Annotated in this window: 47 protein-coding genes and 3 pseudogenes (2 of these 50 only partly in view); 7 read left to right on the plus strand and 43 right to left on the minus strand. The window is 46.7% G+C overall.

The genetic code is table 11. From position 1 onward, the window contains the following. The 17 genes and pseudogenes from smpB to DEHRE_RS13335 all read right to left on the minus strand — a co-directional run. Positions 1-108, minus strand: a pseudogene (gene smpB, locus DEHRE_RS13255) (SsrA-binding protein SmpB) (it extends 358 nt beyond the left edge of the window). A gap of 107 nt (positions 109-215) precedes the next feature. After that, entirely contained in the window at positions 216-980 is a 765-nt protein-coding gene (locus DEHRE_RS13260) for an alpha/beta hydrolase (RefSeq protein WP_019224941.1), read from the minus strand. 241 nt (positions 981-1221) lie between these two features. Further along, positions 1222-3231 (minus strand): sodium-translocating pyrophosphatase, encoded by a 2010-nt coding sequence (locus DEHRE_RS13265; RefSeq protein ID WP_019224942.1) that lies wholly within the window; start codon positions 3229-3231, stop codon positions 1222-1224. A 129-nt stretch (positions 3232-3360) separates the two neighbouring features. Next, positions 3361-3591 carry a preprotein translocase subunit SecG gene (gene secG / locus DEHRE_RS13270; RefSeq protein WP_019224943.1) on the minus strand — a complete coding sequence of 77 codons (231 nt, stop codon included), beginning with the start codon at positions 3589-3591 and terminating at the stop codon, positions 3361-3363. A 219-nt stretch (positions 3592-3810) separates the two neighbouring features. Next, a complete protein-coding gene (gene eno / locus DEHRE_RS13275) occupies positions 3811-5085 on the minus strand; it encodes a phosphopyruvate hydratase (RefSeq protein WP_025206215.1) in 1275 nt (424 codons plus the stop codon). Positions 5086-5181: 96 nt separating this feature from the next. After that, positions 5182-6732 carry a 2,3-bisphosphoglycerate-independent phosphoglycerate mutase gene (gene gpmI, locus DEHRE_RS13280; protein ID WP_019224944.1) on the minus strand — a complete coding sequence of 517 codons (1551 nt, stop codon included), beginning with the start codon at positions 6730-6732 and terminating at the stop codon, positions 5182-5184. Between the two features lie 5 nt (positions 6733-6737). Continuing rightward, the gene (gene tpiA / locus DEHRE_RS13285; protein ID WP_019224945.1) at positions 6738-7502 is read right to left on the minus strand and encodes a triose-phosphate isomerase; all 765 of its coding nucleotides are present in this window, start codon (positions 7500-7502) and stop codon (positions 6738-6740) included. A gap of 132 nt (positions 7503-7634) precedes the next feature. Next, positions 7635-8828, minus strand: coding sequence for a phosphoglycerate kinase (locus DEHRE_RS13290; RefSeq protein WP_019224946.1), 1194 nt, complete (start codon positions 8826-8828; stop codon positions 7635-7637). A gap of 273 nt (positions 8829-9101) precedes the next feature. Continuing rightward, complete coding sequence (locus tag DEHRE_RS13295; RefSeq protein ID WP_019224948.1) at positions 9102-10556, minus strand: TrkH family potassium uptake protein; 1455 nt, start codon at positions 10554-10556, stop codon at positions 9102-9104. 15 nt (positions 10557-10571) lie between these two features. After that, the gene (gene trkA / locus DEHRE_RS13300; RefSeq protein ID WP_019224949.1) at positions 10572-11903 is read right to left on the minus strand and encodes a Trk system potassium transporter TrkA; all 1332 of its coding nucleotides are present in this window, start codon (positions 11901-11903) and stop codon (positions 10572-10574) included. Positions 11904-12004: 101 nt separating this feature from the next. Beyond that, a complete protein-coding gene (locus tag DEHRE_RS13305) occupies positions 12005-13597 on the minus strand; it encodes a Na/Pi cotransporter family protein (protein WP_019224950.1) in 1593 nt (530 codons plus the stop codon). Positions 13598-13602: 5 nt separating this feature from the next. Beyond that, on the minus strand, positions 13603-14568 hold the full coding sequence (gene whiA, locus DEHRE_RS13310) for a DNA-binding protein WhiA (RefSeq protein ID WP_019224951.1): 966 nt from the start codon (positions 14566-14568) through the stop codon (positions 13603-13605). Positions 14569-14624: 56 nt separating this feature from the next. Further along, a complete protein-coding gene (locus DEHRE_RS13315) occupies positions 14625-15989 on the minus strand; it encodes a gluconeogenesis factor YvcK family protein (RefSeq protein ID WP_019224952.1) in 1365 nt (454 codons plus the stop codon). A 15-nt stretch (positions 15990-16004) separates the two neighbouring features. After that, positions 16005-16874 carry an RNase adapter RapZ gene (gene rapZ, locus DEHRE_RS13320; protein ID WP_019224953.1) on the minus strand — a complete coding sequence of 290 codons (870 nt, stop codon included), beginning with the start codon at positions 16872-16874 and terminating at the stop codon, positions 16005-16007. A 34-nt stretch (positions 16875-16908) separates the two neighbouring features. Next, a complete protein-coding gene (locus tag DEHRE_RS13325) occupies positions 16909-18057 on the minus strand; it encodes an ABC transporter substrate-binding protein (RefSeq protein ID WP_242836977.1) in 1149 nt (382 codons plus the stop codon). A 270-nt stretch (positions 18058-18327) separates the two neighbouring features. After that, on the minus strand, positions 18328-20202 hold the full coding sequence (locus tag DEHRE_RS13330) for a B12-binding domain-containing radical SAM protein (protein ID WP_019224955.1): 1875 nt from the start codon (positions 20200-20202) through the stop codon (positions 18328-18330). A 56-nt stretch (positions 20203-20258) separates the two neighbouring features. After that, positions 20259-21056: a Cof-type HAD-IIB family hydrolase gene (locus tag DEHRE_RS13335; protein ID WP_019224956.1), complete on the minus strand. Its 798-nt coding sequence runs from the start codon at positions 21054-21056 to the stop codon at positions 20259-20261. Between the two features lie 298 nt (positions 21057-21354). Here DEHRE_RS13335 and DEHRE_RS13340 point away from each other — a divergent pair, with 298 nt between their 5' ends. The 5 genes from DEHRE_RS13340 to DEHRE_RS13360 all read left to right on the plus strand — a co-directional run bounded on the left by DEHRE_RS13340 (position 21355) and on the right by DEHRE_RS13360 (position 26557). After that, the gene (locus tag DEHRE_RS13340) at positions 21355-22476 is read left to right on the plus strand and encodes a sensor histidine kinase (protein ID WP_019224957.1); all 1122 of its coding nucleotides are present in this window, start codon (positions 21355-21357) and stop codon (positions 22474-22476) included. Continuing rightward, on the plus strand, positions 22466-23098 hold the full coding sequence (locus tag DEHRE_RS13345) for a response regulator transcription factor (protein ID WP_019224958.1): 633 nt from the start codon (positions 22466-22468) through the stop codon (positions 23096-23098). Before DEHRE_RS13340 ends, DEHRE_RS13345 begins: the two co-directional genes overlap by 11 nt. Positions 23099-23338: 240 nt before the next feature. Next, positions 23339-24277 carry an ABC transporter ATP-binding protein gene (locus tag DEHRE_RS13350; RefSeq protein WP_019224959.1) on the plus strand — a complete coding sequence of 313 codons (939 nt, stop codon included), beginning with the start codon at positions 23339-23341 and terminating at the stop codon, positions 24275-24277. Positions 24278-24286: 9 nt separating this feature from the next. After that, the gene (locus tag DEHRE_RS13355) at positions 24287-25411 is read left to right on the plus strand and encodes an ABC transporter permease (RefSeq protein WP_019224960.1); all 1125 of its coding nucleotides are present in this window, start codon (positions 24287-24289) and stop codon (positions 25409-25411) included. After that, positions 25412-26557 (plus strand): ABC transporter permease, encoded by a 1146-nt coding sequence (locus DEHRE_RS13360; protein WP_019224961.1) that lies wholly within the window; start codon positions 25412-25414, stop codon positions 26555-26557. A 90-nt stretch (positions 26558-26647) separates the two neighbouring features. Here DEHRE_RS13360 and panB read toward each other — a convergent pair whose 3' ends face one another. From panB to DEHRE_RS13445, 17 genes are all read right to left on the minus strand, one after another. Beyond that, the gene (panB, locus tag DEHRE_RS13365) at positions 26648-27490 is read right to left on the minus strand and encodes a 3-methyl-2-oxobutanoate hydroxymethyltransferase (RefSeq protein WP_015044879.1); all 843 of its coding nucleotides are present in this window, start codon (positions 27488-27490) and stop codon (positions 26648-26650) included. 208 nt (positions 27491-27698) lie between these two features. Then, positions 27699-30521 carry an excinuclease ABC subunit UvrA gene (gene uvrA / locus DEHRE_RS13370; RefSeq protein WP_019224962.1) on the minus strand — a complete coding sequence of 941 codons (2823 nt, stop codon included), beginning with the start codon at positions 30519-30521 and terminating at the stop codon, positions 27699-27701. A gap of 144 nt (positions 30522-30665) precedes the next feature. Then, positions 30666-32717, minus strand: a complete 2052-nt coding sequence (gene uvrB, locus DEHRE_RS13375; protein ID WP_019224963.1) for an excinuclease ABC subunit UvrB — start codon at positions 32715-32717, stop codon at positions 30666-30668. A 67-nt stretch (positions 32718-32784) separates the two neighbouring features. Then, on the minus strand, positions 32785-33825 hold the full coding sequence (locus tag DEHRE_RS13380) for a hypothetical protein (RefSeq protein ID WP_019224964.1): 1041 nt from the start codon (positions 33823-33825) through the stop codon (positions 32785-32787). Positions 33826-34161: 336 nt separating this feature from the next. Then, on the minus strand, positions 34162-35343 hold the full coding sequence (locus DEHRE_RS13385; RefSeq protein WP_019224965.1) for a S41 family peptidase: 1182 nt from the start codon (positions 35341-35343) through the stop codon (positions 34162-34164). A 72-nt stretch (positions 35344-35415) separates the two neighbouring features. Next, positions 35416-36549 (minus strand): murein hydrolase activator EnvC family protein, encoded by a 1134-nt coding sequence (locus DEHRE_RS13390; protein ID WP_019224966.1) that lies wholly within the window; start codon positions 36547-36549, stop codon positions 35416-35418. A gap of 73 nt (positions 36550-36622) precedes the next feature. Further along, positions 36623-37507, minus strand: coding sequence for a permease-like cell division protein FtsX (gene ftsX / locus DEHRE_RS13395; protein ID WP_025206216.1), 885 nt, complete (start codon positions 37505-37507; stop codon positions 36623-36625). Continuing rightward, a complete protein-coding gene (gene ftsE, locus DEHRE_RS13400) occupies positions 37497-38183 on the minus strand; it encodes a cell division ATP-binding protein FtsE (RefSeq protein ID WP_019224968.1) in 687 nt (228 codons plus the stop codon). Before ftsE ends, ftsX begins: the two co-directional genes overlap by 11 nt. 318 nt (positions 38184-38501) lie before the next feature. Beyond that, positions 38502-39467: a transketolase family protein gene (locus DEHRE_RS13405; protein WP_019224969.1), complete on the minus strand. Its 966-nt coding sequence runs from the start codon at positions 39465-39467 to the stop codon at positions 38502-38504. Beyond that, entirely contained in the window at positions 39467-40279 is an 813-nt protein-coding gene (locus DEHRE_RS13410; protein WP_019224970.1) for a transketolase, read from the minus strand. Before DEHRE_RS13410 ends, DEHRE_RS13405 begins: the two co-directional genes overlap by 1 nt. A gap of 33 nt (positions 40280-40312) precedes the next feature. Beyond that, positions 40313-41420, minus strand: a protein-coding gene (gene prfB / locus DEHRE_RS13415; RefSeq protein ID WP_141690633.1) for a peptide chain release factor 2 whose coding sequence is annotated in 2 segments (ribosomal slippage) — positions 40313-41350 and positions 41352-41420 — 1107 coding nt in all. Because the reading frame shifts where the segments join, the coding sequence is not laid out codon by codon here. Between the two features lie 70 nt (positions 41421-41490). After that, the gene (secA, locus tag DEHRE_RS13420) at positions 41491-44001 is read right to left on the minus strand and encodes a preprotein translocase subunit SecA (protein ID WP_019224972.1); all 2511 of its coding nucleotides are present in this window, start codon (positions 43999-44001) and stop codon (positions 41491-41493) included. 154 nt (positions 44002-44155) lie between these two features. Next, positions 44156-44686, minus strand: a complete 531-nt coding sequence (gene hpf / locus DEHRE_RS13425; RefSeq protein ID WP_015044892.1) for a ribosome hibernation-promoting factor, HPF/YfiA family — start codon at positions 44684-44686, stop codon at positions 44156-44158. A gap of 427 nt (positions 44687-45113) precedes the next feature. After that, positions 45114-45836, minus strand: a complete 723-nt coding sequence (locus tag DEHRE_RS13430; RefSeq protein WP_019224973.1) for a ComF family protein — start codon at positions 45834-45836, stop codon at positions 45114-45116. Continuing rightward, positions 45829-47514 carry a DEAD/DEAH box helicase family protein gene (locus DEHRE_RS13435; protein ID WP_242836979.1) on the minus strand — a complete coding sequence of 562 codons (1686 nt, stop codon included), beginning with the start codon at positions 47512-47514 and terminating at the stop codon, positions 45829-45831. Before DEHRE_RS13435 ends, DEHRE_RS13430 begins: the two co-directional genes overlap by 8 nt. Positions 47515-47617: 103 nt before the next feature. Next, positions 47618-47989, minus strand: coding sequence for a hypothetical protein (locus DEHRE_RS13440; RefSeq protein WP_019224975.1), 372 nt, complete (start codon positions 47987-47989; stop codon positions 47618-47620). Positions 47990-48049: 60 nt separating this feature from the next. Beyond that, entirely contained in the window at positions 48050-49276 is a 1227-nt protein-coding gene (locus tag DEHRE_RS13445) for an O-antigen ligase family protein (RefSeq protein ID WP_025206217.1), read from the minus strand. Positions 49277-49374: 98 nt separating this feature from the next. Here DEHRE_RS13445 and DEHRE_RS13450 point away from each other — a divergent pair, with 98 nt between their 5' ends. Continuing rightward, positions 49375-50496 (plus strand): glycosyltransferase, encoded by a 1122-nt coding sequence (locus DEHRE_RS13450; RefSeq protein WP_019224977.1) that lies wholly within the window; start codon positions 49375-49377, stop codon positions 50494-50496. A gap of 124 nt (positions 50497-50620) precedes the next feature. On the opposite strand, the gene DEHRE_RS13455 is transcribed toward DEHRE_RS13450, so the two are convergent. From DEHRE_RS13455 to DEHRE_RS13485, 7 genes and pseudogenes are all read right to left on the minus strand, one after another. After that, positions 50621-51352 (minus strand): WecB/TagA/CpsF family glycosyltransferase, encoded by a 732-nt coding sequence (locus tag DEHRE_RS13455; RefSeq protein ID WP_019224978.1) that lies wholly within the window; start codon positions 51350-51352, stop codon positions 50621-50623. Positions 51353-51369: 17 nt separating this feature from the next. Continuing rightward, positions 51370-52359, minus strand: coding sequence for a rod shape-determining protein MreB (gene mreB / locus DEHRE_RS13460; RefSeq protein WP_019224979.1), 990 nt, complete (start codon positions 52357-52359; stop codon positions 51370-51372). 222 nt (positions 52360-52581) lie between these two features. Next, entirely contained in the window at positions 52582-52836 is a 255-nt protein-coding gene (gene spoIIID / locus DEHRE_RS13465; protein WP_015044900.1) for a sporulation transcriptional regulator SpoIIID, read from the minus strand. 213 nt (positions 52837-53049) lie between these two features. Continuing rightward, a pseudogene (locus DEHRE_RS13470) lies at positions 53050-53526 on the minus strand (hypothetical protein); the annotation flags it as partial. A gap of 3 nt (positions 53527-53529) precedes the next feature. Continuing rightward, the gene (gene spoIID / locus DEHRE_RS13475; protein ID WP_019224981.1) at positions 53530-54465 is read right to left on the minus strand and encodes a stage II sporulation protein D; all 936 of its coding nucleotides are present in this window, start codon (positions 54463-54465) and stop codon (positions 53530-53532) included. A 78-nt stretch (positions 54466-54543) separates the two neighbouring features. After that, the gene (gene murA / locus DEHRE_RS13480) at positions 54544-55794 is read right to left on the minus strand and encodes a UDP-N-acetylglucosamine 1-carboxyvinyltransferase (RefSeq protein ID WP_019224982.1); all 1251 of its coding nucleotides are present in this window, start codon (positions 55792-55794) and stop codon (positions 54544-54546) included. A 188-nt stretch (positions 55795-55982) separates the two neighbouring features. Then, on the minus strand, positions 55983-56615 hold the full coding sequence (locus DEHRE_RS13485) for a hypothetical protein (protein WP_019224983.1): 633 nt from the start codon (positions 56613-56615) through the stop codon (positions 55983-55985). Between the two features lie 218 nt (positions 56616-56833). On the opposite strand from DEHRE_RS13485, the gene DEHRE_RS13490 reads away from it, so the two are divergent. Then, complete coding sequence (locus DEHRE_RS13490) at positions 56834-57136, plus strand: metal-sensing transcriptional repressor (RefSeq protein ID WP_019224984.1); 303 nt, start codon at positions 56834-56836, stop codon at positions 57134-57136. 89 nt (positions 57137-57225) lie between these two features. Here DEHRE_RS13490 and DEHRE_RS13495 read toward each other — a convergent pair. Together DEHRE_RS13495 and atpD are read right to left on the minus strand one after the other, a co-directional pair. After that, positions 57226-57628 (minus strand): annotated as a pseudogene (locus DEHRE_RS13495) (F0F1 ATP synthase subunit epsilon). A gap of 2 nt (positions 57629-57630) precedes the next feature. After that, positions 57631-57671, minus strand: partial view of a F0F1 ATP synthase subunit beta gene (gene atpD / locus DEHRE_RS13500; protein WP_019224986.1) — the end only. Its footprint extends 1363 nt past the window's final position; 41 of the gene's 1404 nt are visible here — the last part of the coding sequence; its start codon lies beyond the right edge, outside the window — the gene reads right to left on this strand; the stop codon is at positions 57631-57633.

The following is a 57671-nucleotide window of genomic DNA, read 5'->3' on the forward strand; positions in this document are numbered from 1 at the left end:
CTTTATCTCGGTCCCCGTTAAGATGATCCCGGCTTCATAACTGTCCTCGACAAAGAAATCGTGCCTGGCTTTTCTGTTTTCAGCGATGACCTTAATTCCCTCAGCCAATCTATTTCCACCTCGCTGCTTTATCTATTAATAATATTACCCGTTGTTGACCGCTCAGGCAATGGGTATTTCCTTTAGATTATTTTGAAAAAAATCAGTAAACCGACCTATGGGACCAGCAGCTGACGCTTTTCTATAAATTCCCGTATTTTTTGGGCCAATTCGTCCCGCGCTGCGCTCAACGGCAGATAGTGATCCTCATCTTTCCAGTAAACTGCATCGCAATAGCGGTCTCCGATGTTCTTCTGAATAAATTCACCGCTGGACGGATGGACTGTCCCGTCAGCCATGCTCTGGACCATAAGCGTCGGACAGCTGATTTGGGGCAATTTTCCTTTCATTCGTTCAATGGCTTGGTTTAAAGAAATAAAAGATATCACCGGTACCTGAATATAGGAAAAATGGGGGAGTCCCTCGCTGTTCAGGCTGATCTCAGCGGTTTTATGCGGTTTGCCAACATATTCTATTTTTCCTATCAAGCTTTCGGCCTGATGCAGCTTTTCATCAACATAAATAATCGGGGCATTGATGGAGACTGCACCGTCGATCCTGCCCTGAGCAGCCAGAGACAGTGCCAGCAATCCGCCCATGGAATGTCCGACGGCAAGGACTTTCTGATACGTTTTCTTTAATTGCTCAGCTGCTTCGGCAACAGCTCGCTCCCAATCCTGCCAGGATGTCTTCTTCAAGTCTTCTATTGAAGTTCCATGGCCGGGAAGAAGCGGGGCCTGGACTGTATATCCCCAATTTTTCAATCTCTCACCAAGTGGCTTCATATCAATCGGGCAGGCTGTAAAGCCGTGAATCAGAAGGATCGCCGTGCTTCCGCCTGAAAAGTAAAAAGGTTTGGCCAGCTCTTCTCGTGTAAACATGCTTCTCCCTTCCACTTGCCAACATCAGGCAATAATGTCCTTATCGGTTTATTTAAACAGATTTTTTTGCCGAATGCAATGTCTTTGATTTTATGATGGTAAATTAAGCTTTGATGATAGTCTTAAAGAATAAATAAAAAGATTTAAGATAAATAAAATTCATACAAAAATAGAAATGGAGATGCTTTAAAGGCATCTCCATATATTTCACTTGAAAACGATGTTTGACGGACCTAACCTCTTAGTGAAGGAAAGGAGCAATGATCAGGGAAATCGTTCCCATAACTTTAATCAAAGCATTCAGGGAAGGACCGGCAGTATCTTTGAACGGATCGCCAACAGTGTCGCCGATAACAGCTGCAGCGTGAGCAGGAGTCCCCTTGCCGCCATGGTGTCCGGATTCAATATATTTCTTGGCATTGTCCCAGGCCCCGCCGGCGTTGGCCATGAATACGGCCATCAGGAAGCCGGCAAATGTACCGCCTGCGAGCATTCCACCCATGGCACTCTTGCCTAAAATAAATCCAACAAGTACCGGTGTGCATACGGCCAGTAAACCAGGAGCGATCATTTGTCTGATTGCCGCTTTGGTCGAAATATCAACGCAGGCCGCATAATCAGGTTTCGCTTTGCCTTCCATCAGTCCGGGGATTTCTCTGAACTGACGGCGGACTTCAGCAATCATGTCAAACGCAGCTCTTCCGACCGCCTGCATCGCAAAAGCGGAGAACAGGAACGGCAGGGCAGCACCAATAAATAGACCGATAATCGTCGTCGGCACAAGAATGTCAATGACCTGAAGGTCGGCAAGTTCAGCAAACGCGTTGAACAGAGCCAGCGCGGTAATTGCAGCTGATCCAATCGCGAAGCCTTTAGCTACGGCAGCTGTGGTATTTCCAACAGCGTCAAGTTTATCTGTTGTTTTACGCACACTCGGATCGAGTTCAGCCATTTCGGCAATACCGCCGGCATTGTCAGCCACCGGTCCGAAAGAGTCAATCGCAACGATGATTCCCGCTGTGGAAAGCATCGCCATTGCAGCCATCGCAATGCCATATATACCCGCAACCTGATAAGCCACCAGGATCGCAGCACAAATCGTAATGACCGGCAAAGCTGTACTTTTTAGACCGACAGCCAAACCCGTGATGATGTTCGTAGCTGCTCCGGTTTCGGAGGCCTTGGCAATCGACTGGGCCGGTTTCTTTTCATTGGATGTGTAGTACTCCGTGATCAAACCAATGATAATATTTACTGCAAGACCGCAGATAATGGCTAAAAATATCCTGTTTGGTGTGAGTACGAGTCCGGATTCTGTGACATAAGTTGCCGGCATCAGCAGATGGACTGCGGCAAAAGAACCAATAGCTGTAATCACATTTGTTCCCCAAAGGCCCATGTTCAGAGCCATCTGTGGATTGGCCTTTTCTCCTGTGCGCACAAAGAAGCTGGCAATAATCGAGGCAAGAATACCGATCGCACCGATAATCAGGAAGATAGACTCCCCAATGCCATGACCGCCGAAGACCGAAAAGCCGATCAGCATGCCGGAAATGGCGGTTGCAGCATAAGATTCAAACAAGTCGGCACCCATACCTGCTGTATCGCCAACGTTGTCACCGACATTATCAGCAATAACTGCCGGGTTACGCGGATCATCTTCTGGAATTCCGGCTTCAACCTTCCCTACAAGGTCAGCTCCAACGTCAGCAGCCTTGGTAAAGATACCTCCACCGACACGGGCAAACAGTGCAATCGCACTTGCGCCAAAAGCAAAGGAGTTGATTGTTTCAGCATCACCAAAGATCATAAACAGCCCGGCAACACCTAACAGACCCAGACCAGCCACCGAAAATCCCATAACTGCGCCTGCGCGGAATGACACGCCGAGTGCTTTGTTCAAACTGGTACGGGCAGCTTCTGTTGTACGGGCATTGGCTCTGGTCGTAATCCCCATGCCGACATAACCTGCAGCACCTGAAGCTACTGCACCAACCAAGAAGGACAGTGGTGCCGCAGCGTTACCTTTTAACGCAAATAAAGCAATAAAAATAATGATAACAATCGGAATAAGCGTTCTGTATTGACGGTTCAGATAAGCCATCGCGCCGACTTGAATCGCTTTGGAAATTTCTTTCATTTTGTCATTTCCGGCGCTCTCCTTAAGTACACTTTTTGCAAAAAACAATGCCGCGAGCAGTCCGATAATTCCTGCTCCTACACCCAATAAGGGTATCTGTGAGAAATCCATTCCTACTACCTCCTAATAAATAACCACACGAAGTATGTTCCACGCAGCCTGGTGTGTTGACCTTATTTCATACCGAATAATCCGCACAATTGCGGATAAATCTGCAGGGCACGGGATCTTGCTGTTATCTTATTTTAAAAACAAGGTCAGCCCTAGTGAACTTACAAGGAACAAAACGGCAAATACAACACCAAGTTTGGCGAATAAGCCTTCCTTTCCTTTGGCAGCCTTACCGAAAAATTGCTCACCCGCTCCGGTGATCGAACCGGAAAGACCAGCGCTTTTTCCTGGCTGCAGCAGAACTGTGGCGATTAACCCGAGAGAACTGATGATCAAAATTACAACGATTGCTATTGTCATATTTTCACCTCCCTCAAAGGTTTAAACCGTTATTTTACCCGGCTTTAACTATTTACAGCATATGTTTCCCTGGTCGGCATAAAATAGCATGTTTGTCTGATTATGGTCAGTATTGCTATTTTAGCACAGCCCCAGTGTTGACGCAAGGGAATACGGCCTGAATGGCCGATTATTGCGGATGGAATGCCCATAGCCGATTGTGGATGGACCCAGGACTGATTATTTCAGCACGGCTCTGCCTTTGTAGATAGCGGTTAACCCGAGTTCTTCCTCAATCCGGAGAAGTTCATTATATTTAACCAAACGGTCCGTACGAGCCGGCGCGCCTGTTTTCAGCTGTCCAGCATTGACTGCTACGGCAATATGGGCCAAAGAGACATCTTCTGTTTCTCCGGACCGATGGGAAATAACCGTGGTATAGCCGGCTCTTTTAGCTATCTCTATCGTATCGAGGGTTTCGGTCAGGGTGCCGATCTGATTCAGCTTGATTAAGATGGAATTCCCGCACTTCGCCTGAATTCCCCGGCTAAGCCGTGTTGGATTCGTAACAAACAAATCGTCCCCGACAAGCTGGATTCTGTTGCCGAGCCGTTGGGTGAGTTTAGCCCAGCCGTCCCAGTCTTCCTCTGACAGGCCGTCTTCTATCGAGACAATCGGAAATTTGCTGCATAAGTCTTCATAATAGGCGATCATTTCGTCCGCGGTTTTCGTCAATCCTTCGCCTTCCAGAACATATAGGCCGTTTTTATACATTTCGGTAGCTGCTGCATCAATCGCCAGTGTAACCTCTTCGCCCGGTTTGTAGCCGGCTTTTTGAATGGCATCGACAATGACTTCCAAAGCTTCGGCGTTGGAAGCAAGGTTCGGCGCAAAGCCGCCTTCATCTCCGATTGCGGTTACCAGACCTTTCCCCTTTAAGACGCTCTTAAGGGTATGGTATATTTCCGAGCCCATTCTCATCGCTTCGGCAAAGCTGGCTGCTCCGACCGGCATAATCATAAATTCCTGAATATCCACATTGTTGTCGGCATGTTTGCCTCCGTTCAGGATATTCATCATCGGCACGGGAAGCTCCTTGGCATTAATGCCGCCGATATACTGGTAGAACGGCAGGCCGAGATAAAGAGAAGCCGCTCTGGCTGCAGCCAACGATACGCCCAGAATGGCATTAGCTCCAAGCTTGCTCTTGGTTTCCGTTCCGTCGATCTCTTGAAGCGTCCGGTCGATCCCCGGCTGATCAAAGACATTGAGTCCTTCCATTTCCAGACCAATCACGTCATTGACATTGTCAACAGCCTGAAGAACGCCTTTGCCAAGATAACGGTTCTTGTCCCCGTCGCGCAGTTCCAGAGCCTCAAAAGCTCCGGTGGAAGCGCCGGACGGCACAGCAGCCCGCCCCATGGTGCCGTCTTCCAGCACAACATCTACTTCAACAGTCGGAAAACCTCTGGAATCAAGGATTTCCCGTGCAATTACCTGGTCAATAAAACTCATCATAGTCACTCCTTCATTTTTTTTGATTTTTTTGGGTATACGTTATTGCCAGTACCTTGGTAGTGGGTATACACCTGGGTTTGTTTGCCATGGATACTAGTATAAAAGCAAGGATTTACCAGTCATTTCCGCCGGAATATCAAGCTTCAGCAACTTCAGCATCGTCGGTGCAATATCGCAGAGACTTCCTCCCTCCCGGAGGGTGCGGTCTTTATACGTATCATTCACCAGAATGAACGGTACCTTATTGGTCGTATGCGCTGTAAACGGTGAATTTGTTTCCTGATCAATCATGCACTCGGCATTTCCATGGTCCGAAGTAATTAACACAGTCCCGCCTTTGGCCTGAACTGCATCAACGATCTTCCCGATACAAACATCGACAGCTTCCAAGGCCTTGACTGCCGCTAGAAGATATCCGGTATGCCCGACCATATCGGCGTTAGCAAAATTTAAAACAATTACATCATATTGATCGTCCCGCACTTTGCTAAGCAGGGCCTCGGTGATGCCATAGGCGCTCATTTCCGGCTGCAGGTTGTAGGTAGGCACTCCCGGTGACGGAATCAGACAGCGGTCTTCTCCATCTTCAGGTTCCTCTATCCCACCATTGAAAAAGAATGTTACATGCGCATATTTTTCTGTTTCAGCGATGCGAAGCTGCCTTAGACCTTTGGCTGCCAGAGCCTCGCCAAGTGTATTTTCGAGGTTTTGCGGCGGAAAAACCACCGGACAGTCAAAGCTGGCATCGTACTCGGTAAGGCAGACATAATGCACCCGGGGACGGTTTGTCCGTATAAAACCTTCAAAATTTTCTTCAATAAACGCCCGGGTAATTTCTCTGGCCCGGTCTGCCCGAAAATTAAAGAAAAGCACACTGTCGTCGTCTTCAATTACCGCCACTGGACGGCCTGATTCATCCGTGATTACGGTCGGGTCAACAAACTCATCGACAATCTTTTTGTCATAAGCATTCTCTACAGCTGCCAGAGCATTACAGGCCATCGGCCCCTCTCCGGCTACAAGGGCTTTATATGCTTTCTCGACTCTGTCCCAGCGCTTATCCCTGTCCATCACATAATAACGCCCACTAACTGTAGCAATTTTTCCTCTGCCAAGCTGTTTCAGTTTATTTTCCAGCTGCCGGATAAATTCCTTGGCGCTTTGGGGAAGAACATCTCTGCCGTCAAGAACCGGATGAATATAAAGCTTCTCTACACCGGCCTCAACCGCCATGTCCAGTAATGCAAACAAATGACGGATATGGGAATGGACACCACCGTCCGAAAGCAGCCCCAGCAAGTGAAAAGCTTTTCCGGAATCCCTGGCTCGGGTCATTGCTTCGTGCAGCACTTCATTCTTGACAAGGTCTCCTTCGTCCATTGCCTTGAAGATCCGTGTCAGTTCCTGATAGACGACCCGGCCGGCGCCAATGTTTAAGTGGCCGACCTCCGAATTGCCCATTTGTCCTTCCGGCAATCCCACTGCAGCACCCGAAGCGTTAAGCAGCGTATGTGGATAACTTTCCTGCAAACGGGAAAAATTCGGGATCTTTGCAAGCAGCGTTGCATTTCCATTCTTTTCTTTGCTACAGCCCCAACCGTCCAGGATCATCAGCAGGAGCGGCCTCCCTGTTGCCTCGGACATCAAAATCACCTCACGCTGCCAATCAGTTCAGTAAATCCAAGGAAGTCCAGACTTGCTCCACCGACCAGCGCGCCATCAATATCCGGCTGATCCATCAGTTCGGCGATATTGGAAGCCTTGACACTTCCACCGTATAAAATTCGTATTTCCTGAGCGGCTTCAGCGGCGAGCCTCGCCAGGGTGGCACGGATTGCGGCACACATTTCCTGGGCATCCTGCGGAGATGCTGTCCTGCCTGTTCCGATAGCCCAAATGGGTTCATATGCAACAACAATCTTTCTGATTTCTTCGGGACTCAACTCCCTGAGGGCATTCTCAACCTGCCCTTGTACAAAGACTAGGGCCTGACCTGCTTCTCTCAAAGCCAGGTTTTCACCAACACACAGAATTGGCGTCAGTCCAAAGTCCAGTGCGGTCTTGACTTTTTTTGCTATAAGCGCGTCATCTTCTTTAAAATATTCCCTGCGTTCCGAGTGGCCGATAATCACATAGGTACAGGCTAGCTCTGTCAGCATAAGTGGCGATATCTCCCCGGTATACGCACCCTGTGTCTCATAATACATATTTTGGGCGCCAATATGGATGATGCTCTCTTCAAGTTCATCCTTTAAGGCTGCCAGCGCAGTAAACGGCGCACAAATTACCATTTCCGCGTTTGTTCCATTTTCCAGTTTCTCCAAACTTTCCAACAGTCCCGCGGCAAAATCTTTGGCTTCCTGCACCGTCTTATACATCTTCCAATTACCTGCAATGATCGGCTTTCTTGTCATCAGAGACCCCTCCCATAGCTTTTTTATCTGTAATATATTCCTATGCCTGATATTTTTATATCTTATTTTGTGATATTCATATCTCGTAGACTGATTCTTTAAATTCCGCTAATACCTGAAATTGAGTCAATTTCAGTTTTCAGTTTTTTCTTTTAGTACTGCTACACCCGGCAGAATCTTTCCTTCCAGGAATTCGAGCGAAGCGCCCCCTCCGGTAGAAATATGCGTCATTTTTTCTGCCACACCTACTTTTTCCACAGCAGCAACAGAGTCCCCACCTCCGACAATCGTTGTTCCCTGGCATCCAGCCAGCGCCAGCGCGATTTGTTCCGTGCCCCGCGCAAAGTTTTCCATTTCAAATACGCCCATCGGGCCGTTCCATATGACAGTCTTCGCAGGCAAAATCGCCTCTGCAAATAATTCAGCACTTGCCGGGCCAATATCCAAAGCCATTTCTTCCGGAAGAATGTTGGAGACCTCTGTAACTCTGAACGGGGCGTCCGCTTTGAACTCCAGCGTAACGACTACATCCTGCGGGAGCATTAATTTTACGCCGGTACTTTCGGCCTGCCGGAGAAGTTCGGCGGCCAGTTCCACCTTGTCCTCTTCAATCAGTGATTTCCCGACTTCCAGCCCCTGGGCCTTCAGGAACGTATTGGCCATCCCGCCTCCGATGATCAGAACATCCACCTTTTTCAGCAGATTTTCTATGACACCGATTTTATCACTGACCTTCGCTCCACCAATAATCGCAGCAAATGCTCTGGTTGGCTGACCGAGCACCTGGCCAAGGATGTCCACTTCTTTTTTCATCAAGAATCCGGCATAAGCAGGTATATGTTGGGCTATCCCTTCAGTTGAGGCATGTGCCCGGTGCGCCGCTCCAAACGCGTCATTCACGTAGATATCGGCTAAGCCGGCCAGGCTGCGTGCAAAATCAGGGTCATTCTTTTCCTCTTCCTCATGAAATCTGACATTTTCCAGAAGCAAAACCTGCCCATCTTCCATATATTCAACCAGCGCTGCAACCTTGGGCCCGATACAATCAGGAGCGAGCTTCACTTCGGTGTCCAACAGAATGCTTAAATGGGCTGCTGCAGGTGCCAGTGAATATTTGGGATTGACTTTGCCTTTGGGTCTTCCGAGGTGGGAAGCCAAAATGACTTTAGCACCGTTTTCTTTCAGATAACGAATCGTCGGAAGTGCAGCCCTGATTCTGGTATCATCCGTAATATTTTGCTGATCGTCCATCGGCACATTAAAATCCACGCGTACGAAAACACGCTTTCCCTTTACGTCTATTTCATCGATTCCGATTTTATTCATCGTTATATCTCCCTCTTTTTCTTTCATATGTTTGGAGAACAGGTTTAGTTTCCCTTTTCCCTTATTTTCTTATTCGGTCGTATGCTCAGAATATCATTTCCCGGATTCCTTCTGTTCAAATGAACATATTTGTTTGTTTTTATGTTTTATTTTAACATGTTTTTGTTTGTTTGCGCATGTTTTTTTCATTAGGCAATTCATATTCACAGAATCTTCGTTCGGCATTAGGCCACCATCAAAAAAACTGGCCGTAGCCAGTTTTTTGAGATAAGCTTACCAGCTTTTTTTCGATTTCCAAAACTCCGGCGTTAGAAAGACCAGCAGGGTAAAGAGTTCCAGCCTGCCCAGCAGCATACACGCTGTCAAAACAATTTTCCCGAAAGGTTCGATCGGTGCATAGGTAAACATCGGTCCGACGGCGCCAAACCCTGGTCCAACGTTGCTGAGATTCGCAATAACTGCCGACATCGCATCAAAAGGCTCCAGACCTGTACCGGCCAAAAGAATAGACCCGATAGCAAATGTCAGGAAGTAAACGAAGAAAAACCGTCCCACATTACTCAGCACTGTCGTGTCAATTACTTTATCCTGAACAACAATATTGATTACCAGGCGTGGATGGATCGCTTGTCTGAGCTGAGCCAGACCCATTTTGACCAATAAGATCACTCTGGACACTTTTAAACCACCGGCAGTGGATCCGGCACTCGCGCCGATGAACATTAAAAAAAATAAAATCAATTTCGCCAGCCCCGACCACTGGTCAAAATCAGTAGATGCAAATCCGGTAGTCGTCATCAGCGTTACCACTTGAAAGACGGAATGTCTCAGAGCAGCAAGTGATCCCCAGCCCTGCTGGATGACAAGTGAACCGGTGATAATGAGCGTAGACACAACAACTATTAAAAAATAATATTTCAATTCCGTATCTTTGAGCGGACGCAAAGAACGTTTCCGCCAAGCCTGGACGAAAAGACTGAAGTTTGAACCTGCGATAAACATGAAAATGGTCACAACAAGCTCAATAGGGAAAGAATTGTAGGCAGCAATACTTGCCGAGCGCGTGGAGAAGCCACCTGTCGCCACAGTGGCAAAGGCATGGTTCACCGCATCAAAAAGGGACATCCCCGCGAACAACAGCAGCACAATCGTCGCCACTGTAAGCCCTGCGTAGATCCCCCAGAGAATCAGCGCAGTATCTTTGATTCTCGGAACAATCTTCTCGGAAATCGGTCCAGGGACTTCGGAGTTAAAGATGTGGACTGCCCCAATGCCAAGGTTCGGGAGGAGTACAATAAACATCACGATGATCCCCATCCCGCCCATCCAGTGGGTCAGGCTGCGCCAGAAAAGAATACTCCTGGGCAGAACCTCCAGATTACTCAATACGCTTGATCCCGTCGTTGTCAGGCCGGAAACCACTTCGAATAACGCATCAATATAGGTTGGAACGACGCCGGAAATAATAAAAGGCAGCGCCCCAAACAGCGACGCAAAAATCCAGGCTCCCCCGACAACTGCAAAGCCTTCCCGCACGCTAATTTTGCCTTCAACTTTTCCATGGAAGCGCATAACTGTTCCGACAATGACGGTAATGCAAAAAGAAATTAGAAAAGCCCAGCCGACCTTCTCTTGAAAGAACAGCGCAACAGCAATCGGAATAACCATGGCAAAACTGTAGGCAATCAAGAACCTTCCCAAGATATTTTCCAGCAGCGTAAAATTCATGATCCTGATTCTCCGTTAAAAGAATTTATTGACCTTAATGATCGTATCAGGCAGTGCAAAGATTATCACCTGGTCACCGGGCATCAGAACAGATTCACCGTTTGGCACGTAAACCCGACCTTGATGCAGGACTGCTCCAACCAGACAATTGTAGGGAAACCTGACCTCTTTCAGCTTCTTGCCGGCAACTTTGGACGTCGGAGATATGCCGATTTCCATAGCCTGCGCTTTGGCGCCTTCCAGCAGAGCCACGGAAATAAATTTACCCCTGCGGACCTGGCTCAGAATAAAACCGGCTGTGATCAATCTTGGCGATAAGACAGAATCCACGCCTACCTTTTCCATCAGGGGAATATACTCCGTTCTTCCTACCCGGCAAATTGTTTTCTGGGCGCCCAGATCTTTGGCCATCAGGGCCAGAAGCAGATTCAGCTTATCGTCATCTGTCAGACAGACTACGGCATCGGCATCTCCGACCCCTTCTTCCATCAGCAGATCGACATCGGTTCCCTCTCCGCAGTACACAGTTCCCTTTTTGAGGCTTTTGGCCAAAGCCTGACACCGTTCCGGATTCTTGTCGATCACCTTGACGATCATACCTGCCTTTTCGAGCAGAACGGCCAGATTGCGGCCAATTCGGCCGGCTCCAATGAGCATGACTTTCTTGACCGGGACCATCTTTTCGGTAAACTCATCCTGGATCTCATTTAAAGCTTGCGGATCGCCGACAAGAAAAACATTGTCGCTTGGCTTCAGCATCTCCGCGCCGTTCGGTATAATCATCCTGTTTTTACGCAGGATACCAACAATCAAAATATCTTTCGGAAGATCCAGTTCGGAAATCGGGATATTTGTATGCGGTGATTCTGGCCGGATCCTTACTTCCAACAACCTGACTTTACCATCGGCAAAGTCCTCGACCTCCAGTGCTGCCGGAATGAATAAGATCCTGCTTATTTCAACCGCGGTAACATGTTCAGGGTTAATCGTCAGATCGATCCCCAAAGAACGATGGAATTCGGCTTCCTCTTTACCAATATATTCGCTATTGCGGATTCGGGCGATTGTTTGATGTATTCCAGCCTGTTTCGCTGCCATACACGCCACCATGTTCACTTCATCACTGTCGGTGACAGCAATCATCAAGTCTGCCGACCGGACATCCGCGTTCATCAAGACCCTGGGGCTCGCTCCATTCCCTTGAATAGTCATGACGTCAAGGCTGTTCTGGATAATATTCCGGCGTGTTTCATCTTCCTCAATAACAATGACATCATGGTCTTCATCAACGAGGTACTGCGCCAGACTAAAACCAACCTTTCCAGCTCCCACAATGACTACCCGCACGTTAACCCCTCCGGTTCCTATTACTGTTTTAGAGCTACAATATAGCACAAACCAAAGATTTTCAACAGTGTTTTCTCATAATTTGTGAAATTAATTTGCATCTAATCCTGCAATATCTTGGCGATCCGGACAATATGCTCCCCAATTTTATACAGCCAGCTGTTCAATTCCTGCATACCTTGATCATCTTTGGAGATCCGGCAAGTCAGGCTGTTCTGAACTTGATTATAGATTTCGATAATACCCTGATGGGCTTCGATGATCAGCAAAGCAAGAGCCTGATCACCTCTTTCCAAATAGCGCAGCAGGGTTAAAAAATTGCTGGATACAGCGATGTATAATTCTCCGGCCTTTTCCTGATCAGTCTCTTCAGCCATTATCTGGGCAGCATGAATCCTGGTCCCCAGCCTGGCCATCACAATCAGGCTGTCGGCAATATATTCAAGTTCTTTAATGATCAACTGGTAGCTGTGGCTCTCGACAATTTGTTCCCGGGTCATATTCCGACGGAATAATTCCGTAAAGAATTTCGACAGTTCCTGATAGTGCCAGTCTACTTCCCGCTCCGTCCGTTCCAGCTCCTGAAGTATTTTTGTATCCCCGTAAAAGATGATACGCGGCAGTATTTGAACCATATTCTCAAGGATCTTATTCGCCACCCAGCGGATTTCCTGTCTTGCCTGGGTCAAGGCAACAGCCGGCAGTTCAGGAGCTGCCTTGGTAATATAAATAAGCCTTGGTTTTTTGCCTTCGTCCCTTCGCTGCGGGATCAGCTTAATCAGACATTTGCTTAAGATTTTGTTTAAAGGCAGAAATAGAATCACCATTAAGACTGCCGAAAAAAGATGCGTATTCGCTACCTGCCGGGGCAGGTCCGCAGCACTCCATTCGATAAACCGAGTAAAGTACGGAAAAAACGGCAGTAAGATTAACGCTGCAGCAAGACGATAAAGCGTGTTGGCTGCGGCTACCCTAACCGCATCGGCCCGTTCAGCGCTGAGAGAGGAAAACAAAGTCGTCAGCGTCCCCCCGATGTGAGCCCCCATGACCAGCGGGATGACCGATTCCACAGACAGCAGTCCGTGTGTGGAGAGGGAAATAAGAATTGCCAGAAACGCAGCACTGCTCTGCAGTAATGCTGTCACAACCATACTTATGGCTATACCGAGAATCGGGTTTGTCCCGAACTGGGAGAGGAACGCATCGACATCAGGCGAGCTTTTCAACGGTGAAAATGCTCCAGAAAGCAAAGACATGCCAACAAAAATACAGCCAAAACCGATCAGCGCTTGTCCGATGCTTTTGGCCAGCATGGTTCTGACAAGAAAAAACATGATAAATCCGATAAAAAGCAGCAAAAGTGCAAAATCCAGGATTGGGAAAGAGATTAATTGAATGACGATCGAGGTCCCGACCGCTGACCCCAGAACAACACCAAGCGCCTGGGTCAGCGTCATCAGGCCTGAATTGACAAATTCGACGATCATGACCGTTGTCGCGGTACTGCTTTGCAGCGCGACTGTCATCACAATTCCGAATAGGGTCGCTGCCCAAGGCTTTCTAGTTAAAGAGGCCAGGATGTTTTTCAACTTTTTCGCGGCAATTTTCTGCAGCCCTTCCGAAGTAACATTAACCCCGTACAGGAACAGTCCCAGTCCGCCTAGAAATTGCATTACCATCGTGATCGAAAACATTTGCTTTAACTCTTTCCTTTGCCAGGCTTTGGTTTGTTCTTATCCGTCTGAATCTTTTCGGCAATCTCTTCAATCTTGCGCAGTCTGTGATTGACGCCCGATTTACCGACTTTCGGGGTCAGAATTTCGCCCAGTTCTTTCAAGGTATAATCCGGAAATTCCAGACGCAGGCAAGCAATCTCCTGCAGATTTTCCGGCAGGGCTTTGAGTCCGATGGTCCTTTCAATCAGCCGAATGTTTTCTAACTGACGTACTGCGGCGTCCACCGTCTTATTCAGATTGGCAGTCTCACAATTAACGATCCGGTTAACTTGGTTGCGCATTTCTTTGATGATCCGGATATTTTCAAACTCAAATAACGCCTGGTGGGCACCAATCAGCGCAAGAAACTCGACGATATGTTCGCTCTCCTTTAAATAAACCACATGGAAATTCTTACGGGTACTGACCTTCGCCTTTAGATCAAATTTGTTCAAAAGTTCGCTCAGGTCTCCTGCCAGAACCGGATCATTCGTGATAATCTCCATATGATAATTCCCCTCAGGGTTACTGATCGAGCCTCCGGCCAGAAATGCCCCGCGGAGGTAAGCCTTCTGGTCACATTTTTTGGCAATAAGTTTCTTATCAATTCCGGCCTGGATTTCTCCCTCTTCATTAAACAATCCGAGTCTTTGCAGATCACTCATCTCTCTGGGGTAAATCTTCACCAGGTAAGAATTGTTTTTCTTCAGTCTTAATTTCCGCCTGACCACAATATCGGCTGGCAGATGCAGCGATTCTTTGGCCAGGTTATATATTTTTCGCGCCACAGGAGCGCTTTCAGTGATCACGTTCAGGGAATATTTCTGATTCGCGCTGATCTGCAGTGTTCCATCCATGCGGATAAGCGAAGCCAGCTCAGCCAGCTCACAACAATCCTTCTGCAACTCCAGTCTGGCTAGTTCCTCTTTGGTTATGGCACTAAACGACATACCATCAACTCCGGCCCTTCAAAATAATATCCTTTTTCATCAACAGCGGCTTATATTTATATCGACTTAATTTTCCGATTTAGCAGATACGAATCAACCATGGCGACTCTCTCATTCACGGGCTTGAGACGGAATAACAGACGCAAAATTTCTTTAGCCAGCTTATCCGGATTATGCCGGACAACTTCCCCGCCGGTGTAAAAACTGCCTTCAAAGTAACGAACACCCAGTTTTTCGACCTCAGCGGCATCACCGTCCACAACCTCAGCTCCTTCTGCCTGATAGCGTTCCCTGACTTGCTGAGATATATTTTCTCTGGCAGCCAGCACCGCATCAACCAGATCCTTCCCAACATGCTCGATAATCACCTTCAAATGGTCGGCGACCGCATAATGGTCAGTCTCTCCAGGTTCCGTCATAATGTTGCAGACATAAATGCACGGAGCCTTGGCCGAAGCAATCTTGTCGCGAAGCCCTTTCACCAATAGATTCGGAATGATACTGGTATAAAGACTCCCCGGCCCAAGAACAATCAGGTCGGCATCTTCAAGCGCCGCTAAAGCTCCGGGCAAGGGCCGACAGTCCTGGGGCATAATATTGAGAACTTTGATCTTGCCAGGTGTCGTCCGGATGGCTGTCTCGCCGTTAATGAATCTACCGTCTTCAAAATAAGCATTCAGGGTGATTTGAGAAAGCGTTGACGGATATACTTCCCCGCGCAAGGCGAATACTTTGCCAATTTGCTCGATGCCTTTCTGAAAATCACCGAATCTTCCGGCCAGACCTGCAAGAAACAAATTCCCGAGGCTGTGCCCGGCCAGCGTCCCGGTATCAAAGCGATAGGAAAAAAGTTCTTCCATGATATCTTCTTTTTCAGCCAGAGCAACCAGACAGTTACGGATATCCCCGGGCGGCAGAATCCCAAGCTCTCGACGCAGACGCCCCGAGCTTCCGCCATCATCCCCAACGGTAACGATAGCCGTCAGATTGCTGGTATATTCTTTTAGCCCTTTCAGCAACGCCGACAGCCCGGTACCTCCACCGATAACAACAATTTTAGGTCCTCGCTTCAATTGACGGCGGGAATAAATCACATCGAGAATTCTATCTTCATTTTCCGGAATCAGCACGGAAATGATCGAGCTGATCATTTTTTTAAACGCAATAAAAACGATAGCCATACCTGCCAGGCAGGTAACGACCCCCGCCGGACCCACCATTACGGTATCTTTGCCGGCCAGCTGATAGATGATCTCCCGAAACTGCACTTCAATAAATCCGAGGGTTTCCCCGGAGCTGATGACCGAAAGTCCGCCGGCGACAAGAAATAAACCGAGGATTGCCAACAGAAAATATCTTTTTACACCTAAATTTGGATAGAACCATTTGCACATTTCCAAATATTTTTTCGGAAGTTCCATCTCGTCAAACCATTCCTATCCTTTGATATCTCTGTGGTTTATAACACAGGAGTAATTGTTCATCTGCAGGAACTCCGCTGTTTTCTCGGCAATTGCCACGGAACGGTGCTGCCCCCCTGTACATCCTATGCCGATGACCAGGTGACTCTTGCCTTCCTTGAGATATAACGGCAAAATAAATTCCAGCATATGAAAAAACCTGCCGATAAAATCAGCCGTGGTAGGATTCAGCAAAACATAATCCCTGACCTCTTTATCTTTGCCGTTCAGCGGTTTAAGTTCCTTTAAATAATACGGATTAGGCAGAAAACGGACATCGATAATTGTATCGGCATCCAGCGGTATCCCAAATTTAAACCCAAAAGAAACAACCGATACGGACATCCTGGCCGGATCGTATTCCTTTCCAAACAGATTCCTGATTTTTTCCTTCATCTGTACGGTTGTCAGGTCTGAACTGTCAATGATCTTGCTTGCATCCCCGCGTAAATCGGCAAGATATTGCCGCTCTTTGTGAATGCCTTCCAGCACATTTCCCTTCGGAGATACGGGATGCCTTCTTCTTGATTCTTTATAACGGTTGACCAGAACATCGTCCGAAGCCTCTAGGAATAAAATTTCGTATTGATATCCCGCCTCCTGCAGATCCTCGAGCGCCTGGTTTAAAGAAGAAAAGAAATCTCCGCCGCGTAAGTCACAGACAATGGCAGCTTTGTCTATTTTTCCTTGGGATTGGGCACACAAGTCAACGAACTTTTCAATAAGGCTCGGCGGAAGATTGTCAACGCAAAAAAATCCAAGGTCTTCCATACTTTGCAGGGCTTGCGTTTTTCCAGCCCCGGACAAACCGGTAATAATCACCAGTTTCAATGCTTCACTTTTCATAGCCTTTTCCCCACCTGAATTGTTCCTTTCCTGATTATTTCGTTTGCTTGCCAATATCCGACGCATCCTGCTGAATACGAGCGAGTTCACTTTCCATATTGGCCCCTCCTGCAATATTCTGCCAGCTGGAATTTAGGAGGTCCAAATACGTCCAGTCGTTCACTGAACCCTCCAAATACCAGGCAGACTGCAAAGACAAAGCAACCTCTGACTGAAAACGCTTCGTCGCCGATTCGTAATACGCACTGTTAACAGGCAGCCTGCCGCCGGCTTGAAACATCGCCTCTTCCGCCGCCGGCTTCAGCAGTTCTTCTTCAACCAGCCGAATGGCGCTTTCCATGACAGGAATGGTCTTTATGGATGAATTAGCGATTCCGATCGTATGCTCCAGCAAAACCTGTCCCTTGGCTCCCAGTAAAGAATAGAAGGACAGACAGTCCCAGTTTCCACCTATGTTCGTCAGTCTGGTACTGTCACTGGCCCAGGTCAGCAGGTAACCGGTCTCACCCCCGGCAAACCGGGCTAAGGCCGCACTGTCCAAAAGCACTTGATTTTGCTGACGAAGCGCTGCAAAATTGTTGATAAAAGCCCGATTCTTCTGCGAATCCAGGGCTGGAACACCGTTGGCACTTAACGTTCCTCCCTCAGCCCTCCACCACGGACTGAGCAGCGACGCATTCAGACCCGGAACTGCGATGACGGAATGTTTCTCCCAGATTTCCGCCAGACTTGCCGGGGGCACCAGTACTTTATCTTTGCGGTAGTAGAGCAGTGGCACATCCGTAAGCCAGGGTGCTGCAAATGCTTGTTTATTATACGTAAAAACCGCTCTCGCCGCCGGATAGGCTGAGTCGATATCCGCCAGAACAGGTGAGACCGCCCCTTTTTTATAGAGCGCATCGAGGATCTGTCTTCTAGCAATCACAATTTCCGGCCCCTCTGCTCCGGCTTGGTAGTTCCAGACCTGCTGGACAATATCTGCCTCAGCAATTTTTTCACCTTTAACCGATACTTCGGGATATTCCTTATTGATTCTGGCAAACTGCGCAAGTAAAGCCTGTTCTTCTTTGCCGTCCAACGAATACCAGACAGAGATTACCGCAGGGGCGTCTCCGCCGGGTTCCCCCGGAGAGGGTCCCTTGGAACAAGCTGTTAAAGCCGTTAAGCTCAATATAATTATCATAATACACAGAAGTGCTTCCAGCCTTTTTTCCATTCAGAGCGATTTCCTCTCCACATACCTGATACAATATTACTAAAATATTCAAAAACCATTAGGGTAAGTCTAAAGGCCATAATACCGTTTCTCGGCTGTTGCGCATCCATTACGGAGACTAACCCGAGCAAATATTCGTTTCTTCTCCCCTTATTCTAATCCGTCCGCTGGAAAGTTACAAATACTACTTTCTGAGACTGTTTTTGTCAATTGATTTTCTATATGCTTTTAGGAGCTTCAACTTTCAACTTTAAAATACTGGGTCGGCTTTCGACCGTAGTAGAACAAATACCAGCCGCCTTTTCCCGGGGAATGTTCTGTAGTCCCTGTTGGAATATCCCGCTCAAAATATTCGATAGCCGTAGCTCTGATCCATTGCCTTTTATCCATGCCCTCAGACTCAGGAATCCGGTTCTGCCAAATCGGGTCCTTCCTTATCTCTTCTTTCCAACTTTTATCCTGGACAGTCTCTTCTGCTCTCTGTAGAAAATCAGGGATTTGCCCGGGACGTTCAGCGACAAAATAATCAAAACGCAGTGCTTCGCGCCAAAGTTTCCGATTCAGTGCGGTCCGGCCGTCCGGCTGTTCCATCAGAAATTCCCAGATATTCTCGAAGAGTGACCTGGAACTCCATTCTCTTTGGAACCAGCCCTTACCGTGCCAGTATCTGGCCAGAGCATCAAAAAAATCAAACGGGCTTTGCCGGTCAGCAAGAACAACTTCGAGTGAAAACTTAAACCTTCCAGAATTATAGTACCTTTCCAGAGTTTCTTCTATTCGGGCCAGGTCCAAAACCTGTTCGTGGCTCAACTCCCGTGTTTTCAAGACCGTATAGGGCGGATCCGGGCAGTATTTCAGCCCGTATTGGGTGCATTGCCTGCGGATTCCCGAACCCTTCAATACCTTCAGAAAACCAAGCTGCAAATGATTCGGTCTGAGATTAAAAACTTCATCAAATGACTTGCGGAATTCTGCCCACCCCTCATGGGGCAAGCCTGCAATAAGATCCAAATGAACCGGTATCCCGCAATCGTGCTGCAAATAACGAACCTTATCTTTCCAGTCCGCAAAATTCTGGGATCGGCGGATCGCTTTCAAAGCAGGTGGATGGGTGGACTGGACTCCTATCTCTAATTGAATCATTCCTGTCGGATAGTTCTGCAAGTACTGCAGCCAGTCCTGATCCAGCAAATCTCCGGCTATCTCGCAATGAGCCCGTGGAATGTCCCCAGACAATCCATATGTGCCCTCCGGTCCTGTTTTCTCGTACTCCCGTTCAGCTTCCTCTTTAAATAGGTCAAGAACTTGAAACCCGTGTGTTTTGGATGCGTTGAATGTTCTGTCCACAAATTTAATCGTCCGTGCCCCGTTCGCAAAAAGCTGCCGCAAAATAGGACGAAAACGCTCCGGCTGCAAAAACCGGACACCCTTGAAAGTGGACGAAATACAAAATTCACAGTTATACGGACAGCCCCTGCTTGTCTCGACATAAACCAGTTTCCCGCGAAAATCCTCTTGCACCGCGTAGGGGTTTGGCAGAAAATTCAGATCCACGGTATCCGGTGTCGCTGCATTCGTCACTACCATGCCACATGCATCCGTGCTGGTCATTCCCTGGAAACCATCCGAGGCAGTCATGCTGTTCAGGCCCTGGGGACCGCCGGCCTCTCTCCGCAGTCGCCAGACAACACCGGCGACATCCCGGGGAAGGCTGCCTTCGGACCAACCTTTAAGCAGCACAGGCAGAACCCGTTCGGCTTCCCCGGCAACGACCGCATCGAGCTGGGGGACCTCATTCATAAGACGATCACAGTCAAAAGATACTTCCGGCCCCCCAGCCAGAATGAAGGTATCGGGCAAGACAGGCCTCAACCTGCGTACCAGGGCCTTAACGGAGACAATGTTCCAGATATAGCAGGAGAAACCAAGGACATCCGGTTTCTCTTCAAATATTTCTCCGGCAATTTTGTCCAGATGCTCATTAATCGAAAATTCGCGGATACAGATTTCCCATTCAGTGTTTCCCTGTGTCTTCAGGACTTCACGCAGACCGCGAATGGCCAGATTTGTATGTACATACCGGGTATTTATGCCAACGAGCAGGATCTTCACATTAAAACTCCTTACCTGAATTCTTAGGCTGGATTTTTTTTGATTTATGATGGACCTTACAGAACAAATTTCTCGAAAACTTTGGCTACTCCGTCTTCTTTATTTGAAGCTGTAATATAATCCGCAATTTCTTTAAGTTCCTGATGGGCATTGCCCATAGCCACACCGATACCGGCAAACATCAGCATTTCCCGGTCATTGAAATTATCCCCAATCGCGATAATTTCTTCCGGCAAGATGCCGAAATTCGCGGCTAACGCCCTAAGCGCGCTGCCTTTGTTGACCTCTTTATCGATCATATCCAGAAAAATTGGCTTGGAACGCGTAAAATGAAGCCTGTCGGCATAGATCTGCCGCAGTTCTGCCGTAGCAGTCTGGAGATAATCCTCCCCGGAAATGCACAATATTTTTTCAGCACCTTCCGGCTCAGTGTGCAAAATTTGCAGCACATCCGTTTCCTGGACCTTTATTCCGGTCATTTCCTCATAGGCTTTGGAATATTGATTCCATTTATTTGTAAAGACTTCATCTTTGATAAACACCTGTGTGTAGACTTCTTTCGACTGGAGATGCTGAATAATCTTCATAGCTAATCCTGACGGAATCACTTTATGGCAGATGATTTCCCTGCTCAGGGAGTGCTCGATCAAGGCTCCGTTGCATGTAATAATCGGAACATCCAGACCCAGCTGGCTGGCGTATTTTCTGGCAGATACAGCCATCCTTCCTGTAGCAAGCGTAACCATTACGCCTTTGGCCACTGCGCGGCGGATGGCCTTGATATTCCCTTCAGAAATTTGCCACGCATCGTTAAGCAGTGTTTCATCCAAATCTATGGCAACAAGTCGGATCAATCTATTTCACTCCTTTGGTAGATTACACGAACAAATCGATACTATTATACCATAGAACTTGAGGGCCGTAGCCTTTTCGATTTTTAGGCAAGGTAGTCAGACGTATACGTATAACATACCAGAATTAGGGTTGACATGGTCCCGGTAGAAAAACTATAGTAGGATTATATAGAGAATTTGGCTTACGGCAAGCCTTTTGGCACAGGCGTAGGCCTTAGTTGCCCATAGATATATCAAAAAGCACCTAGGTTTTTTCACCGAAATCTGATATGTGAAATAGGATGAACGAGGTAATCTGATGACCAGCTGGCTTTTGGGCACGAAATTAGTGATCATTCTATATAGTATTTTTTGCTATGTACTGACTGGGATGACCAATTTGCCCCTGGTGCTGTTACTTCTACTTATCTATATCATTATGAGCATGTTTCATATTATTTCCTCCAGGGAATCCGTAAAAAAAACATGGATGGTTTTGATATGTGTTTTTCTGATTCTCTCTGCTTTCTATGCCTCTAATCTCTTTGTTTTTCTTTTGCCGTTAAACTTGTTGGAATTGTTTCACCAGTTCGGGAAGAATCCATTATATGCCCTGATCTCTACAGCTCTTCCTCTTTTCTTGCTTGCGGGGAATATTATCCCGGAATATCTGCTGATCAGTCTTTTGAGTGCCATGATTTATGAACTGTCCCTAAAATCTTCGATGCGCATTGCCCGCCTGGCCGCGGACAACGATTTCTTAAGAGAAAAGAACCATTCTCTTTACGGTCGTTTGCACTCCGGTACCGAATATGAAAACCAGGTCAAGTATTTAAGCCAACTGGAAGAAAGAAATACGCTTGCGCAAAATATTCACGATAAAATTGGGCATGTCCTTGCCGGAAGCCTGATCCAGCTTGAAGCCGCCCGCCTGGTGATTGATCGGGACCAAAGCAGATCAAAGGAGATTATTATCAATGTTATCCATGTTCTGAAAGAAGGCATGGAGGATATCCGTTCTACACTCAGAACTATCAAACCAGCTCCTGAGCAGCTTGGCATTAATCGTTTGAAAGCGATTCTGGATGAACATTCATTTAACAGCCAAATGAAAACACATTTGAACTACCAGGGTGATCTGAACTGCATTACCCATTCACAATGGAGAATCATTCTGGAGAATGTCCGGGAAGCACTGACAAATACATTGAAATATTCATCCGCCGGAGAAGTGAAAATAAAACTTGAAATAATGAATAAACTTATTAAGGTCGAAATAAAAGATAATGGAGTCGGTGCCATATCGATTAAGAAGGGATTGGGGCTGGAAGGGATGGAAGAAAGAACGGAAAGCTGCGGGGGTAAACTTATTCTGGACAGTTCAGACGGTTTTTCCGTCATTACCTTACTGCCTGTGAAAGGAGCAGAAAATGCCGATTAAAGTACTTATTACCGATGACGATATCCTGATCCGGGAAGGGCTTAAAATCATACTTCAAAACGACGAACGTTTTGAAGTAACCGCCTGTGTGGAAAATGGCCTGCAGGCCATCCAATACTGCGAATCCCAGAAAGTCGATATCGCGCTGCTTGATGTCAGGATGCCTGTCATGGACGGCCTGCAGGCTTCCAGAGAAATATCTGAAAAAACGACCGTCAAGCCACTGATCCTGACCACATTTGACGACGATGATTTTATTCTGACGGCCGTAAAAAACGGCTCAAGAGGGTATTTGCTGAAGAACAGTTCCCCTGACCGGATCATGGACGCGATAAAAATGGTATATGAGGGCGGCATTGTGATGCAGGACAGTGTGATGAAAAAAATTCGGGAGGAGCTGGTCACGAATCCCAAAGTCAAAATTGCCGAAGATCTTTTTTCTGACAGGGAAATGGATATCATCAAACTTATTTCCAAAGGTCTGGCTAATCGCGAAATAGCAAAGAAGCTCTATGTCTCGGAAGGCACAGTTAAAAATTATATCACTTCCATCCTGAATAAAACGGGACTTGAACACCGAACCCAAATTGCGATTTATTACCTGACCGGTTCCAAATCATAAAAACGTTACATAACAAAAAGAATGCAACTCAATCATCATAAACAAATGACTTTTGTCATACAAACTGGTGACCTTTTCTACTAACGAAAGGTTCCTTTTTTTATTAGTATATAAGAAAGTATACGTTACTTTCTTATATATCTAAGTGCAGCTAAGGCTGCCGCCAGAAAACTTGGCGCCAGCCAAGTTTTCTTTGATGAATCAGAGGGATGGGTAGGAAAATGAAAGGGGCGATTCATTATGAGCATCCTGGTGATGGAAAATGTTACGAAAAAATTCGGTGATGTCATTGCTGTAGATAACATGAATATCAGCATTGCGAAGGGAGAAATATTTGGACTTTTAGGACCGAACGGTGCAGGTAAGAGCACCGCTATTAACATGATTATTGGCTTATTATCCATCGATAAAGGGAGTATCTCTATACTGAATAAAGATACGAAAAGAAACAAAGCCTTTTCGAAGAAAAATACAGGCATAGTTCCCCAGGATATTGCCATTTATGAAGATCTGACCACGCTGGAAAATGTCAAATTTTTTGCGGGACTTTACGGTCTGCGAGGGGATGAGCTGAATAAAGCAGCGGCTGAGGCGCTTGAATTTACCGGATTAAGCGATAAAGCAAACAGTTATCCAAAAAGCTTTTCCGGGGGCATGAAAAGACGGCTGAATATCGCCTGTGCGATTACCCACAAACCGAAATTGATTATCATGGATGAGCCTACCGTAGGTATCGATCCTCAATCCCGGAATCATATCCTGCAATCTGTTAAGAAATTAAATCAGATGGGCTGTACAATCATTTATACCAGTCATTACATGGAAGAAGTCGAAGAAATCTGTTCCCGAATCGCGATCATGGATCACGGCAAAGTGATCGCCCTGGGCAGCAAAGAAGAGTTGAAAGCGCTGTTAACCGACTCCAATATTGTCTGGATTACCGTTAACGACTCGATCACGAAAGCTGTCGAAGACAAGATCAGGGAAATACCCGGGGTTCTTCAGATGGACATTGAAGAAAATACGCTAAAAATAAGCACTGCCAAAGAAGTCCACAACCTTGATAAAATTATCTGTTACTTTACCGAAAACAAGTTCTCAATCAAAAGTGTTGAGAGCAGAACACCGGACCTGGAAACTGTATTTCTGTCGCTGACCGGCCGCAGTCTAAGGGATTAGGTGGCTACCATGAGAATTATCCATATTATTTTAAAGGAATTCAAACAGAACATTCGGGATTTCAAAGCGAATATTATGATGGTCCTTTTCCCGATTGTCTTGATTGTCATTCTGGGTACGGCCTTTTCCGGTGTATTTTCCAATGATATTGTATTGGACGATATACGTGTCCTTTATTCTGTTCAAGGAGATCCGGCACTTACCGAAAGTTTTCATTCCTTTCAGGATGAGCTGCAGAAACAGCTGGGAATTACTTTTACCGAAACGACAGACCCAGAGGAAGGTCTAAGCAGTATTAAAAATGACCAGTATTCCTGTTTTATTTTGCTGACGAGCGCCCCTCCGGAAATTCGCGTCTATAAAAATGCGCGTTTTAACTTTGAGGCCAATCTTGTTGAATCATCCGTTAAAGTGTTTGCCGCCAGATACGATGCCGTTAAGCTGATTGCCCAAATAAATCCTTCCGCATTAGCGGGCATTATGGCTAGTCCTGAAGAAGATTATGTTCAGTCCGAATCCATAGACAAAAAAAGAGAACCCGGTTCACTGGATTACTACGCGGTAACCATGCTGACACTTTTTTTACTGTACGCTTCGCTGACCGGATTCTGGTCTGTTAAAAATGAACAGAATTTTAAAACCGGAAACAGGATACTTTGCAGTCCTGTCACCAAAATTGAACTACTCACAGGCAAAACGCTCGGCGGCCTCCTGGTAACCATCGTGCAGGCAGCGGTCGTTCTTCTGTTCAGCTCGCTTTTCTTTAAAGTGTACTGGGGATCAGATCTGCTATCGGTCCTGCTGATCATTTTCTCTGAAGCTGTTCTGGCAATCAGTCTAGGCACAGGAATTGCTTACCTGATTCGCAATGACGGTACAGGTGCCGCTTGTCTAAATGTTTTGATCCCAATTATTGCTTTCCTCGGCGGCGGGTATGTCCCGTTATCCTCGCTGAATGGTCCACTCACTGCCATCACTGCGCTATCTCCGCTTAAGTGGACAAATGAGGCAATTTTCAGATTGATCTATGATCAGGACTATACGATCATGCTTCCTGCTATTCTGATCAATCTGGCTGTCGCCGCGACATTTCTAATGGTCTCAGCATTCCTGTCCAGAAAGGAGGCGGTCTGAATGAAAAACATTCTATTTTTAGTCCAGAACACCTTAAAGGTCACCTTTAGAAAAAAGGGGAATTATATTGTCTATCTGCTTCTTCCACTGCTCGGTATTGTCTTTGCACTGGCGATCTACAGCGGGGCCAAGTCAGAACCCGTCCAAATCGGGCTGATTGACAAAGACCAAACTGCCCTTTCCGCCTACCTTGTCCAGGAAACTGCTAAAGCGGGAAACTATACGCTTACTCCCCTCCAAGAAACAGAAATAAAAAACAACCTTCTGGATCAAACCCTGGAGGCAGCTGTCATCATCCCCGGTGGATATGAAAAAAGTATTGTTGCCAGCTCTCCGGCAGCAATCAAAATCATCTCGTTAAAGGGACAGGATACAACGGCCTGGCTGGAGCAGTTTTTCAATCTGCAGACCCGGAATCTGAAAGATCTGGCTGCCGCTGCCGGCGGGGACGAGACAGCTTTCCGGGGACTGTTTCAGGAATACAGCAGCCATCCGCTCCAGGTATCTGCTGTCGAACTGCAGGACGAAAGTGTCAGCAAGGATATTACCCTGACAAGCTTCGGCTTCCTGCTGATGTTTGTTATGCTCGGAGCAGGCTTGACATCCCATGCTATCCTGAATGAAAAAAAAACCAGGACCTATCACAGAATTTGTGCGAGTCCCGTATCGCCAAAGGAATATCTCAGTGCAAATGCGCTAAGCAGCCTGATCATCGTTACCGTTCAAACACTCTTTATCATCGTGGCTTTACAATATCTGTTCCGTATTGAAACCTATGTGCCTGCAATCCTTCTGTTCTTTATCCTTCTGCTGTTCGGCCTTGTTTCGATCGGGATTGGACTTATTACAACAGCGTTTTCCAGTTCGTCCTACATGGCAGGCACGCTTTCTACGCTTATCCTGACACCGACCTGCATGCTGGGAGGATGTTTCTGGCCGGTTAGCCTGATGCCCGAAACCATGCAGAAAATCGCCCATTTTATGCCGCAATGGTGGGCTTTGGATGCGATTCGAAAAATGCAGTCCGGCAGCAGTCTGTCAGAAATCCTGATGAATATTGCTATCTTGATTGCTTTTGCCGTGGCTTTCTTCCTAATTGCAGTGTACCGGTTCGCCCGGGAAAACAATATCCAGAAATTCGTGTAATTCATTTGTTTGTACTGAATAAGAAACAAAAATACTGCCAACAACGGTCAGCAGTATCTAATATTAAACCTTCATATTCCTGTATGATTTTTATGCTTGCCTGAGAAGCTTTTCCAATTCCCCATTCATAAAGTTATAATTATGTCCGTCTTCCGGGTACTGTTCCCCAACTACATCATTCTTGTAGCTTTCCAAAGCATCCAAAATGATCGAATTCAGATTCACATACTTCTTGACAAATTTGGGGGTGAAAGCGTCAAAGAAACCCAGCGCATCGTGGACAATCATCAGCTGTCCATGAACATATGGACCTGCTCCGATTCCAATAACCGGGATATTTGCTCTTTCAGTAACAATCTTGCCGACTTCAGGCGGAATAGCTTCCAGCAGCAACAGGCTAATACCGGCTTCCTCAAGAATTCTGGCATCTTCAATAATCTTTAAGGCGCCTGCACAATCGCGTCCCTGGGATTTGAATCCACCTAATTGAGCCATCGATTGCGGAGTTAAGCCAAGATGTCCCATGACAGGAATGGTCGCTTTGACCATAGCTTCGACGGTATCCGCCATATTGGATCCGCCTTCCAGCTTGACAGCATCGCAGCCAGCCTCTGCCATAAAACGGCTTGCATTGCGAATGGCTTCTTTTTTGCTGATCTGATAGGTCATATAAGGCATATCGCCGACTAAGTACGCCGTAGGTGCACCTTTACGGACTGCCTTGGCATGTGTGACCATGGTATCCAGGTCCATGCCCAGGGTTGTCTCTTCTCCCAGAACGGTCATTGCCATAGAATCTCCGACAAGTATAATATCGATACCAGCCTTCTCTTCGAGAAGGGCCATTGGATAGTCATAACACGTGAGCATGGTAATTTTTTCACTTAAATTCACTTTGTTCTGCAACGCATTGATGTTGACTTTCGATCGCATTTTTCTCTTTCCCTCCAAAAATATAGGAACGATTCCTTAAAATTATTTACAATATAATATATACCATCTGCCTTCAATTGTCTACCCCCTGCCGACACTTTTCCACAAGGGGAGTACACCAATTAATGACATTGTCGAAAAATCAGAAAAGCTGACACCGTATAAAACGACGCCAGCTTGTAAAAATTAATGAATTTAACCCATTGTCCTAAATTCCCAAATGTTTTCCTAAAAACTGTCCAGTATACGAGGCGGGAACCGCGGCGATTTCCTCTGGTGTACCGACTGCGACAATCTCGCCTCCCCGGCTGCCGCCTTCTGGACCGAGGTCGATGATATAATCGGCGGTTTTAATCACGTCCAGATTGTGCTCAATGATCAGAACGGAATCGCCCGCCTCAACAAGGCGCTGTAAGACCTTTAACAGCTTATCCACATCGGCGACGTGCAAACCGGTCGTCGGTTCATCCAAAATATACAGCGTTTTCCCCGTACTGCGGCGGCTGAGCTCCGTAGCCAACTTAACGCGCTGGGCCTCTCCCCCGGAAAGGGTCGTAGCCGGCTGCCCAAGCTTGATGTAGCCTAAGCCAACATCCTGCAGGGTCTGCAGTTTCCGAGCAATCCGAGGTACAGCCGCGAAAAATTCAACCGCTTCAGCAACCGTCATGTTGAGGATCTCCGCAATATTTTTTCCTTTAAAGCTTACCTCCAGGGTCTCACGGTTGTAACGCTGCCCGCGGCATACCTCACACGGGACATAGACATCCGGAAGAAAATGCATTTCAATTTTTATGATTCCGTCTCCCCGGCATGCCTCACAGCGTCCGCCTTTGACATTGAAGCTGAACCGGCCTTGTTTATAGCCTCTGATTTTCGCTTCCGGCGTCTGGGAAAAAAGGTCCCGGATAAAATCAAATAGCCCGGTGTACGTGGCTGGATTGGATCGCGGTGTACGCCCGATCGGAGACTGATCAATGTCGATAACCTTGTCGACATACTCCAGTCCTTTGAGCTCCCGGTAAACCCCGGGACGGACTTTACTGCTGATTTTGAGTTCCATCTGAAGCCCTTTAAATAATATTTCGTTGACCAGCGTGCTTTTGCCCGATCCGGACACTCCTGTTACACAAGTCATCACACCCAAAGGGAATTTGGCATGGAGCTGTTTCAGGTTGTTCTGGGCTGCGCCGACTACTTCAAGCCATTTTCCGTTCGGCTGGCGACGTTGAGCAGGGACTTCAATCTTTTTACGACCGGTCTGATACTGCCCGGTAATCGAAGCTTCACACGCCTTGATCGCTTCCAGATCTCCCTGCGCCACAATATGCCCGCCATGGGTTCCGGCGCCAGGGCCGATATCAATGATATGGTCGGCCTCCAAAAGAGTATCCTCATCATGTTCCACGACCAAAAGCGTGTTCCCCAAGTCCCGCAGTTTTTTCAACGTGTCCAGCAGTTTAGCGTTATCGCGCTGGTGCAGACCGATGCTTGGCTCATCCAGCACATAAAGCACGCCGGTGAGACTCGAGCCAATCTGCGTGGCCAGACGGATCCGCTGGGCCTCCCCGCCTGAAAGTGTCCCGGCGGCACGATCCAGAGTCAGGTAGTCCAGCCCGACATTAACAAGAAAACCAAGCCTTTCTTTGATTTCTTTCAAAACCTGACGCGCAATCATCTGTTCCTTTTCACTTAGAACCATCTTTTTAAAAAAGTCCAGGGACTCCATCACGGTAAGCCGGGTCAGCTCATAGATGGATAAACGATTAATCTTCACAGCCAGCGCTTCGGGTTTCAGCCTCTTGCCCTGACAGACCGGGCACGGTCTCTCTGTCATCAGACCTTCTATTTCATTCCGGACATAGTCCGAGGTCGATTCCTTATATCGGCGGTTAAAATACGGCACCAGTCCTTCAAAAGGCGCTTTCCAATATTTTAATTCATCAAAGATATTGTAGTAACTGAATTTAATCGGTGAATCAGAGCCATAGACCAGGACCTGCCACTGCTCCGGTGTCAGATTTTTCACCGGGCAGTCCAGACTGAACCCGAATTTTTCGGCCAGCCCCTGCAGCAAGGCAGGATAATAGCTCAAATTCGATTTCGCCCACGGCACGATTGCACCTTCATTGATCGACTTGCCGCGGTCGGAGATAATCAGATCGATATCTGCTTCCAGATTCGCCCCGAGTCCGGTACACGACGGACAGGCCCCGAATGGGCTGTTGAAGGAAAACAGTCTTGGAGCAATCTCGTCGATTGCAATTCCGCAGTCCGGGCACGCAAAATTTTCGCTGAATAGAATCTCTTCCTGACCCGCGATGTCGACCAGGACCGTGCCTTCGGCGAGCTTCAGCGCAGTCTCGATTGAGTCGGCGAGCCGAGCGGTGCTGTCGGGCTTCAGGGAAATTCTGTCGACAACCACATCAATGGAGTGTTTTTTGTTTTTTTCAAGAAGTATTTCCTCACTGAGATCTCTGACTTCTCCATCCACCCTCACCCGGACGTAGCCGCTTTTTCTGACCTGTTCGAGTGTCCGGACGTGCTCTCCTTTTTTTCCTTTGATCACCGGTGCTAGAATCTGTAAACGGGTTTTCTCCGGATAGGTCAGTAATTGATCCACCATCTGCTGGACGGTCTGCTGGCTGATCTCCTTGCCGCAGTTCGGACAATGCGGATGACCGACCCTTGCATAAAGCAGTCTGAGATAATCATAGATTTCCGTTACCGTTCCTACGGTTGATCGTGGATTGCGATTTGTCGTCTTCTGATCAATGGAGATTGCGGGTGATAGCCCTTCAATATAATCGACATCCGGTTTGTCCATCTGCCCCAGGAACTGGCGGGCATAAGCTGAGAGGGACTCAACATAGCGTCTTTGGCCTTCAGCGTAAATGGTGTCAAAAGCTAGAGATGATTTTCCTGAACCGGACAGGCCGGTAATAACAACGAGCTTATCCCGCGGAATATCGACATCAATGTTTTTGAGGTTATGGACACGGGCGCCCCGTACCTTGATATAATCCTGGGTCATACATTTCCTCCATAAGGCTTCTAAAGATGATAAGGCTATATTTTTGCTTGATTCTATTCCTTATTTAACATCTATTCTTCCATAATTGCCACGATCTTATCTTACACCAAAAAACAGTAAAAGGGAACATTTGTTCGCATTTATTTACCTTCTTTTTTTACGGGATCTGTTCTGTTTCTCGGAAGAATAGTTTTTGCCGGATTTAGAGCGGCTGCTCCGTGTCATACCAGCATATTCTCCCTTCAGTTCAATGATCGCATCCCTTAAATCAGCTGCGCGTTCAAAATCCAGTTCCCTGGCAGCCTTAAGCATCTCTTCTTCCAGGACCTGAATGGTTTTTTCCTGTTCCTCAGGTGTCAACTTGCCGCCTTTTTCCCCATAAGCCGTCTTTTTCTCCGCAACTTTCGTCGCTTCAGGCACTTCATAGATCTGCTTGCGAATGGTCTGCGGGATAATCCCGTGTGCTCTGTTATATTCTTCCTGGATCGCTCGGCGACGGTTGGTCTCACCAATCGCGGCTTTCATGGATTCCGTCATATTGTCCGCATACATGATGACTTTTCCGTTGACATTTCGGGCCGCCCGGCCCACAGTCTGGATCAAAGACCTTTCCGATCTTAAGAATCCTTCCTTGTCAGCATCAAGGATCGCCACCAGCGATACCTCAGGCAAATCAAGGCCTTCTCTTAAAAGGTTAATCCCGACAATCACATCTATTTCTCCAAGACGGAGTTCTCTTAAGATTTCCAGCCTCTCAAGGGTCTGAATATCAGAATGAAGATATCTGACACTAATATTCAGCTGTTTCAGATAGTCTGTCAGGTCTTCGGACATTCTCTTGGTCAGTGTGGTCACGAGGATTCTTTCGTCCCTGGCAATCCGCTGCCGGATCTCGCCGATCAGGTCATCAATCTGTCCCTGGGTGGGCTTCACAATGATCTCCGGGTCAATCAAACCTGTGGGCCGGATAATCTGTTCGACAACCTCGCGGCAGTGCTCCATTTCGTATGGTCCGGGAGTCGCACTGACATAGACCCTTTGGGGTACAACTATTTCAAATTCAGAAAAACGCAGCGGCCGGTTATCCATGGCAGAGGGCAGGCGGAAACCATGCTCCACCAGCGTGCTTTTCCTGGAACGGTCTCCCTCAAACATGCCTCTGACCTGCGGCAGAGTCTGATGTGATTCATCAATGAACATCAGGAAATCCTTCGGGAAAAAGTGCAGCAAAGTATAGGGTGTTTCTCCTGGTTTGCGGAAGGTAAGATGCCTGGAATAATTTTCAATACCGTTGCAAAATTCCATCTCCCGAAGCATTTCAATATCGTAGCGGGTTCTCTGTTCGAGGCGCTGAGCCTCCAGTAGCTTTTCCCTTGAACGGAAATATTCCAGACGCTCTTCAAGCTCCTGCTCAATATTTTCAGCAGCCAGCATTAATTTATCACGTTCGGTCACATAGTGGGAGTTTGGAAAAATCGAGATATGTTTTCGTTCTCCCAGGATTTCACCGGTCAGAAGATTCACCTCATAAAGATGTTCGATTTCATCGCCGAACATTTCAATCCGAACTGCCTTTTCATCCGTAGAAGCAGGACATACCTCGACGACATCCCCTCTTACCCGGAAAGTTCCGCGATAAAAGGCGGTATCATTCCGGTCGTACTGGATTTCAACCAGCTTGCGCAGCATCTGATTGCGTTCTATTTCCTGGCCCTGCCTTAAAGACAGAACCATATCCCGGTACTCATCGGGAGATCCCATACCATAGATACAGGAAACACTTGCGATAACAATGACATCTCTTCTTTCAAACAACGCAGCTGTGGCCGAGTGCCGCAATTTTTCTATTTCCTCATTGATGGAAGCGTCTTTTTCAATGTAGAGGTCATTGGATGGAACATAAGCTTCCGGCTGATAATAATCATAATAACTGACAAAATATTCAACCGCATTCTCCGGAAAAAATTCCTTAAACTCGCAATACAGCTGTCCGGCCAGCGTCTTATTGTGTGCAAAGACCAGGGTCGGTTTTTGAATGCGTTCAATGATGCTGGCCATTGTAAATGTTTTACCCGATCCGGTAACACCCAGCAGCGTTTGGTGCTTATTACCGGCTAGAATGCCTTCAGTAAGCTTGTCCACTGCCTGGGGCTGATCTCCAGAAAGACTATAAGGAGCCCGTAGTCGAAATTCCATAGAATATCCCTCCATCAAAGACAGTATATTTATTATATCATTTTGTTCTCATTCCCGCATTTTTGTTTCATCCTTGATGGAGGTCCGTCAAAATACTGCTCAGGAGCTCGCTGCGGAAATGGTCCAATCCCCTGAAATTCACGGAGTCATTAATTAGATTTTTTAATTCGAGGCGGTTTTTTCTGTATTGTTCGAGAATAGCTATCAGCTCCGTACTGTGACCCATCCGGAAACCCTGCTCTTCAATCCGGCAGGGATTGCCTTTCCAGACCGCCAGGTTCTTTTCCGGAAAGAGCAAACCGACGATTGTGTACGGTTTTAGCGGATGAACAATAATTTCCATGGCCTGCCCCAGGCATTTAACCTCTTCGAGCAGTACCCGCAGAAGGTGAGCAGACTCTTCACCGTCCAGGCAAATCCGGTCAAAATCCCGAATATATCTTGGAGCAAGATTTAGCCACCCTTCTAATTGAAGGCTATGGAGAAAATAAAACGACAGATTATTTGCTTTTATTCTAGAAAGGATTCGCGTGATCTCATCAATATGCGGCGAATCATCACCTTGCTGATCGCCTTCCCAGGCCAAAGACAGGACAGCGTCCAGATTCCTGGTTTTGTTTTGACAGGCGTGCCCATCTTCCTCAGATTCCTCTTGTTTTTTCGGCATATAGTCTTTTCTGAGCTGGGCAATGATGTCCTGCTCAATGTCAGCAAGACTTGCTCCGAGCTGACTGATTTTAGGGCTGTGTTCTTCCAGTCTGCTCTGGCGGCAGAAGGAAGAAAAATCAATTTCACGGTGGTACGGGCCGCAGAAATTTATTTGCCAGTTAAATTCATCCTTATCGAGTAAGCATATTTTATGCTTGGGCAGGTACAGACCGGCAACTGAATCGGCTTCCCTGATCGACCTGATATAATCAACATCATTCCCACGATCAATCATCTGGATGCCGATGAGCTTCATCATGGTTGATTTTCCGGTACCCGGGCCGCCCGTGAGAAGATATGTATATTTAATTTCTTTCAGCAGTTCAGGCAGCAGCGATACGTAACCGTAAGGCGTGAATGCCTCAATATAATAATGACGAATCCCACTTGTATTCCCCATGATGATTCCTCCAGTTCAATAATGTCTGTGGGATATTCTATGCAAATGGAACAGCCGGCGTTCTCCCGTCAAAACAGAAATGTAATGTCCATTACAATACTCCGCTCACAGCGAAACTGTGTCCCTTAGACTGATCATAGGGATAATAAGAAGATCTTCTTATCAGGAATTAACTCTCGATGTGTATGTCTATTCTAAGAATGTAGTACTAGGATGAGATTGCTCATTAAATAAATCCGCAGCAGAATGGGTTTAATCATTCGTTCCGCTGCGGATTCTATTTAGAGAAAGACGTCTTCCATTTGACTGAATAAAGATACTGTATCCTTTTCTATCCTACTGGATTTTCTGCAGCAGGACTTCAACCGCCTTGCTCAGCTGACTGTCGAAGACAGGCTCGGTCGGAAGGATGGTAGGCTTTTCTCCTTCTTTAAGTTCGACTTCAACATCGGGCTTGATTCCCAATTTATTAATATCATTTTTCTTCGGTGTAAGATATTTGTCCGTCGTCAGCTTTACGCTGGTGTTGCCATCAAGGGTAAACACGGTCTGCACGACACCCTTGCCATACGTCTTCGTCCCGACCAGGGCCCCGCTTCCGTAATCCTTGACTGCCCCCGATACGATTTCTGCTGCTGAGGCCGTATATTCGTTGGTTAAAATGACAATGGGCATGTCGATATATTCAGCAGTCGATTCTTTTGTATCTACGACGCCGTTCCTATTCACAATGTGAACGATCGACCCTTCCGGCACCAAAAAACTTGCTACTTTAATCGCGGCATTGACTTCTCCTCCGTAATTATAACGAAGATCAATAATCAGACCCTTATATTTGGTCAGATCCATCTCCCGTAAAACCTTCTCAAGTTCATCCCCGGTATTAATGTTAAAACTGGAAATATCAATCAGCCCAATATCTGACCTTCCCGGCAGGGAGATCCCTTCAACCGTCGGAACATTGATATAGTCACGAATAAGACTTACGGTAAATTCTGTCTTCGTCTTCGGCCGGTAAATTTTAACCGTCACCTTGCTCCCGGGCTCTCCTCTTAAGATCGCGACTGCTTCATCCTGGCTGATCGTGGAGACATCGGTCTCGTCAATTTTTGTGATAATATCCCCCGCTTCGAGTCCTGCCCTTTCAGCCGGAGAACCTTTGATTGGACGCATAACAACCAATTTTTCCGGATCTGCCGTACTTAAATGTACACCGATCCCTCCAAAGGTGCCCTGAATCGAATTCATCAGCACTTTGTTTTCCTCAGCATCCTGGAAGGATGAATACGGGTCCAGCGAACCCACCATCCCGTCGATTGCCCCATCAACGAGTCCAGCACGGGATGTTCCATTTAAATACTGGGTGTCAATAAGATAGACCACCCGCATAAATCTTCCAAGGTGATCATAATTGACCAGTACAAACCCGCCAACAACAAGTGCCAGCCCCAGACAAAATATCAGGCCGACTGCGGCGGCCTGTATAAAAGCTTTTTTCCAATTCACACGGTTGAACAAACGTCCACTTCCCTATCAAACTCATTATTCTCTGTTAGTATATGCAGACTTGTACAAGTTAAGTCCAATTGATTAAAAATAGGCCATCGGGTTCGTCGGGGTGCCGTCTTTACGCACTTCAAAGTGCAGGTGGGCCCCGGTGCTCCATCCCGTTGATCCGACATAACCGATCGTTTGGCCGGCTGCCACTGTTGTATTGACTGCAACCGCCCTTGAAGACATATGGCCGTAAAGCGTTGAAATTTTATTGCCATGGTCGATAATAATGGCATTTCCATAGGCGCCGTACCAACCGGAAAAGACCACCGTACCGGATCCTGCTGCTACAATCTTCGCCCCATATGGTGCACCGATATCGACTCCGGTGTGCAGTTTATACTGTTTTGTTATCGGATGAACCCTGTATCCGAAAGTACTGGTAATATACTTGTATCCTGGAGCAGGCCAGACACTAACTGTCCCAGTAACTCCTCCGGTGTTGTTCTTCTGCAATTCACGGATTTTTGACTCAAGTGCTTTAGAGTCTCTCTCCAGCTTGTCAATTTGTTCGAGCAGCGCTTCCTGATCCTCTTTATTCTCAGCGAGTGCTACTTCTTTTTTTGACTTGCTGCTGTCCAAATAATTCTTAGCTGCTTCCGCCTGTTGTTTTAAGCTCTCCGCCTCATCCATTTTAGCGACTAGGAGTTCCTTTTTTTTATCTAAATCCTGTTTTTGAACACGGATATCACTTAAAATGGTTTGATCATTTTCAACTAGGCAGCTTAGATATTCTACTCTGGAAATGAAGTCGGATAAATCAGTGGATTGGAATAGAACTTCCAGATAGTTTACCTGACCTTCTTCATAGATCGCGCGTACCCGACTGCGCAGAGTATCCTGTCTCCCTTTCAGTTCCTGCTGTTTGGCTGTCACTTCCGTTTGAATCGCCGTTACTTCTTCCTGGGCCTTCGCATGGGCGTTTTCTTTCTGATCCAGATCCACCTCAGCGTCAGAAATTTGCGTCGTCAGTTGCCGGATCTGTTTCTCCATCTGTTGCGCTTTTGTCGTCAGGCTATTCAGGTTTCCTTCCGCGTTTTTCTGCTGATTCAGGATCTTTTCCTGCTGCTTAAGCGCCTCAGACAGTTCATCCGCGGTCACAGGAAAATTGAAGGTAACCATTAGAGTTAAAACAATCAGCAAAACAACCGGTCTTGTCATTTTAATCATATTTTACGCCATTCCCCCCCAATAGAACTCAAAGTTCGTTAACCTCGACGTCTAAAATCATAAAAAACTGATTTTAAAGGTTCAAAAATTTTCGTACAGAGAACGCACTTGCCAGAAATCCCATGGCAACCCCGCCCAGAACCATCAGCAGAAGCACATTGATAATGAACTGTTGACTGCTGACAACAGGCAGGAAACTCAAGGTCGAGATAATATACTGCAGGAGCCAGGTATAGGTAGCCCCAACCAGCGCAACAGCCAGGATTGCCCCGACCATACCGATGACGATCCCTTCGATGATAAATGGCCAACGGACAAAGGATTTGCTGGCGCCAACCAGGCGCATGATTTGAATCTCTTTCTCTCTGGAATTTACATTGGTTTTAATATTTAAAACAATTAAGAGGAAAGAGGCACAAGCAAATGCGGCAACAACGCCAATCCCGACCCAGCGAAGCCACTGAGTAAAGACAATCAGTTTCTCAACAAAGCCCTGCCCATAACGGACTTTCTCGACTCCGGTCAGCCCGCTTACCTGGGAAGTAATCTCTTCGACGAGACGGGCATCGGTCGTTGTAATTGTAATCTTATCCGGAAATGGGTTCACTCCGCCCAAATCCTCCAGAAGAGAGTCGGAACCCATGGATTCCTGAAACTCTATAATAGCCTGATCTTTAGTGGTAACGGCAACGGTTGCGACACCTTCAAGTTTTTGAATCTGACTTTTCAAATCGGTAATTTGTGATGTCTCCAGATGATCATTTAAAAACACGGCAATTTCTACCTGAGATCCAAAGGTCTCGGCAATGTTCGATGTGTTGACTAAAAAGAAAACCGAATAACCAACGATTGTTAAAGAAATCATCACCGTTAAAATGGATGCGGCACTGAGCCAGAAGTTTCTTTTCAATGATACCAGAGACTGGGTTAGAACATATTTTGCTGAGTTAAGTGACAATTCTGTATGCCCCCTCTATGCTGTCATCAACAATCTTGCCTTCTTCAATCCTTATTACCCTCTTATTCATTTGTTCAATAATGTACCTGGCATGTGTTGCCATCACGACCGTGGTACCCAGCTTGTTGACGTGGTTAAGCAGTTCCATGATACTCCAGGAAGTATCAACATCAAGATTCCCTGTAGGTTCGTCCGCAACCAGCAAAGCGGGTTTGTTGACCAGCGCCCTGGCAATGCAGGCGCGCTGTTGTTCGCCTCCTGAAAGCTCGGAAGGAAAGGCATTCTTTTTCTTAGCAAGTCCAACCAAATCCAAAATCGTATTCGTATTCTCTCTGGTTTCTTTCATACTTTTACCAATAACCTGCTGGGCAAAAGCGACGTTTTCAAATACGGTCTTTGCCGGAAGCAGCTTGAAATCCTGAAAAATAACACCAATTTTTCTTCTGACCAATGGCACATGGCTGGAAGACATTCTGACAAGATTGACATTATCGATGAGTACCTGTCCCCTCGTAGCAATTTCTTCCCGGTAGAGCAGTTTGATCAGTGTCGATTTGCCGGCCCCGCTGGCCCCAACCAGAAATACAAAATCTCCCTTAGCGACATCAAGGTTGACGCCGAACAGAGCGCGGGCACCGTTCGGATATATTTTGGAAACATTCTTTAGTTTAATCATTCATTGTCCTCCGGAAGACCTATTAACATTTATCTCTTCGACATTTTGTGTTATTTTCCTGTCTAAGACAGCTAAAAAAATTAAACATTTCCTGAAAAATGGCAAGATCTCAGGAATGCATTCCACAATTATTAAACGATAGTGTAAAAAATAAATATATTGACAAATAACAACAGAAATATATTTGATTTCTTTAGGCTATTTTCTGATCCAAATCTTCTTACTATTTTATCGGTAATTAAAAGAACAAATTGAGCAAAAGTAAAAAGCAGAATACTCTTTTGGGGAATATCCTGCTTTTATTTATCCTGCAACTCTTTATTTTTTGGCAATCACTCGTCTTACAGCTTCAACAATGTCTTTCGCTGTAAGATGATACTTCACCAGCAGTTCATCCGGGCGTCCGGACTCTCCGAAAACATCATTGATCCCAACCCGGCAGAGCGGGACAGGACAATTTTCGCTTAATACTTCTGCCACTGCACTTCCGAGTCCGCCAATAATGCTGTGTTCCTCCGCCGTGACAACTGCTCCTGTTTGTTGCGCGATCTGAATAATGGTCTGTTTGTCCAGTGGTTTAACAGAGGCACAATTGACAACCGCGACATCGCAGCCCTGCCCGCTGAGTTCATTCACAGCCTTCAGCGCTTCCGCTACCATGAGCCCGTTTGCGATAATGACAGCATCTTTGCCGTCTTTCAGGACATTGGCCTTGCCAATCTCAAACTGATAGGAAGATGAATCAAAGAGCACGGGCAGTGCCAGTCTTCCGAGCCGGATATAGACAGGTCCCTGGTATGCTGCAGCAGCTTTGATGACCTGACTTGTTTCCTCCGCATCAGCAGGAACCAATACCGTCATATTTGGCACGGAACGCATCAGCGCCACATCCTCCACAGCCTGGTGGGAGGCACCGTCTTCACCTACACTGATCCCCGCATGGGTAGCCGCAATCTTCACATTGAGCTTCGGATATGCAATGGAATTCCGGATCTGTTCAAAAGCTCTTCCTGTTGCAAAGATTGCAAAAGTGCTCGCAAAGGGAATTTTGCCCGCTGCTGCCAGCCCGGCCGAGACTCCCATTAAATTTTGTTCGGCAATGCCTATATTGATGAAACGTTTCGGAAATACCTTGGCAAAATCGGCTGTTTTAGTTGACTTGGACAAGTCGGCATCCAGAACCACAATATCCTTGTTTTCTCCGCCAAGCTGCACGAGTGTTTTGCCATAGGCATCTCTCGTCGCTATTTTTTCCGCTTTAATCAGATCAAACATCTCAGCCATTAGTTTTCACCTCTCAGTTCAGCCAGGGCAGCTTCCGCTTGTTCAGGGCTGGGTGCATTTCCATGCCACCCCGCCTGGTTTTCCATAAAAGATACCCCTTTCCCTTTAATGGTTTTGGCGATAATCATCGTCGGTTTGCCCTGGACCTGCTTCGCTGCTTCCAGGGTATCCGTCAATGCTGAAATGTCGTGGCCGTCAACCTCCAGGACATTCCATCCAAAGGCTCCCCATTTGTCGGAGAGCGGAGAAGAATTCATGACTTTCTCCGTCTCCCCGTCAATTTGAAGACCGTTAAAGTCCAGGATGCCAATCAGATTATCGAGCTTATAATGGGCTGCTGCCATTGCCGCTTCCCAAACCAGGCCCTCATTCATTTCCCCATCACCTACGAGACAATATACTTTGTATGTTTTTTGATCAATCTTGCCGGCAAGCGCCATCCCAACTGCAGCTGAAATGCCCTGTCCCAAAGAACCGGTGGACATATCAACTCCCGGAACCTTTTTCATATCCGGATGCCCCTGAAGAAAGTGTCCGGTCTGCCGTAAGTGCTGCAGCTCCTCGCGCAGGAAATATCCCTTTTCAGCCAGAGCTGCATAAAGTACAGGGGCAGCATGCCCCTTACTGAGCACAAAGCGGTCCCGCTCAGGCCATCCAGGATTGGCCGGATCAATATTCATGATCCGGAAGTATAAGACGGCAAGGATATCTGCGGCCGAAAGGCTGCCGCCTGGATGCCCTGATTTAGCTTTTTCCAGCATTTCGATGATGTCCTGACGTATCCTGCAGGCGATTTCTTTTAAATCTGACATGGTATAAAGCTTCCTCCTTTGCTTGGTCACAATTTATTTATTCTGTCCGACAATTTGCTGAAGATAAGCCGAAATATACGGATCAATTTCCCCATCCATCACCGCATTGACATTCCCTGTTTCATAGCTGGTCCGATGGTCTTTAACCATGCTGTAAGGATGAAAGACATAGGACCGGATCTGGCTCCCCCAGGCGATATCATTTTGCTCCCCACGAACCTCAGATATTTCCTCTTCCTGTTGTTTTCGCTTTAATTCTAAAAGCTTGGCCTGAAGAACCCGCATGCAATAAGCCCTGTTCTGAATCTGTGAGCGCTCGCTCTGACATTGAACAATAATTCCGGTAGGCAGGTGTGTGATCCGTACAGCAGAATCCGTCTTATTGACATGCTGTCCGCCGGCTCCTCCTGAACGGTACGTGTCAACCTTTAAATCTTCCGCATCAATGGTTATCTCTGCATCATCAGTGACTTCAGGAATCACATCGACAGAGGCAAAGGAAGTATGCCGCCGTCCGGAGGCATCAAAAGGAGAGATACGAACCAGACGGTGTACCCCTTTCTCACATTTGGCGTAGCCGTAGGCATTCTCCCCGACCAAGGAAAATGTTACACTTTTAATTCCTGCTTCTTCTCCCGGGAGAAGATCGAGTGTCTCGACTTTAAATCCCCGGCGTTCACCCCAGCGTACATACATCCTGTACAGCATTTGCACCCAATCCTGGGATTCGGTTCCGCCTGCGCCGGAGTGCAGGGTAATGATCGCATTATTACGGTCATAAGGTCCGCTGAGCAAAATCTCTAGTTCCAAATCAGCAAACTGGTTTTTCAATTTAACAATGGTGTTTTCAATTTCCGATTCCAAAGAAATATCGTCTTCCTCCACAGCCAACTCCCAAAGTGCAGCGATGTCCTCGATCTGATCCTGGAGCTGTTGATGGACCGTCACCTTATCCTTCTCACGGGTCAATTCCTGCATGACTTTTTGCGCTGAAGAAGGATCATCCCAGAAACCGGGTTTGTTGAGTTCGTCCTCAAGCTTGGCAATCTTTATCTGACGGCCAGCAACGTCAAAGGGAAACCCTCAAATCTGCTAAACGCATTTTTAGATTCTCAATTTCTTTTTTCCAATCGGCAAGCATTTTTCCACCCCTAGATTATTTTTTCCACTGCTTATTAAAGTAAAACAAATCTGTTTTGTCAACATTTTATTTAGCTGTTGATTCCGCAACATTTCTTATATTTCTTCCCACTTCCGCACGGGCAGGGATCATTGCGGCCAATATGTTCCCCAATTTTGCGGGGCTTCTTGGCCTGTTCCTGTTCTTCCTCATAACGGTTCTCGGAGACTTTTTGCGCCTGTTCCGGAACTTGCGTCGTAATCCGAGGTGTTACTCTTAAGATATAAGTCGAAACGTCCTCCTGGATGGATTCTACCATACCCTGGAACATATCAAAGGCTTCATTCTTGTATTCAAGGAGCGGATCGCGCTGTCCGTAAGCTCTTAAGCCAATCCCTTCCCGGAGGCTGTCCATCGCGTCAAGATGTTCCTTCCAACGGGTATCTACAACCTGCAGAGCCACTGCTCTTTCAATTTGGCGCATCAGGTCCGAACCGAACTGGGATTCCCTGATCTCGTACAGTTCATGCACCCTGTCGGTCAATAGTTCTTCAACTTCTTCTTTGGCTAAATTGCTAATCTGTTCGGGGGTAAAGTCATGATCAGGAAGAATGACATTGTCGACATAGTCCAGAAAACTGACCAGATCCCATTCTTCCGGATACGGGCTATTTCCGCTGTAACGCGCTGTGGTGTCGGCTATGACTTTTTCGATCATATCCATTACCTGTTCTTTCAGGTTTTCTCCTGTCAGAACGGATCTGCGCTGCGAGTAAATAATCTCACGCTGCTTGTTCATAACATCGTCATAATTCAGCACGTGTTTGCGGATGTCAAAGTTTCTGCCCTCGACTCTCTTCTGGGCTGTTTCAATACTGCGGCTGACAATTTTGGATTCGACAGGAACACTGTCGTCCATACCCAGTTTGTCCATTAGCCCGGCAATATTGTCACCGCCGAAAAGCCGCATCAAATCATCATCAAGTGAAATATAGAACTGGGAAGACCCCGGGTCGCCTTGACGGCCGGAACGTCCTCTCAGCTGATTGTCAATCCGGCGAGATTCATGTCTTTCCGTGCCAATGATATGCAGTCCGCCAAGTTCCTTTACGCCTTCCCCAAGAACAATATCTGTTCCTCTGCCTGCCATATTGGTTGCAATGGTTACCATACCCTGTTCCCCCGCCTTGGCGACGATCTGGGCTTCAAGTTCATGAAACTTCGCGTTCAGCACCTGATGTGGAACACCTTTCTTTTTCAGCATGTCGCTGAGCTTCTCGGATTTTTCAATCGAAATCGTTCCAACAAGTACTGGCTGGCCTTTGGCATTCTTTTCCGAAATATCGTTGACTACGGCGTCAAACTTGCCTTCTTCCGTCCTATAGATAACATCAGGCAGATCCTGTCTGACCATCGGAAGATTCGTGGGGACTTCTACGACGTCCAACCTGTAAATATTAATAAATTCCTGTTCTTCCGTCTTCGCGGTACCGGTCATGCCACCAAGTTTCTTAAACATCCGGAAAAAGTTTTGAAACGTAATTGTTGCCAGCGTCTGAGATTCCCGCTCAATCTTGACATTTTCCTTGGCTTCAATCGCCTGGTGGAGCCCCTCGCTGTACCTGCGCCCGAACATTAAGCGGCCCGTAAATTCATCGACAATAATGACCTGACCGTCTTTCACCACATAGTCGCGGTCAAGCTTGAACAGGGTATGCGCTTTCAAAGCCTGATTGACGTGATGCGCAACTTCATTGTGCAGATCATCGTATAAGTTATCCACCCCGAGCATTGTTTCAACCCTAGATACCCCATTCTCCGTCAGCGTTACAACTCTGTCCTTTTCATTGACATGATAGTCTTCCTCCGGCTTAAGGCGGGGGACAACCTTCGCAACCCGGAAGTACAGTTCAGTGGGCTTATCAGCTTCTCCGGAAATGATTAATGGCGTCCTCGCTTCATCGATCAGAATCGAGTCTACTTCGTCCACGATCGCATAATGGAGCTCCCGCTGGACGACAGCGGCAGGATTGACGGACATATTGTCTCTCAGATAGTCAAATCCGAATTCATTGTTCGTGCCGTACGTAATGTCGGCGTTATAGCTTGTCCGCCGCTGTTCGTGTGTCAGACCATGAACAATCAACCCGACGGACAAACCGAGAAAATCATACACCTGGCCCATCCAGTTGGCGTCACGGGTGGCAAGATAATCGTTAACCGTCACAACATGGACGCCCAAGCCGGTTAAGGCATTTAAATACGTAGGCAAGGTTGCAACCAGCGTTTTGCCTTCCCCGGTCTTCATTTCGGCGATCCTTCCATCGTGTAGGACCATTCCGCCTATAAGCTGAACATCATAGTGCCGCTGTCCGAGAACTCTTTTCGAAGCCTCCCTGACGACAGCAAAGGCTTCCGGCAAAAGATCATCCAGCGTCTCACCCTGTTCCAGTCTTTCTTTGAATTCCACTGTCTTTGCTCTGAGTTCGTCATCAGAGAGTACCTGTATGGAAGGTTCCAACTGATTAATTTTTTCAACTTTCTTTTGGTACTTTTTTATATCTCTGGCGTTGTCATCAATCAAATCCTTTAAAAAACCCATTTTGGTCCACCTTTCACCTTGCGCGGTGTGCTTAATATGATTATTTTATCACTGTCTTACTGAAGGTTCAATCTAAGCAAAAAGATGTCCCGCTTAGGCGGGACACTTTTTTGCTCAGGATATGCGATTAATAAACCTGAGTCGTTCAGCCGTTTTAGTATTCTGGCTCCAGTAGGCCGTAGCCACCGTGTTTACGCCGGTAAACAACATTTATCTGCCCCGTATCTGCATTGGCAAATACAAAAAAATTATGCCCGATCAGGTCCATCTGCATCGCTGCCTCGTCAACCGACATAAGCTTAGCTGAAAACTTTTTTGTTTTAACGATGCTGTTATTGTCAAAGATTTCTTCATCATCCTCGAGGATATAGCTCGGCTCCTCCTTCGTGGATTTTATTCTTTTTTTCCCAATACGCTTGCGGTATTTTTCCATTTGGCGTTCCAACTTATCCACTACCAGGTCGATGGAGGAATACATATCATCTGTTTCTTCCTCACCTCTGAGAAGAAATCCGTTTAGCGGGGCAGTAACTTCAACTCTCTGACGTTCTTTTTCTACGGACAGCATGACTTGAATATCGAGAAAATCATCGGAGTACTTCTCCAGCTTACGGACTCTTTTTTCTACATAATCCTTTAACGCGTCCGTCATTTTCATTTGTTTGCCTCGAACATTGATATTCATAGTCTCAACCCCTTTCGCCTGATATAGTATTATAATTCATCTTTTCTTATTAAATTCCTGCCAAATTTTATCTTTGTTTAGTGATATTATTACCTCAACGAACTGAAAACATCCTGAGAAGCAGTATCTTGTTAACCTTAAAATTTTATATGACGGCGAGCAGATTTTCTGCAAGACAACGCAGTATTGCGAAAAATCTGCTGTCAGGATATATGAGATTTAGGGTTAACATGATACTAGCGTTTCGGTTTGTTGAAGTTATACACAACAAATTGTGGATAATGTTGATAACTTTACTTTTTGGCGTATATTTTCATTTTTATTGGTGGATAAAATTGTGAGCAGTCCATCGATTAGTACGAAGGTCCTATTTTTGTCTTCATTCTGCAATTTTCTGCAAAAAATAATTCTTATGCGGCAAATTGTCTCATTCTTCTTTTCCCGCGCCAAGACAAAAAGCATAGACTTTCTTTACCCCATTCTTTTTCAGTACCCCGGCACATTCTTCTAGCGTCGAGCCTGTCGTCACAACATCATCAACCAGCCAGACAATTTCCCTGAGATCACTGTAACCAGGTTTGACTGAGAAGGCATCCCGGAGATTCCGCAGCCTTTGCCTGCGTCCCAGGGTAGTCTGAGGAATTGTATCCTTTATTCGGTCAAGCAAATTCTGATAAGGAATTGCCAGCTGCCTGCTGATGATTGAGGCCAGCACCTCTGCTTGATTGAATCCTCTTTGGGCCAGCCTGTCCGGATGCATCGGCACCGGAACTACTGCGTCAGGAGGAGGCAACCAGCGGATAACCCATGGAATGATCACTTCTGCCAGAGACGTTATCAAATATGGCTGTCCCTTATATTTAATTTGCTGAACCAATTCTTTCCAGGCACCTTTGTAATAACCCAGACAGGTTACCTTATCCAATCCTTCCGGCCCCTTTCCTGTTTCACAATTTCGGCAACGTGTTTTGGTCTCTGCAAGAATTTTGCCGCAGGAACCACAGCGAGGCAGATTCGGAAAGAAATACGCCTGCTGACAAATCAGACAGACCGGTTCTTCTGATACATTGCCGCAAAGCAGACAATACGTTGTCTTCTCATACCACAAAAGCACTGCGTTTTCTTTAAGTCTCAAGAATAAATCAACCATTCAGACATCCCCATTCTTCAGCCAGCCTGTTCTGGTCCTGAATCCAGCGGTTGGCCTGGATCATGGCCTGGGTTTGTTCGGCATAAATAAAGACGGCTCTTCCAAACGGACATTCTGCGCTCCGGCCTGTTCTGCCGGCCATCTGGACCAAAGCCCTCGCATCATAGAGCGTATGATCCGCAAATAAAACTGCAACCTGTACACCTTTAATGGTTATGCCTCTTTCTAAAATGGATGTACAGACAAAAATATTAATATCGCCCTGCCTGAAAAGTACGATCTTTTCTCTCCTCGCAGCATCCGAGCTCCAGCTTCCCTCCACGCGCAGATCACTAAAAGCCATTTTCAGCACACCCGTCCATTCTTTAACCAACGCAACTGTGGGGACAAAGACCAGAATCGGACCGTCCGCAATCAATTTCAGCAATACTTTTTTCAATTCAACCAGTGAACGATCCCTGGTCAGTTTATTTTTTTGCCATTCGGGGACCGGAACAGGAAATCCATGATGTCTTACAGGGAGTCTGACGATCGCACATTTCTGGCTCTTGACCCGTAACAGGATTTCTGCTGACGGTGTCGCTGTAAGACAGATAATTTGTCCATCTGGTCTCAAAGCCTGTCTGATCCCATATTCCAGGACGCTGCTTCCTTCATACGGATAGGCGTCAGTCTCATCAAGGATAATCAGGTGAAAAGCCCGATAAAATCTCAGAACTTGATGCGTTGTTGCGACGGTTAGCTTTGAGGGCTCCATATCCTGCGGCAGCGCTCCGCTTAAAATTTTGATATTGTATTCCGGAAAATTTTTCTGCAAACGAGGCTGAACATCGTGCACAACGTCCTGTCTGGGTGCCGCAAAAAGAACCTTTTTATTCTGACGCAAAAAACTGTCGATCAAAGGGAAACAAACCTCTGTTTTTCCAGCACCGCAGGCAGCCCAAAGCAGCGTTTCTTGTGCTTTTTGCCGGTGCACCTGCTGCCAAAGCTCTTCGGCTGCCTTTTCCTGCGCAAAAGTAAATTCCAGGCTATAACTCCGGACAGTTTGATCTGGTTTACACTTATCCGTATCCACCTGTGTTTGACCCGGAACATCGACGGAATGGAGCCTAAAAAGAATTTGCAGAGAATTGAGCGGTCCAATTTCCCGACAGTCAAGGCAGGTATATGTATCGCCATACAGTGATGGCCATTCTTCATAATGACTGCTTCCGCAGCGCCGGCAGAAATACCTGGATCGAACCTGTTCAAAAATCGGCAGCCACTCTGCATTTCCGCTCTGCACAGCTTTTTGCATGAAGCCCAGAAGTTCCTTCGTACTAACGCCGAGCTTCTTCTCCACAATCCGAAACTCATTTTCGGCGAGTTGCCTGCCCTCCGCTATTCTCAGGAATTTTTGGTACACGGTTTCATTCTGCAGCACTTCGATATTGAATGCCTCCGGCAAGGCCTCCCGGCTGATATCCTGCCACCGAACCTTTTCTTGAACGCCCATATTTTCTTTTTTCATTCGATTTGTTAGCTTTTGGGCAAGCCTGTTTTCAAAGTCCCTGTCTATAACTGGTGCTGATGGCAGAGCTGGTGAAAATGGCTGCGTGGCTGGTTGTGTCGTTGGTTTTTTATCAGGCAGCCCTGCAGTGACGGCCAGCAGCTTTCCTAGCGGTAACCCCGGGCTCAAATACCTCGTCCACCCTCCCAGGATTAGGCCCGCAGAAGGCAGCGGAGAAAAACAGAATTCTCCATTGTCTTTGGCTAATATGTAAAAAAGCACGCTTTTGTCCTTATCCTTTCTGAGTATATTGAACCGTCAGGCCAGGAAAACGTCTTTCCAGACGGGTCTTGGTTCTTTCCTGCTCGTCTTTAGGAAGATTGGCATTCTCCTGCGACAAATCTATGCTGACAATTATTCCCTCCTGCCTGTTTCGTGTTTTTCTGACCATATAAATTTCTTTTTCAATATCCTCATGGTCAAATTCCTTGGCCTCAATAGCCAAAACCGCATTGTCAGTGATTGTCTTCACCTGCCGCGTGTTGTTTGTTCTAAAGGCCTCAATCCGTTCAGACAGGGCATCCGGAAGCTCCCACTCATATTGTCCTGCCCATAACCAAAGAATAATCAAACCTACCGCCAATACACCATAAATAAGCATCATGTGCCTGACCTGCCTTTGCCGTATAATCATTAATTCTTCTGATTATTTCTATCATATGCTTCAGCTAAGCAAGGCGGTTCTGATCTTGTCCTGATTTTCTGTTTTTTCCCCGGTATTGAGCCCGACCAGCAGCCAGAATAAGATGCCGATAATCCCAAAAGACATATCCACATCAATCAGGCTGTGCAGTCCCAAAAATAGAGCTGCTGCTTTCGTACAGATCGTTCCAAGGTCATCTCCATTCCAAAGGTCCTGGACAAAACTCCTGAATCCTTGCCGTGCCCAAAGCATTAATAACAAAAGAGCAATGATCCCCTGATTTAAAAGCACCCGGCAAAATGAAGAATGGGTATCCAATGTCCAATAAGGGGTGGTCTGAATAAAGGGAAAACCGAGCCATCCTCCCGCCCGCGGCAGAAAATATGCATCTCTGGCAAGCCGGATACTATCAGCATAATACGTAATTCTTTCCGCCATGCTGGTATACGTCCAGGAACTTAAATGGCTGAATGGCACCTGTATACTCGAAACTGCAGGGTATAGGACAATGATCAAACAAGCAAGAAGTATTATTCTGACTGACGCCTGAGAACGCTTTTCGGTTACAGTTCTGATGCTATCCATATTTATAATATTTTTTTGAGTTAAAGCTCTTTTTTTTAGCAATAGAATCGGGATAAACAACAAAAGCAGCAGTATCGAAGCCCTTGATCCAGTGGATAGGATACTTATTCCCAGCAGCAGCAAGAAAAATGGGTTAAATCCCCTTTTTATCAATATTACCATTAATTGGCACCCAAGAAAAGCTGCAGCAGAATTCGGATATCCGAAACAGAAGGCATAGCGCCCTTCTTCCGGCGGGCCAGGCGGCAGCCAGATATTCTCACTTCCGGGCAGCCAGGACAGTACCACCGCCAAAATTGTCAACCATATCATTCTGTTTAAAAACCTATTTGCCCCCCCGGCAGCCGCCAGCTGTATTCCCCACAAATAGGCAGATAAATATACCAGCCAGCGGAACGCTTCCAGCCAGCCATCAATTGCCCTGACTGGACTGAATAGTCCCACCAGCGAAAAAAGGCTCAGCAGCAAAAAAATGCTCACCGGATTCCGAAATTTTTTTTTGGCGGCGATAGTTGTAAGACAAACTTGTTTCCAGTGAGCAATCGTGTAGAATATCAAGACAGCACCCAGGACAAGCCACTCTCGGATAAAAAAAATCCCGTGGCATATCATACCCAAAAACATAAACACACTTAGGAAATTTTCTGTCCTCCCATAATTCACCTTAATCCTCCGCAGGACTTGCAAGTCCAATCATATTTCTCTATCATATTTATAACAGCAGAGAAATATTATGCCAAAGGCTTTGGAGGAGGCAATCTATGTCGATTAATGTTCTTCATCTGATTGGAGGCGGCGAGATCGGAGGGGCTGAGCAGAACGTTCTGAATCTCCTGAAAAATCTGGACAGGCAAAGCGTAAATCCTTTTCTGGGTTGTCTGACCAAGGGCTCCGCGCTGGCACCATGCGCACAGTCTTTCGGCATCCCGTCTGAAATATTCCCCATGCAGTTCCCTTTTGACCTCTCCCCTTTGCCTACCATTATTGCTTTCTGCCGCAAACATAAGATTGCGTTAATCCATGCCCATGGCACAAGGGCTAACCTTCTGGGGCGGACCGTCGCGAGACTCACCAAGATCCCCTGCATTTCAACCATCCACAGCCTGCCGGAATACGATTATCCGTCTTCCCTCAAAGGCAGGATTTCTCTCTGGGTCGATAATCTCACCCTGCACTGGTCTGCCGGCATTATTGCGGTATCCGTCAGTCTCAGCCAATCCGCTGCCATCCGACTGAACAGGAAAGGATTAACTTTGCCGGTGAACGTGATCTATAACGGTAGTGAAATATTTTCATTCACTCAACCAGACCAAATGCTCAAAGCCTTCCGTGAACAATGGTCAATCCCGGATCATTGTCTTGTCATCGGAACGATTGGTCGTCTGCACCCGGTGAAAGGGCAGTTTTACCTGATTGAAGCGATGAAACTGCTTACTGCGGAAATCCCTGACCTTCATCTGCTCATCATTGGTGAAGGTCCTCTTCATAATCAACTGACCGAACAACTGAAGCTTTCCGGACTTTCATTTACGCTGACCGGCTACCTGCCTTCAGCCTGGCAGGCCCTGCCGGCAATGGATTTGTTTGTATTTCCTTCTCTGAGCGAAGGAATGGGACTAGTTTTACTGGAAGCCGCTCAAGCCGGAATCCCGATTATAGCTTCCAAGGTCGGCGGGATCCCTGAACTTCTGGAAGACCACAAGGAAGCCCTGCTCGTTCCGCCGGCTGACCCTGCGGCGATGGCGCTGGCCTGCAGCAAGGTGCTCAAGGACAGGGCTTTTTCTGCCGAAATGACTGCCAGGGCTAGGCAAAAGGCCAGCCTGTTTTCCATTGAAAAAATGGTTCAGGATACAATAACTTTTTATGAAAAAATAATAAGCTAAGTGCGCTGTAAACGGTCACTTAGCTTTCGTATATTATCTGAGTGAGTTATTTTCCTAATCGATTAGAATCATATTTATTCCCTATTAGAATCATCCGGTCAAGATTAACCGATATGAACCGTTTTTATTTATCAGATTCCGGGAAATATTTCTGTTTCAGAACCCTTAGAAGGTACAGTGGAAGTACAACTTGCCTTTTTATCCGGCCCGGTTCGCTGATCAGCCGGTAAAGCCATTCCAGTCCGGATTCCCGAAATACCCCGGGGGCACGTTTCACTTCTCCGGACAGTACGTCGAATGACCCCCCGATACCCATACTTACTTTAGCCAGCCCTGCGTGTTCATGATTCCAGTATTCCTGTTTGGGGGCACCCAAGCCAACCAAAAGAATATCCGGTGCAAAGTGACGGATCTGCCGGATGACCTCCGGCTCTTCTGCCTGCGTAAAAAAACCATGATGACACGCCAACGCTATCCCCGGGTACCGCAGGCTCTGCTGCCGAATAACTTTTTCTGTAATGCCCGGCTTCGCGCCCAACAGAAATACTCTCCATCCGTGACGGTTGCTTTCCCTTAATATCCCTGCTGTCAGGTCGATGCCGGTTACTCTTTCTTTGACTGGAAGGCCAAGTTTCCGGGCAGCCCAAACTACGCCGACCCCATCCGGTACGACAAGACCGGCTGAATTGATGACTGCTAGGAGATTGGCGTCATGTTCAGCTTTGTAAATTAATTCGGGATTTGCGGTCACAATCCGGAGTTGCTGCCCCAGCAAAATCGTATTTTTGATAGTTTCAAGGCAGTCCTGCAAACTAGCCGGATCAATACGCGTTCCCAATATTTCCAATTGTTTCATTTTTGTCCCCGGGATTCTCACTTGAAACTGTTTTTAAGGACTTTGCCCGTCCCTAAAGCGACACAGGAAATCGGATGATCGGCAAGGGTCACAATGAGTCCCGTCTCCTTAGAAATCCTCAGATCCAGGGAATTTACCATCGATCCTCCGCCGGTAAGTACGATTCCCCTGTTCATAATATCCGCAGCAAGTTCCGGCGGTGTACGCTCTAAAACATCTTTAACTCCGGCTACAATCACTTCCAGCGATTCTTCCATCGCTTTATACGTCATTTTTGAATCTACCATGATGGTCTTCGGGAGTCCGGTGATGAGATCTCTTCCTCTGACATCGATCTCCGTGTTGTCTGCTTTTCCTTCCTGAACGGCGCAGCCGACTTTGATCTTGATATCTTCCGCCGTTCTTTCTCCGATCATCAAATTGAATTCTCTGCGAATAAACCTGATAATCGATTCATCCAGTTTATCCCCGCCCATGCGGATGCTTTTTTTGGTTACGACCCCTCCCAGGCTGATTACTGCAATATCTGTCGTTCCACCGCCGATATCGACGACCATGTTTCCTTCGGGGCCGTATATGTCCATACCGGCCCCCAGGGCAGCTGCATAAGGTTCCTCAATTACTTTGACCTGTCCGGCACCGGCTTTCATAGCGGCTTGTTTTACAGCCCTTTCTTCAACTTCGGTGACTCCGGACGGTATACAGACAACAACTCTATTTTTAATAAAAGGCCAGTTTTTTATTCCCGCTTTTTTGAGTAAATATTTCAGCATGATTTCGGTGGTCTGATAATCTGCAATGACGCCATCCCTCATCGGCCTGATGACCATAATGCTTCCGGGAGTCCTGCCAAGCATCATTCTGGCCTCTTCGCCGACCGCAATTCTTCTACCTGTGTTCTTATCAATCGCAACGACCGAAGGCTCGTGCAAAACGATACCCCTGCCTTGTGCATAGACCAGAACACTCGCCGTGCCTAAATCGATCCCAAGATCAGTCCCAAACATCAGGTGCTGCCCCTTTCACTTCACGATTCTATTGGCTTGTCCCATGAAAATAAGAAAAACCTGGCAGACGCCAAGCATTTACATGCCGGGCGGCAGCCAAAATTGAATCTCCCTGGAGGGGAGATTCTTTTTATAACTTTGCTCATATTATTCGATGTAATTTTATGTTTTCCTCTTTCTTTCCGTTTTTTGCGACCTATTTTTCTGTCTGTCTTTTAGGAGCTAATCCTCCGTATGCATATATTTTTTCTTGGTTGCTTCTCCTCCCCGAATATGCCTCTCGGCTTTATTGCTTTCAAGGACATGCTTGACCTGAGAGGAAAGTCGTTTGTTAATCAACGGCAATCTTTCCGTTACATCTTTATGTACCGTCGACTTGGATACCCCAAATATTTGCGCGGTCTGCCGCACTGTACAGCTCGATTCTATAATATAGTTGCCAATGTCCAAAGCTCTTCTTTTGATATGTTCCTGCACTCTCCCTCTCCCCTTTGTACCTGCAATGTTTTAGTTCATTTATATGCTGGTACAAATGAAAAAGACATCCTAAAGAGGATGTCCCTTACTGGTAAATAATGTACACTGATTTGCAGGCAGGCCGCCTTTTTCCTAAATCAAACCCGCTATGGCCTTTCAGTATGGTCTTCCCCTGTTTCTGATCTTTGAGAAAAGCATTAAACAAGAAGGTATTTATGCCTTTGGTATTGCCCCATTTACTATTTTGACCTGAGATTCCGAGGCAACCGACCCCATAGAATCTTTTTCATATTCAAACATATCATCAATTGACTTAAGAAATTTGGCAGAAGCCTCGCCATGGCTTCCAATATAAATTCCTGCTTCGTGGAACCAGGAATCCTCTTTCGAGTTCCACGGATAGACCTTCATGCAACGCCCGCAGAAAACACCATCTTCGTTGGTTGCCCTGAATATAGTACACTTCTTCATATCACTATTCCAGCGAAGGTAACCGTTATGCTCGATTGATCCGCGTCCAGGGTAATTGCTTGGGCTTGGGCAATTTTCAGCACATTTTTTGCAGATCCTGCAGAAGTCCAGAAGCTCGAGATCTATTGGTTTATCCGGAGCTAGCAGCAAATCGGTAGTGACGGCATCCACTTTGTGTCTGAATCCCAAACGGGGATGAACTGTGCAGTCTCCGGTCCGGTATCAGTAAATCTTTTCAAGTTTTGTCCCTTGATAATAATGTCCCAGGATTTCCATGTACGATTCGCCTTTTAGAGCCAGGTCATTGGCCCCGTATTGTGACATTCCGACTCCGTGTCCTTTGCCGTACGTAACAAACTCAATTTCTGTTCCGCGGGTCTCCCATTCAAAATCGGTTGAGGAAAGCTGAAGCTTGCTCCGCAGTTCCGTTCCCTTGAAAACTTTGTTTCTGACAGCCAGTGTCTTTACCCGTCCGGCTTTCGTCCTTTCAATCAAGATGACATCGCTGTCCGAAAACTTTTCCGGGATCTGGGTGAAACCAAGAAGCTGATAAAATTCAGCACACTGAAAGATCTGATGTTTGACGAACCGTAGTGAATCACTTTCCCCGGACGGCACATTTTTGAGATAATCCAGATCAGTACTCCAAACGTCTCCAGCCTGCTCAGTCTTTTTCCGGCCGCAGCTGCTGTAGAAAAACGCATTAATCATTTTTCCCTGATACGTAACAACCTTCCCCCGTGTAGCTTTAACCGCATCTGCAATTTTGCGCTGGTATTTCCAGTAGTTGATGATTCCCCATTTTGTCCGCATTTCTTCATTGGTATTCCAGGCCTGCGTATTGACAGTGGTGTCCACATCAAAGTCGCTGCCCGCAGCGGATTCCATCCTTTTCAGTACATAGGTCCTGGCGGCAACAGCCTGGGCCTTTAACGCCTCTGCTTCAAACTGGGCAGGCATTTCGGCTGCAACTACCCCGACCAGGTATTCCTCTATGGGTATTGCTCTGATCTGGCCGTCTGCCAGTTTAACCCTTACCGGTATTCCCGGATCGTCCTGGTCTCCACCCCCAAACCAACTGATAAGCACGGGCAGTATTCCTACAAAAAAGATAACGGCCATGACAGCGGCCGTTATTGTTTTCATTCTTTTACTCACGTTTTGGCCTCCTGCGCAGTACAAGCATATCCTATTTGTATGCACAGGAGGGCAGCGATATGATACAAACGAAGTCGGTTATTCTTCTTTCGTGATATTGGCACCAATACCCCTTAATTTAACTTCAAGGTATTCATAACCTCTTTCAATATGATGGATCTCTCTGATTTCCGAGGTGCCATTGGCCGTCAGTGCTGCCAGAACAAGGCCCGCTCCGGCCCGCAAATCACTCGCACTTACGGTAGCGGGATGAAGGTTTTCCACTCCCTGGACAATCGCACTTCTGCCCTCAATCCGGATATCTGCGCCCATTCTTTTCAGTTCTTCGACATGCATGAATCTGTTTTCAAAAACGGTCTCTGTAACCATTGAAGTTCCATGGGCCCGTGTAAGCATCGCCATGATCGGCGCCTGCAAATCGGTTGAAAACCCCGGATGCACTTGGGTCTTAATGTCTACGGCATGATAGTTCCCTTTGCCAATGACTCTTATGCCGTCATCTTCCTCTTTATATACCACGCCGGCTTCATCAAGTTTGGCCAAAAGCGAAGTCAAGTGGACAGGGATGACGTTCCGCACCAAGACTTCCCCGCCGCAGGCCGCAGCCATCAAGATGTATGTTCCTGCTTCGATCCTGTCCGGTATAATCGTATGCGTGGTTCCATGAAGTTCTTTGACCCCTTCAATGTTAATGATATTTGTGCCTGCGCCGCGGATTTTACCACCCATTTCATTGATAAAATTGGCGAGATCAACAATTTCGGGTTCCTGAGCAGCATTCTCAACAATGGTCGTACCCTCAGCGTTTACTGCAGCCATCATGATATTCTCGGTTGCTCCAACGCTCGGAAAATCCAGATATATTCTTGCCGCTTTCAGTCTGGAGGCCGAAACGTCCAAAAAACCATTATCCATACGGACCTGGGCTCCCAGCAGCTCCAAACCTTTAATATGCCAGTTGATCGGTCTGGACCCGATTGCGCATCCACCGGGATGAGAAATCCTGATTCTGCCCTTGCGAGCAAGCAAAGGACCCATAATAAATATGGATGCTCGCATTTTGGATATAAGATCGTAAGGAGCCTCTATGTTTTCGATATCCCTGTTTTCAATATGTAATTTCTTGTTCTTTCTTTTAACCTTTCCCCCCAGAGATTCGATAACCTGCCCCATGACTTGAACGTCGAGCAGATCGGGGGCTTCCTCCAAAATAATCTTATCTGAAGTCAGCAGACTTGCTGCAATGATCGGTAATATGGCGTTCTTTGCCCCGCTGACATCCACTTTCCCTTCCAGTTCTCTTCCGCCTGTCACAACAAATTTGCTCAAATTATTGTCATCTCCTGACCTATTTCTAAACTACGATTATATCATGATCCGGTCCAAACAATCCAGTATTAATCATCCCATATCCGGTTTTCCATTTCAACAGTAATAGTTCTTTTCTACCGGTCTGTTTTCCTGCAAGCAGGAAAGAAAACTTATTCGTACTATGTCAACCTTAAAGTTATTGTATACTATACTTCCTCGAGGAGTGCCGGCAGCGCAAGTACAGTCCTTCCACCATTATCTCCGGATTTTCTGGTCACCGCCTGTATATTGATTGTATCCTTCCCGGCTTTAATACCCTGGCCTGATCCCCAGGTATAACCGGACAGAGCATACAGCGATGGAATATCCGTTTGTTGAATAATGCTGACAATGTTCATTTTAAAATAACGTTGGATATCAATTTCCTGATCAACGCTTTCTTCAAGGTATACTTTTGTTTCCCGGCTGGATAATCGAAGGTTCAGTACTTCATACGTGTTGAGAACATCACCTTCCTGGTCTTGATTAATTTCCAGCTCTGCGCTGTACTGATAGGCCGTTCTGTTGGCAAAGTCGCTCAGGACAGCTTTATTCCACAGCAAGCCGCTTGACTGCAAAACATTTTCTATTTCCTTCTGACTGCTGCTATCTTCCGTCCAGATAATATATTTTACCCGGGCATTTTGGCAAGATGCAAGTCCCGAATGAAGAAGCAGCACAAGATTTCTGTCAGGATTGCTTTGGGCTTTAATGCTACTGGCAATCCCGGCTGCTGATCCTGATAAGACGATAATGGTCAGGGATATGAACAAACAAAGCAAGGTCTTTTTTCCAGACACGCTCTCTCACTCCAGCTTACTGATTTTTAGTTGTCATTCCTGTCTTTAATTCAAATGTCATCAACTATTAATAGTTTGACCAAAGTGGAGATTCCCAAAACATAAGAGATTTTTTTAGATTTTTTAGATTCTTCTAGCTATGTTGCCAGAAGCCTTTTCATGGTAAAATGTTATATATCAATTTTCTTACAGGTACTCATCAGAAGGGAGCCACTTTAATGGAAAACAACAGCCTTGAGCATAAGCATCTCCATGCCCATTCCCATCCAAACAAGAAAAATGTCTTAAATCGCTTGGCCAGAGTAATCGGCCATCTGGAAGGTATAAAAAGAATGGTTGACGATGAAGTAGACTGCAGTGAAATACTGATACAACTGTCGGCTGTCCGCTCCGCACTTAACAATACCGGTAAAGTCATCTTGAGTGACCATATCAATCACTGTTTGGTTCATGCTTATGAGGAAAACAATACCGAAGTCATCGACAAACTGAATGATGCTATTGACAAATTTCTAAAATAAATGCGGAATAGATTATGACCAGGCAAGACAAGATAAGAAAAGGATGCAGCAATATGATCGCTGCATCCTTTTTACTTTTGAACCCAAGGCTATTTTTCTGTCGCTCTGAGCCTAGCGACAGCTCTTTTCAAGGCAACCTCCGCTCGGATGATGTCCGTCTCGGCCTGTTTTTCACCGAGGCGTTTTTCAGCGCGCTCTTTGGCCGCCTCTGCTCTCGCGACGTCGATAGATTCCGCAAGCTCGGCGGTGTCGGCCAGGATCGTTGCCTTGTTCTGGACAACTTCCAAAAATCCGCCGCCAATTGCCATTTTTTCCACTTTTGCCGTTTTGCGTATAGCGGACGACCCCGATTACCAGGTTGGCAATGAGTGGAGAATGGTTGGCTAAGATACCGAGTTCTCCTTCCGCTCCGGGTGCCAGGATAAATTCAACTTCCGTATTCAGAACTTCGCCGGCAGGTGCCACGACAACAAAGTTAAACGTTCCAGCCATGGTTATACAGCTCCCAACTGTTTCGCTTTTTCAACCGCCTCTT

The sequence above is a fragment of the Dehalobacter restrictus DSM 9455 genome, from assembly GCF_000512895.1.
Lineage (GTDB): Bacteria > Bacillota > Desulfitobacteriia > Desulfitobacteriales > Syntrophobotulaceae > Dehalobacter > Dehalobacter restrictus.

Bases quoted from the DNA above. Each gene is read 5' to 3' on its own strand.
- DEHRE_RS13260 (WP_019224941.1), bottom strand. From the start codon at position 980: ATGTTTACACGAGAAGAGCTGGCCAAACCTTTTTACTTTTCAGGCGGA.
- DEHRE_RS13265 (WP_019224942.1), bottom strand. From the start codon at position 3,231: ATGGATTTCTCACAGATACCCTTATTGGGTGTAGGAGCAGGAATTATC.
- secG (WP_019224943.1), bottom strand. From the start codon at position 3,591: ATGACAATAGCAATCGTTGTAATTTTGATCATCAGTTCTCTCGGGTTA.
- eno (WP_025206215.1), bottom strand. From the start codon at position 5,085: ATGAGTTTTATTGACCAGGTAATTGCACGGGAAATCCTTGATTCCAGA.
- gpmI (WP_019224944.1), bottom strand. From the start codon at position 6,732: ATGTCCGAGGCAACAGGGAGGCCGCTCCTGCTGATGATCCTGGACGGT.
- tpiA (WP_019224945.1), bottom strand. From the start codon at position 7,502: ATGACAAGAAAGCCGATCATTGCAGGTAATTGGAAGATGTATAAGACG.
- DEHRE_RS13290 (WP_019224946.1), bottom strand. From the start codon at position 8,828: ATGAATAAAATCGGAATCGATGAAATAGACGTAAAGGGAAAGCGTGTT.
- DEHRE_RS13295 (WP_019224948.1), bottom strand. From the start codon at position 10,556: ATGAATTTTACGCTGCTGGAAAATATCTTGGGAAGGTTCTTGATTGCC.
- DEHRE_RS13305 (WP_019224950.1), bottom strand. From the start codon at position 13,597: ATGTTTTCGATCACGATGGTAATGCAATTTCTAGGCGGACTGGGACTG.
- whiA (WP_019224951.1), bottom strand. From the start codon at position 14,568: ATGTCGTTTAGTGCCATAACCAAAGAGGAACTAGCCAGACTGGAGTTG.
- DEHRE_RS13315 (WP_019224952.1), bottom strand. From the start codon at position 15,989: ATGGAACTTCCGAAAAAATATTTGGAAATGTGCAAATGGTTCTATCCA.
- rapZ (WP_019224953.1), bottom strand. From the start codon at position 16,874: ATGAAAAGTGAAGCATTGAAACTGGTGATTATTACCGGTTTGTCCGGG.
- DEHRE_RS13325 (WP_242836977.1), bottom strand. From the start codon at position 18,057: ATGATAATTATATTGAGCTTAACGGCTTTAACAGCTTGTTCCAAGGGA.
- DEHRE_RS13340 (WP_019224957.1), top strand. From the start codon at position 21,355: ATGACCAGCTGGCTTTTGGGCACGAAATTAGTGATCATTCTATATAGT.
- DEHRE_RS13345 (WP_019224958.1), top strand. From the start codon at position 22,466: ATGCCGATTAAAGTACTTATTACCGATGACGATATCCTGATCCGGGAA.
- DEHRE_RS13350 (WP_019224959.1), top strand. From the start codon at position 23,339: ATGAGCATCCTGGTGATGGAAAATGTTACGAAAAAATTCGGTGATGTC.
- DEHRE_RS13355 (WP_019224960.1), top strand. From the start codon at position 24,287: ATGAGAATTATCCATATTATTTTAAAGGAATTCAAACAGAACATTCGG.
- DEHRE_RS13360 (WP_019224961.1), top strand. From the start codon at position 25,412: ATGAAAAACATTCTATTTTTAGTCCAGAACACCTTAAAGGTCACCTTT.
- panB (WP_015044879.1), bottom strand. From the start codon at position 27,490: ATGCGATCGAAAGTCAACATCAATGCGTTGCAGAACAAAGTGAATTTA.
- uvrA (WP_019224962.1), bottom strand. From the start codon at position 30,521: ATGACCCAGGATTATATCAAGGTACGGGGCGCCCGTGTCCATAACCTC.
- uvrB (WP_019224963.1), bottom strand. From the start codon at position 32,717: ATGGAATTTCGACTACGGGCTCCTTATAGTCTTTCTGGAGATCAGCCC.
- DEHRE_RS13380 (WP_019224964.1), bottom strand. From the start codon at position 33,825: ATGGGGAATACAAGTGGGATTCGTCATTATTATATTGAGGCATTCACG.
- DEHRE_RS13390 (WP_019224966.1), bottom strand. From the start codon at position 36,549: ATGATTAAAATGACAAGACCGGTTGTTTTGCTGATTGTTTTAACTCTA.
- ftsE (WP_019224968.1), bottom strand. From the start codon at position 38,183: ATGATTAAACTAAAGAATGTTTCCAAAATATATCCGAACGGTGCCCGC.
- DEHRE_RS13405 (WP_019224969.1), bottom strand. From the start codon at position 39,467: ATGGCTGAGATGTTTGATCTGATTAAAGCGGAAAAAATAGCGACGAGA.
- DEHRE_RS13410 (WP_019224970.1), bottom strand. From the start codon at position 40,279: ATGTCAGATTTAAAAGAAATCGCCTGCAGGATACGTCAGGACATCATC.
- secA (WP_019224972.1), bottom strand. From the start codon at position 44,001: ATGGGTTTTTTAAAGGATTTGATTGATGACAACGCCAGAGATATAAAA.
- hpf (WP_015044892.1), bottom strand. From the start codon at position 44,686: ATGAATATCAATGTTCGAGGCAAACAAATGAAAATGACGGACGCGTTA.
- DEHRE_RS13430 (WP_019224973.1), bottom strand. From the start codon at position 45,836: ATGGTTGATTTATTCTTGAGACTTAAAGAAAACGCAGTGCTTTTGTGG.
- DEHRE_RS13440 (WP_019224975.1), bottom strand. From the start codon at position 47,989: ATGATGCTTATTTATGGTGTATTGGCGGTAGGTTTGATTATTCTTTGG.
- DEHRE_RS13450 (WP_019224977.1), top strand. From the start codon at position 49,375: ATGTCGATTAATGTTCTTCATCTGATTGGAGGCGGCGAGATCGGAGGG.
- DEHRE_RS13455 (WP_019224978.1), bottom strand. From the start codon at position 51,352: ATGAAACAATTGGAAATATTGGGAACGCGTATTGATCCGGCTAGTTTG.
- mreB (WP_019224979.1), bottom strand. From the start codon at position 52,359: ATGTTTGGGACTGATCTTGGGATCGATTTAGGCACGGCGAGTGTTCTG.
- DEHRE_RS13490 (WP_019224984.1), top strand. From the start codon at position 56,834: ATGGAAAACAACAGCCTTGAGCATAAGCATCTCCATGCCCATTCCCAT.